Origin of the sequence: Amycolatopsis sp. CA-128772 (assembly GCF_002904295.1) — a bacterium.
Taxonomy (GTDB): Bacteria; Actinomycetota; Actinomycetes; order Mycobacteriales; family Pseudonocardiaceae; genus Amycolatopsis.
This window is the reverse complement of the sequence record NZ_PPHG01000007.1, coordinates 56,287-108,844: the sequence shown is the minus strand read 5'-3', so window position 1 is coordinate 108,844 and position 52,558 is coordinate 56,287. Positions and strand designations below refer to the sequence as shown.

Annotated in this window: 65 protein-coding genes and 2 tRNA genes (2 of these 67 running past the window's edge); 15 read left to right on the top strand and 52 right to left on the bottom strand. The window is 70.0% G+C overall.

The features are described 5' to 3' along the window. Positions 1-1,246, bottom strand: partial view of a PQQ-dependent sugar dehydrogenase gene (locus C2L59_RS03230; RefSeq protein WP_103348000.1) — the 5' portion only. 1,583 nt of this gene lie to the left of the window's left edge; the window shows 1,246 of its 2,829 coding nt (coding positions 1-1,246); it begins with the start codon at positions 1,244-1,246; its stop codon lies off the left edge, out of view. Between the two features lie 111 nt (positions 1,247-1,357). After that, complete coding sequence (locus C2L59_RS03225; RefSeq protein ID WP_103347999.1) at positions 1,358-2,017, bottom strand: L,D-transpeptidase; 660 nt, start codon at positions 2,015-2,017, stop codon at positions 1,358-1,360. A gap of 215 nt (positions 2,018-2,232) precedes the next feature. Between C2L59_RS03225 and C2L59_RS03220 the strand changes: the two genes are divergently transcribed. Further along, on the top strand, positions 2,233-2,739 hold the full coding sequence (locus tag C2L59_RS03220) for a hypothetical protein (RefSeq protein WP_103347998.1): 507 nt from the start codon (positions 2,233-2,235) through the stop codon (positions 2,737-2,739). Here the strand turns inward: C2L59_RS03220 and C2L59_RS03215 are convergent. Beyond that, positions 2,729-3,619, bottom strand: a complete 891-nt coding sequence (locus C2L59_RS03215) for a serine/threonine-protein kinase (RefSeq protein WP_103347997.1) — start codon at positions 3,617-3,619, stop codon at positions 2,729-2,731. The two genes, C2L59_RS03220 and C2L59_RS03215, sit on opposite strands and share 11 nt — an antisense overlap. Before the next feature lie 8 nt (positions 3,620-3,627). Then, entirely contained in the window at positions 3,628-5,322 is a 1,695-nt protein-coding gene (locus C2L59_RS03210; protein WP_103347996.1) for a class I SAM-dependent DNA methyltransferase, read from the bottom strand. 77 nt (positions 5,323-5,399) lie between these two features. Here C2L59_RS03210 and C2L59_RS03205 point away from each other — a divergent pair, with 77 nt between their 5' ends. Both C2L59_RS03205 and C2L59_RS03200 read left to right on the top strand, forming a co-directional pair. After that, positions 5,400-6,143, top strand: a complete 744-nt coding sequence (locus C2L59_RS03205) for a PP2C family serine/threonine-protein phosphatase (RefSeq protein ID WP_103347995.1) — start codon at positions 5,400-5,402, stop codon at positions 6,141-6,143. 44 nt (positions 6,144-6,187) lie between these two features. Further along, positions 6,188-6,272, top strand: a tRNA-Ser gene (locus tag C2L59_RS03200). Between the two features lie 90 nt (positions 6,273-6,362). Here C2L59_RS03200 and C2L59_RS03195 read toward each other — a convergent pair. The 31 genes from C2L59_RS03195 to C2L59_RS03045 all read right to left on the bottom strand — a co-directional run bounded on the left by C2L59_RS03195 (position 6,363) and on the right by C2L59_RS03045 (position 28,401). Beyond that, positions 6,363-7,721: a site-specific integrase gene (locus C2L59_RS03195; RefSeq protein WP_103347994.1), complete on the bottom strand. Its 1,359-nt coding sequence runs from the start codon at positions 7,719-7,721 to the stop codon at positions 6,363-6,365. Between the two features lie 14 nt (positions 7,722-7,735). Further along, on the bottom strand, positions 7,736-8,038 hold the full coding sequence (locus C2L59_RS03190) for a helix-turn-helix domain-containing protein (RefSeq protein WP_103347993.1): 303 nt from the start codon (positions 8,036-8,038) through the stop codon (positions 7,736-7,738). 302 nt (positions 8,039-8,340) lie between these two features. After that, positions 8,341-9,690, bottom strand: a complete 1,350-nt coding sequence (locus C2L59_RS03185) for a DUF3631 domain-containing protein (RefSeq protein ID WP_103347992.1) — start codon at positions 9,688-9,690, stop codon at positions 8,341-8,343. Positions 9,691-9,748: 58 nt separating this feature from the next. Beyond that, positions 9,749-11,371 (bottom strand): DNA cytosine methyltransferase, encoded by a 1,623-nt coding sequence (locus tag C2L59_RS03180; protein ID WP_103347991.1) that lies wholly within the window; start codon positions 11,369-11,371, stop codon positions 9,749-9,751. A 17-nt stretch (positions 11,372-11,388) separates the two neighbouring features. Further along, the gene (locus tag C2L59_RS03175) at positions 11,389-12,282 is read right to left on the bottom strand and encodes a phosphoadenosine phosphosulfate reductase (RefSeq protein ID WP_103347990.1); all 894 of its coding nucleotides are present in this window, start codon (positions 12,280-12,282) and stop codon (positions 11,389-11,391) included. After that, positions 12,282-12,683, bottom strand: coding sequence for a hypothetical protein (locus C2L59_RS03170; protein ID WP_233223251.1), 402 nt, complete (start codon positions 12,681-12,683; stop codon positions 12,282-12,284). Before C2L59_RS03170 ends, C2L59_RS03175 begins: the two co-directional genes overlap by 1 nt. A gap of 98 nt (positions 12,684-12,781) precedes the next feature. Further along, positions 12,782-12,955 (bottom strand): hypothetical protein, encoded by a 174-nt coding sequence (locus C2L59_RS03165; protein ID WP_103347989.1) that lies wholly within the window; start codon positions 12,953-12,955, stop codon positions 12,782-12,784. A 25-nt stretch (positions 12,956-12,980) separates the two neighbouring features. Then, positions 12,981-13,754 (bottom strand): hypothetical protein, encoded by a 774-nt coding sequence (locus C2L59_RS03160; protein ID WP_146060265.1) that lies wholly within the window; start codon positions 13,752-13,754, stop codon positions 12,981-12,983. Beyond that, the gene (locus tag C2L59_RS03155; RefSeq protein ID WP_103347987.1) at positions 13,754-14,050 is read right to left on the bottom strand and encodes a hypothetical protein; all 297 of its coding nucleotides are present in this window, start codon (positions 14,048-14,050) and stop codon (positions 13,754-13,756) included. The genes C2L59_RS03160 and C2L59_RS03155 overlap by 1 nt, the downstream gene beginning before the upstream one ends. Before the next feature lie 29 nt (positions 14,051-14,079). Next, positions 14,080-15,048, bottom strand: coding sequence for a bifunctional DNA primase/polymerase (locus C2L59_RS03150; RefSeq protein WP_103347986.1), 969 nt, complete (start codon positions 15,046-15,048; stop codon positions 14,080-14,082). After that, positions 15,045-15,341 (bottom strand): hypothetical protein, encoded by a 297-nt coding sequence (locus C2L59_RS03145; RefSeq protein ID WP_103347985.1) that lies wholly within the window; start codon positions 15,339-15,341, stop codon positions 15,045-15,047. Before C2L59_RS03145 ends, C2L59_RS03150 begins: the two co-directional genes overlap by 4 nt. Positions 15,342-15,356: 15 nt before the next feature. Next, positions 15,357-15,812 carry a single-stranded DNA-binding protein gene (gene ssb / locus C2L59_RS03140; protein ID WP_103347984.1) on the bottom strand — a complete coding sequence of 152 codons (456 nt, stop codon included), beginning with the start codon at positions 15,810-15,812 and terminating at the stop codon, positions 15,357-15,359. Between the two features lie 117 nt (positions 15,813-15,929). Next, on the bottom strand, positions 15,930-16,592 hold the full coding sequence (locus C2L59_RS03135; RefSeq protein WP_103347983.1) for an HNH endonuclease family protein: 663 nt from the start codon (positions 16,590-16,592) through the stop codon (positions 15,930-15,932). Between the two features lie 151 nt (positions 16,593-16,743). Continuing rightward, positions 16,744-17,154 (bottom strand): hypothetical protein, encoded by a 411-nt coding sequence (locus tag C2L59_RS03130; protein WP_233223250.1) that lies wholly within the window; start codon positions 17,152-17,154, stop codon positions 16,744-16,746. 134 nt (positions 17,155-17,288) lie between these two features. Continuing rightward, positions 17,289-17,783 carry a hypothetical protein gene (locus C2L59_RS03125; RefSeq protein ID WP_103347982.1) on the bottom strand — a complete coding sequence of 165 codons (495 nt, stop codon included), beginning with the start codon at positions 17,781-17,783 and terminating at the stop codon, positions 17,289-17,291. A 245-nt stretch (positions 17,784-18,028) separates the two neighbouring features. After that, positions 18,029-20,395 (bottom strand): hypothetical protein, encoded by a 2,367-nt coding sequence (locus C2L59_RS03120; RefSeq protein ID WP_103347981.1) that lies wholly within the window; start codon positions 20,393-20,395, stop codon positions 18,029-18,031. A 119-nt stretch (positions 20,396-20,514) separates the two neighbouring features. After that, complete coding sequence (locus C2L59_RS48575) at positions 20,515-21,879, bottom strand: hypothetical protein (RefSeq protein ID WP_233223249.1); 1,365 nt, start codon at positions 21,877-21,879, stop codon at positions 20,515-20,517. Further along, complete coding sequence (locus C2L59_RS03110; protein ID WP_199198887.1) at positions 21,876-22,283, bottom strand: conjugal transfer protein TraH; 408 nt, start codon at positions 22,281-22,283, stop codon at positions 21,876-21,878. Before C2L59_RS03110 ends, C2L59_RS48575 begins: the two co-directional genes overlap by 4 nt. Next, entirely contained in the window at positions 22,280-22,687 is a 408-nt protein-coding gene (locus C2L59_RS03105; protein ID WP_103347980.1) for a hypothetical protein, read from the bottom strand. The genes C2L59_RS03110 and C2L59_RS03105 overlap by 4 nt, the downstream gene beginning before the upstream one ends. Then, positions 22,680-23,063 carry a hypothetical protein gene (locus C2L59_RS03100; protein ID WP_233223247.1) on the bottom strand — a complete coding sequence of 128 codons (384 nt, stop codon included), beginning with the start codon at positions 23,061-23,063 and terminating at the stop codon, positions 22,680-22,682. Before C2L59_RS03100 ends, C2L59_RS03105 begins: the two co-directional genes overlap by 8 nt. After that, on the bottom strand, positions 23,060-23,257 hold the full coding sequence (locus C2L59_RS03095; RefSeq protein WP_103347979.1) for a hypothetical protein: 198 nt from the start codon (positions 23,255-23,257) through the stop codon (positions 23,060-23,062). The genes C2L59_RS03100 and C2L59_RS03095 overlap by 4 nt, the downstream gene beginning before the upstream one ends. Positions 23,258-23,260: 3 nt before the next feature. After that, positions 23,261-23,659: a hypothetical protein gene (locus tag C2L59_RS03090; protein ID WP_103347978.1), complete on the bottom strand. Its 399-nt coding sequence runs from the start codon at positions 23,657-23,659 to the stop codon at positions 23,261-23,263. Further along, positions 23,656-24,612, bottom strand: coding sequence for a hypothetical protein (locus C2L59_RS03085; protein ID WP_103347977.1), 957 nt, complete (start codon positions 24,610-24,612; stop codon positions 23,656-23,658). The genes C2L59_RS03090 and C2L59_RS03085 overlap by 4 nt, the downstream gene beginning before the upstream one ends. 8 nt (positions 24,613-24,620) lie before the next feature. Further along, complete coding sequence (locus C2L59_RS03080) at positions 24,621-25,229, bottom strand: hypothetical protein (RefSeq protein WP_103347976.1); 609 nt, start codon at positions 25,227-25,229, stop codon at positions 24,621-24,623. Positions 25,230-25,252: 23 nt separating this feature from the next. Next, entirely contained in the window at positions 25,253-25,441 is a 189-nt protein-coding gene (locus C2L59_RS03075) for a hypothetical protein (RefSeq protein WP_103347975.1), read from the bottom strand. Between the two features lie 36 nt (positions 25,442-25,477). Further along, positions 25,478-25,867 (bottom strand): SsgA family sporulation/cell division regulator, encoded by a 390-nt coding sequence (locus C2L59_RS03070; protein WP_199198886.1) that lies wholly within the window; start codon positions 25,865-25,867, stop codon positions 25,478-25,480. After that, complete coding sequence (locus C2L59_RS03065) at positions 25,864-26,400, bottom strand: NUDIX domain-containing protein (protein WP_158263018.1); 537 nt, start codon at positions 26,398-26,400, stop codon at positions 25,864-25,866. Before C2L59_RS03065 ends, C2L59_RS03070 begins: the two co-directional genes overlap by 4 nt. Before the next feature lie 212 nt (positions 26,401-26,612). Further along, positions 26,613-27,299 (bottom strand): hypothetical protein, encoded by a 687-nt coding sequence (locus C2L59_RS03060; RefSeq protein WP_103347973.1) that lies wholly within the window; start codon positions 27,297-27,299, stop codon positions 26,613-26,615. 133 nt (positions 27,300-27,432) lie between these two features. Beyond that, on the bottom strand, positions 27,433-27,651 hold the full coding sequence (locus C2L59_RS03055; RefSeq protein ID WP_103347972.1) for a hypothetical protein: 219 nt from the start codon (positions 27,649-27,651) through the stop codon (positions 27,433-27,435). Beyond that, the gene (locus C2L59_RS03050; RefSeq protein WP_103347971.1) at positions 27,648-28,145 is read right to left on the bottom strand and encodes a hypothetical protein; all 498 of its coding nucleotides are present in this window, start codon (positions 28,143-28,145) and stop codon (positions 27,648-27,650) included. The genes C2L59_RS03055 and C2L59_RS03050 overlap by 4 nt, the downstream gene beginning before the upstream one ends. Before the next feature lies 1 nt (position 28,146). Continuing rightward, a complete protein-coding gene (locus C2L59_RS03045) occupies positions 28,147-28,401 on the bottom strand; it encodes a hypothetical protein (RefSeq protein WP_103347970.1) in 255 nt (84 codons plus the stop codon). Between the two features lie 114 nt (positions 28,402-28,515). On the opposite strand from C2L59_RS03045, the gene C2L59_RS03040 reads away from it, so the two are divergent. Then, positions 28,516-28,866 carry a winged helix-turn-helix domain-containing protein gene (locus C2L59_RS03040; protein WP_158263017.1) on the top strand — a complete coding sequence of 117 codons (351 nt, stop codon included), beginning with the start codon at positions 28,516-28,518 and terminating at the stop codon, positions 28,864-28,866. On the opposite strand, the gene C2L59_RS03035 is transcribed toward C2L59_RS03040, so the two are convergent. Continuing rightward, entirely contained in the window at positions 28,863-29,063 is a 201-nt protein-coding gene (locus C2L59_RS03035) for a hypothetical protein (RefSeq protein WP_103347968.1), read from the bottom strand. The genes C2L59_RS03040 and C2L59_RS03035 overlap by 4 nt on opposite strands. A 140-nt stretch (positions 29,064-29,203) precedes the next feature. On the opposite strand from C2L59_RS03035, the gene C2L59_RS48570 reads away from it, so the two are divergent. Continuing rightward, positions 29,204-30,619 (top strand): XRE family transcriptional regulator, encoded by a 1,416-nt coding sequence (locus C2L59_RS48570; protein WP_233223246.1) that lies wholly within the window; start codon positions 29,204-29,206, stop codon positions 30,617-30,619. On the opposite strand, the gene C2L59_RS03025 is transcribed toward C2L59_RS48570, so the two are convergent. From C2L59_RS03025 to C2L59_RS03015, 3 genes are all read right to left on the bottom strand, one after another. Next, complete coding sequence (locus C2L59_RS03025; protein ID WP_103347966.1) at positions 30,579-31,469, bottom strand: phosphotransferase family protein; 891 nt, start codon at positions 31,467-31,469, stop codon at positions 30,579-30,581. The genes C2L59_RS48570 and C2L59_RS03025 overlap by 41 nt on opposite strands. 199 nt (positions 31,470-31,668) lie before the next feature. Continuing rightward, the gene (locus tag C2L59_RS46925) at positions 31,669-32,532 is read right to left on the bottom strand and encodes a hypothetical protein (protein ID WP_146060264.1); all 864 of its coding nucleotides are present in this window, start codon (positions 32,530-32,532) and stop codon (positions 31,669-31,671) included. Between the two features lie 569 nt (positions 32,533-33,101). Continuing rightward, on the bottom strand, positions 33,102-33,365 hold the full coding sequence (locus C2L59_RS03015; protein WP_103347965.1) for a hypothetical protein: 264 nt from the start codon (positions 33,363-33,365) through the stop codon (positions 33,102-33,104). 454 nt (positions 33,366-33,819) lie between these two features. Here C2L59_RS03015 and C2L59_RS03010 point away from each other — a divergent pair, with 454 nt between their 5' ends. The 5 genes from C2L59_RS03010 to C2L59_RS02990 all read left to right on the top strand — a co-directional run bounded on the left by C2L59_RS03010 (position 33,820) and on the right by C2L59_RS02990 (position 38,714). Beyond that, complete coding sequence (locus tag C2L59_RS03010) at positions 33,820-34,518, top strand: GAF and ANTAR domain-containing protein (RefSeq protein ID WP_233223245.1); 699 nt, start codon at positions 33,820-33,822, stop codon at positions 34,516-34,518. 516 nt (positions 34,519-35,034) lie between these two features. After that, positions 35,035-35,295 carry a hypothetical protein gene (locus C2L59_RS03005; RefSeq protein WP_103347964.1) on the top strand — a complete coding sequence of 87 codons (261 nt, stop codon included), beginning with the start codon at positions 35,035-35,037 and terminating at the stop codon, positions 35,293-35,295. A 4-nt stretch (positions 35,296-35,299) separates the two neighbouring features. Then, positions 35,300-35,545 (top strand): hypothetical protein, encoded by a 246-nt coding sequence (locus tag C2L59_RS03000; RefSeq protein WP_103347963.1) that lies wholly within the window; start codon positions 35,300-35,302, stop codon positions 35,543-35,545. Between the two features lie 35 nt (positions 35,546-35,580). After that, the gene (locus C2L59_RS02995; RefSeq protein WP_103347962.1) at positions 35,581-38,310 is read left to right on the top strand and encodes an FtsK/SpoIIIE domain-containing protein; all 2,730 of its coding nucleotides are present in this window, start codon (positions 35,581-35,583) and stop codon (positions 38,308-38,310) included. Continuing rightward, entirely contained in the window at positions 38,307-38,714 is a 408-nt protein-coding gene (locus C2L59_RS02990; protein WP_103347961.1) for a hypothetical protein, read from the top strand. Before C2L59_RS02995 ends, C2L59_RS02990 begins: the two co-directional genes overlap by 4 nt. 5 nt (positions 38,715-38,719) lie before the next feature. On the opposite strand, the gene C2L59_RS02985 is transcribed toward C2L59_RS02990, so the two are convergent. From C2L59_RS02985 to C2L59_RS02955, 7 genes are all read right to left on the bottom strand, one after another. After that, positions 38,720-39,166: a hypothetical protein gene (locus tag C2L59_RS02985; RefSeq protein WP_103347960.1), complete on the bottom strand. Its 447-nt coding sequence runs from the start codon at positions 39,164-39,166 to the stop codon at positions 38,720-38,722. Next, positions 39,163-39,519 (bottom strand): hypothetical protein, encoded by a 357-nt coding sequence (locus C2L59_RS02980; RefSeq protein ID WP_233223244.1) that lies wholly within the window; start codon positions 39,517-39,519, stop codon positions 39,163-39,165. The genes C2L59_RS02985 and C2L59_RS02980 overlap by 4 nt, the downstream gene beginning before the upstream one ends. Beyond that, positions 39,516-39,707, bottom strand: a complete 192-nt coding sequence (locus C2L59_RS02975; RefSeq protein ID WP_103347959.1) for a hypothetical protein — start codon at positions 39,705-39,707, stop codon at positions 39,516-39,518. Before C2L59_RS02975 ends, C2L59_RS02980 begins: the two co-directional genes overlap by 4 nt. Next, entirely contained in the window at positions 39,704-40,267 is a 564-nt protein-coding gene (locus C2L59_RS02970; protein WP_233223243.1) for a hypothetical protein, read from the bottom strand. Before C2L59_RS02970 ends, C2L59_RS02975 begins: the two co-directional genes overlap by 4 nt. Further along, positions 40,267-41,481, bottom strand: coding sequence for a putative T7SS-secreted protein (locus C2L59_RS02965; protein WP_103347957.1), 1,215 nt, complete (start codon positions 41,479-41,481; stop codon positions 40,267-40,269). The genes C2L59_RS02970 and C2L59_RS02965 overlap by 1 nt, the downstream gene beginning before the upstream one ends. Beyond that, a complete protein-coding gene (locus C2L59_RS02960; protein ID WP_103347956.1) occupies positions 41,478-42,008 on the bottom strand; it encodes a type VII secretion target in 531 nt (176 codons plus the stop codon). Before C2L59_RS02960 ends, C2L59_RS02965 begins: the two co-directional genes overlap by 4 nt. Positions 42,009-42,145: 137 nt before the next feature. Next, positions 42,146-44,611, bottom strand: coding sequence for an endonuclease/exonuclease/phosphatase family protein (locus tag C2L59_RS02955; RefSeq protein WP_103347955.1), 2,466 nt, complete (start codon positions 44,609-44,611; stop codon positions 42,146-42,148). A gap of 126 nt (positions 44,612-44,737) precedes the next feature. On the opposite strand from C2L59_RS02955, the gene C2L59_RS02950 reads away from it, so the two are divergent. Further along, positions 44,738-45,637 carry a CapA family protein gene (locus tag C2L59_RS02950; protein WP_103347954.1) on the top strand — a complete coding sequence of 300 codons (900 nt, stop codon included), beginning with the start codon at positions 44,738-44,740 and terminating at the stop codon, positions 45,635-45,637. A gap of 291 nt (positions 45,638-45,928) precedes the next feature. Here the strand turns inward: C2L59_RS02950 and C2L59_RS02945 are convergent, their stop codons facing one another. After that, positions 45,929-46,375, bottom strand: a complete 447-nt coding sequence (locus C2L59_RS02945; protein WP_199198885.1) for a limonene-1,2-epoxide hydrolase family protein — start codon at positions 46,373-46,375, stop codon at positions 45,929-45,931. A gap of 16 nt (positions 46,376-46,391) precedes the next feature. Further along, positions 46,392-47,309 carry a TauD/TfdA family dioxygenase gene (locus C2L59_RS02940; protein WP_103347953.1) on the bottom strand — a complete coding sequence of 306 codons (918 nt, stop codon included), beginning with the start codon at positions 47,307-47,309 and terminating at the stop codon, positions 46,392-46,394. A 307-nt stretch (positions 47,310-47,616) separates the two neighbouring features. Here C2L59_RS02940 and C2L59_RS02935 point away from each other — a divergent pair, with 307 nt between their 5' ends. Together C2L59_RS02935 and C2L59_RS02930 are read left to right on the top strand one after the other, a co-directional pair. Beyond that, positions 47,617-47,985 carry a hypothetical protein gene (locus C2L59_RS02935; RefSeq protein ID WP_233223242.1) on the top strand — a complete coding sequence of 123 codons (369 nt, stop codon included), beginning with the start codon at positions 47,617-47,619 and terminating at the stop codon, positions 47,983-47,985. Then, complete coding sequence (locus C2L59_RS02930; protein WP_103347951.1) at positions 47,982-48,554, top strand: hypothetical protein; 573 nt, start codon at positions 47,982-47,984, stop codon at positions 48,552-48,554. The genes C2L59_RS02935 and C2L59_RS02930 overlap by 4 nt, the downstream gene beginning before the upstream one ends. On the opposite strand, the gene C2L59_RS02925 is transcribed toward C2L59_RS02930, so the two are convergent. Then, positions 48,547-49,323 (bottom strand): SDR family oxidoreductase, encoded by a 777-nt coding sequence (locus C2L59_RS02925; protein ID WP_103347950.1) that lies wholly within the window; start codon positions 49,321-49,323, stop codon positions 48,547-48,549. The two genes, C2L59_RS02930 and C2L59_RS02925, sit on opposite strands and share 8 nt — an antisense overlap. A gap of 1,297 nt (positions 49,324-50,620) precedes the next feature. Between C2L59_RS02925 and C2L59_RS02920 the strand changes: the two genes are divergently transcribed. Beyond that, positions 50,621-50,890 (top strand): hypothetical protein, encoded by a 270-nt coding sequence (locus tag C2L59_RS02920; RefSeq protein ID WP_233223241.1) that lies wholly within the window; start codon positions 50,621-50,623, stop codon positions 50,888-50,890. A gap of 51 nt (positions 50,891-50,941) precedes the next feature. On the opposite strand, the gene C2L59_RS02915 is transcribed toward C2L59_RS02920, so the two are convergent. The 3 genes from C2L59_RS02915 to C2L59_RS02905 all read right to left on the bottom strand — a co-directional run bounded on the left by C2L59_RS02915 (position 50,942) and on the right by C2L59_RS02905 (position 52,030). Next, positions 50,942-51,029 (bottom strand) — tRNA-Ser (locus tag C2L59_RS02915). A gap of 66 nt (positions 51,030-51,095) precedes the next feature. Then, entirely contained in the window at positions 51,096-51,524 is a 429-nt protein-coding gene (locus tag C2L59_RS02910; RefSeq protein WP_103347948.1) for a nucleoside deaminase, read from the bottom strand. 23 nt (positions 51,525-51,547) lie between these two features. After that, positions 51,548-52,030 carry a tRNA adenosine deaminase-associated protein gene (locus C2L59_RS02905; RefSeq protein WP_199198884.1) on the bottom strand — a complete coding sequence of 161 codons (483 nt, stop codon included), beginning with the start codon at positions 52,028-52,030 and terminating at the stop codon, positions 51,548-51,550. A gap of 77 nt (positions 52,031-52,107) precedes the next feature. On the opposite strand from C2L59_RS02905, the gene C2L59_RS02900 reads away from it, so the two are divergent. Beyond that, positions 52,108-52,558: the beginning of a M20 family metallopeptidase gene (locus C2L59_RS02900; protein WP_103347946.1), read on the top strand. The gene runs 815 nt beyond the window's last position; only the first 451 of its 1,266 coding nucleotides appear in the window; its start codon is at positions 52,108-52,110; its stop codon lies off the right edge, out of view.

Below are 52,558 nucleotides of genomic sequence, written 5' to 3'. Positions count from 1 at the left end.
TCGTCGTGGTGGCCTTGGCGACCGGCGCGGTGTTGCCGGCCGAGTAGCTCAGCCGCCGCAGGGAACCGGAAAGGATGTCGGCGTAGACGATGTCGCCGTTCGGCGCCGCGGCGAACTTGACCGGGCCGCCGATGCCGGTGAAGACCGGCGGGTTCTCCGGGGCCTGCGTGAGCTTGCCCTGGTCGTCGTAGCGCAGGGTCCAGATCTTGTTCGTCACGTAGTCGCCGAAGAAGTACGAACCGCGGTACGCCGCCGGGTAGCTGGATCCGTTGTAGAGGATGCCGCCCGTGACGCTGTTGCCCTGCATGGCTTCGCTGCCGTGCTGGTAGGCGAAGATCGGCGGCTGGTTCGCCACGCCGGTGCACTGCGCGAGCGTGCTGTAGCCGGTCGTCGGGTTGTTGCCCTCCCAGCACGGCCAGCCCTGGTTGGAGCCGCGCTGGACGACGTTGACCTCTTCCCAGGTGCTCCAGCCGACGTCACCGGCGACCGGCAGGCCGAGGTTCGGGTCGATGCTGAACCGGAACGGGTTGCGGAAGCCGCGCGCGAACACCTTGCTCGCGGTCGACCCCGGGTTGGTCCCGTCGTAGTACGGGTTGCCCGGCACGCCGTTGCCGTCGGCGGTCAGGTGCAGGATCTTGCCGTTCGGGCTGGTGATGTCCTGGGCGCGCAGCGCACCGGGGTCGACCTTCCGGAAGTCGCCGTTGTCGCCGATCGACAGCCAGAGCGTGCCGTCCGCGGCCGCGACGACGCCGTTGATGCCGTGGACGTTGGAGTTGCCCGGCACCTCGAACACCGAACGCTCACCGGTCAGCCCGAGCGGCGCGCCCGCCGCGTCCACGGTCACCGTGAACCGCGCCAGCCGCATGACGAAGCCGCTGCCGACGTTGATCGAGCGCGTCAGGTAGATGTTGTGCGAGGTCGCGTAGTCCGGCGCGATCGCCAGCCCGACCAGGCCGAGGTCCTCGTTGGTGCGGACCGGGAGCGTCGCGAGCGCCCGGCTCGCCCCGTCGACCGGCAGCCACCGGACGTCACCGTTCTTGCCGATGACGATCGTCGAGTTGTCCGGCAGGTACGCGAAGTCCGTCAACGGGTCGTCCCCCAGACCCGTGTTCGTGTCCCGCAGGACGAATCCCTGCGGGAGTGCCGCCGCCGATGCCACCCCCGTGGACACGACCGGCAGCAATGCCCCCGTCAAAACCGCCGCCACCAGGATGTGGCGGAGTGCGCGAAGCTTTCGCAAGGCCATCTGGCCCCCCTTCCCAAGCGATCACTTATCGCGCGGGAAGGGGGGCCAGTTGCAGTCGGCGGGTGGATTTTACCCGACCGTGACCTACGGTCCGTGATCGATTGGACGCGGTTACGGAACGACCTGCACGACATCACCGATGTGCAGCGTGTTGAAGAACTTCAGCGACGCGCCCGCCGACAGGTGGATGCAGCCGTGCGAATACACCGAAAGGCTGCCCTGGTGGAAGGCGTCACCCGGGTAGAAGAAGACCGAGTTCGGCATCTCCGCGTTGTCGAATTCCTTCGACAGGTGCATCTTTTCCTTCGAGTACACGTGGAACGTGCCCGTCGGCGTCGGGTTGCTCTTGCGGCCCGGCAGCATCGGCACCGGACCGTAGACGACCTTGCCGGCCTGCAGGATCCACGCCTTGTGCGCGGAGAGGTCGACGCAGGCAGCGGTGCCGGAAGCCGCGGCCGCCGCCGCGCACGGGACATCCGGGTCCGCCGCCGGCTTCGGCTTCGGCGTCGCGGTCGGCTTGGGCTTCGGCTTGGCCGAGGTGCTGGTCGGCGCCGGCTTGGTGGACGCCGGGGTGGGCGTCGGCGTCGGGGTGGCACTCGTCGTCGCCGTCGTGGGGGTGGCGCTCGAGGTTGTCGGCGTCCCGCCGCCGGTACCCGCCGCGGCGACGGCTCCGCCGCCCGCGTTCGCCCCGCCGGCCGAGCCACCGCCGGAGCAGGCGGCCAGCACGAACGCGGTGGCCAGCGCGGCCGCTCCCGCCAGAAGCCTCTTCACGATCCGGTACCCCCAGCTGTCTCGATCATCGCCTTTGGACACCGGTAAAGACGGCGTTCACCCGGTCGAGGTTCGTCGGCGAAGGTCACGATTTGGCTTGCCGCGGTCCACCCGCGGGTGGAGCCGGGGTTCCACCCGGGTCCGGCCCGCGAGCCGACGCGGCCGCGGCGCCGTGCGCCGAAGCTGGGTGGACCATCGAAATCAGGGGAGCCGCAATGCCCAGCGCCGCGAACGTCCTGCTCTACGTGGCCATCGCCGGCCTCGTCCTCTACAAGGTCGTCTACCAGCAGGTCCGCGGCACGCTGCTCGACCGCAGGACGCTGGTCACGATGCCGCTGCTGCTCGTCGCGGCCGGCGGGTACCTGACCCTGAAAGCGCTGCCCGGCGCGTCCGCGGCCGAGCTGGGCCTGCTCGCCGCCGACCTGGTGGTGCTCGCCGGGCTCGGCGTCCTGCGCAGCACCACGACGACGCTCACCGCGCGCGAAGGCACGACGTTCCAGAAGGGTTCGGCCGTCACGATCGGGTTGTGGGCGCTGACGGTCGCGGTCCGGATCGGCCTGGTCGCGCTGGGTACCGCATTGGGTGTCGCGGGCCCGCTGACGTCGGCGTCGGTCGCGCTCAGCCTCGGCGTGAGCATCGCGGTGCAGAACGCGACGACCTACCGCCGCGTCCGGCGCCGCGGCCTGCCGCTCGCCGGCCGGCGGCCCGCGCTCAGCCGGTGACGCGCCCCAGCATCCGCGCGTACATCCGGCCCGGGCTGGGCACCGACGGCGGCACCAGGAACCCCGGCAGCGGCGGCAGCCCGCCGACGAACGCGCCGAGCCGCTCGTAGAGCACGGCAGCCCCGGGCGGCCGGGCTTCGGGATTCTTGGCCAGCATCTCGGCGAGCAGCGCGTTCAACGGTTTCGGCACCCCGGCCACCGGCGGCGGCAGTTCCTTGACCTGCCGCTCGAACACCGCGTACGCCGTGGGCCCGTCGAAGAGCCGCCGTCCGGTGAGCATCTCGTGCAGCACGCAGCCCAGTGCGTAGAGGTCGCTGCGCGGTTCGGCGCCGCCGCGCTGGATCTGCTCGGGTGCCATGTACGACGGCGTTCCGAGCAGCTGCCCGGCCCGGGTGAACTGCGCCGCGTCGGCTTCGCGGAGCACGGCCAGCCCGAAGTCCATCACCTTCACGCCGCCGTCCGGGCCGAGCATCAGGTTGGCCGGCTTGAGATCGCGGTGGCAGACGGCGACCGCGTGGGCGGCGGTCAGCACCGCGCACGCCTGCGCCGCGATCGCCGCGGCCCACGGCACCGGCAGCGGCCCGTGCTCGGCGAGCAGGTCGGCCACCGTCACGCCGTCGACGAACTGCATGACCTGGAACAACCGGTCGTCGTGGGTGCCGTAGTCGTACAGCGTCGGGACGCCGGGGTGGTCGAGCGTCGCGAGGATCCGCGCTTCGCGGGCGAAGCGGGCCTCGAGCTCTTCGTCGCGGCCCGGCAGCCTGAGCAGCTTGATCGCCACGCGGCGGCCCAGCCGGCGGTCGTGCCCGCCGTGCACCGCGCCCATCCCGCCGCGGCCGAGCGGCAGCTCGTCGAGCTCGTAGCGGTCGGCGATCAGCATCCGTTCCCCTATCGGCCCGGGCGGAGCCGTCCTTCGACAAGTCCCGCGAAGCCTAGCCGGACCAGGTCACGGCCGATTTCCGCCGCCTGGCGCAGGGCGTCGTCGAACGCGGCGAGCTGCCCGAAGACCTGGCCGTATTCGCGTTGGACGGCGAGCGGGACGCGCGGGATCCGCACGCGCCGTCCGTCGATCCGGGTGGATGCGGACGTGGCGGGCAGGTCGGCCGCGCGCAGGCAGCCGGCCAGGAAGCCCGCGTCCAGCCGGCCGGCGTCGACGCGGTACACGGTGAGCCCGGCGCCCACCGGCTGCGGTGCTCCACTGTGGACGTACGCGATGCCGGTCACCGACGCGACGACGTCACCGGCCTCGGCCAGCGGGTGCTCGGCGTCCGCACGCACCCCCGCGTACTTGACCTCGACGGCGCCGGCCTTCACCAGCTCGCCGATCGTGGTGAACGCCGGTTCGGCGTCCGCCGCTTCGAGCGGCGGCAGCTGCGGGGCCAGCTCGGCGAACCGGGCCCGCACGACCTGGAACGCCAGCCCGGGGTCCTCGTCCCGGGCGCGGCGGCGGGCCGGCGTGAGGTCGACGTCGTCGTCGAGCAGGTCGATGATCCGGACGCCGGATTCGGGCCGCTGCAGGAACTCCTGCCAGCTTTCCTCCACTGTGGACAGCTCGTCGCCCGCTTCGGCGAGCAGCACCGTGGACGGCGGCCGCTCGCCGGGGGCCGGCCGTCTCAGCAGCCAGAGGTCGGGACCCGCCGGCGCCAGCGTCACGACCGCGCGGACCGCGCCCGCGCGCAGCAGGTTGCCGCGGATGCGTTTCCCGCTGCGCCGCCCGGCCGCCGCGCCCGGCATCAGGATCGCCACCTTGCCACCGGGTTCGACGTGCGCGAGGCAGTGCTGCACCCAGGCGAGCTCGGGCTCGCCGCGCGGCGGCAGGCCGTACTCCCAGCGCTCGTCGCCGACCAGCTCGTCGTGTCCCCAGGCGCGTTCGTTGAACGGTGGATCGCACAACACCGCTTCGGCGGTCCGGCCGGCGAAGGCGTCTTCGCGCAGCGCGTCGACCGCGTAGACCTCGGCCTCGATGCCGCGCAGCCGCAGCCGCAGGGCCGCGATCGACGCCGTCATCGGGTCGCTGTCCTGGCCCAGCACGGTCTTCGCGCCGCTCGCCAGTGCGAGCGCGCCGAAGCCGCACGCGGGGTCGAGGATCGTCGACACCGGGCCGGCGAGCCGGGCCATCAGCTCGGCGACCGGCTCGGGCGTGGCCGACAACCGCCGCGAATGGGCCTCGAAGTACCTCCGGCACAACAGTTCGAACGCTTCGACCGGGCCGGCCTGGTGGGTCAGCTCGCTGAGCAGGGTGAGCAGCTCCGGGTCGTCGAGCGCGCTGTCGAAGGTGTCGAAGATGCCGGCCTGGAAGGCGAAGAAGACCCCGGCGCGGCTGACGCGCCCGGCGAGGTCGAGGTCGTCGCCGAGGGCGCGCAGGCGCTGCCACGCGCGTTCGCCGGCGCTCAGCTCGAACTTCTTGCCGCGCGCGGTGAACCAGGCGGCGACGGCGGAGAGGCCGAACAGCGGGCTCGACGCCGTGCCGCCGACCGGCTGCGGGAAGTCCGGGTAGCGGCGGCGCCAGTTGCTGACCGCGGCCCGGCCGACCCCGGCGAGCCGCGCGATGTCGGCCGCGCTGACCGTGGCGTCCTCGTCCATGGCGAGGACTGTATCGGAGGATGGGCCATTCAGCCGTCTTGCTTGTGAACTCAGTCAACCAATGCTTTTATGGGGTCATGACAGAAGATCGGTACGTCCTGCGGTACGCCGCCGGGTCGGACGTCGGCAAGCGACGCCGGATCAACGAGGACTCGGTCTACGCGAGTTCCCGCCTGCTCGCCGTCGCCGACGGGATCGGCGGTCAGCCGCACGGCGAGGTCGCCAGCGCGACGGCGGTCGACGTGCTGCGCGAGCTCGAGGTCGACCTGCGCCGGATGGACCTGACCAGCGTCGACCTGGCGGCGACGCTGACCGGCGTGGTCAAGTCGATCGCCGAGCGGCTGCTGGAAGTCGCGGCGCAGGAGCCGACGACCGAAGGTATGGGCACGACGTTGACGGCCCTGCTGTTCGACGGCGTGGAGTTCGCGGCGGCCCACATCGGCGACTCCCGCGGCTACCTCCTGCGCGACGGCGGCCTGCGCCGGCTGACCCGCGACCACACGCTGGTCCAGGCCCTGGTCGAGGACGGCCGCGTCGCGGCGGAGGACGCCGACAAGCACCCCCGGCGGTCCCTGCTGATGAAGGCCCTGCAGACGACGGGCTCGGGCGACCCCGACATCTGGACGTTCAAGGCCAAGCCGGGCGACCGCTACCTGCTCTGTTCGGACGGCCTGAGCGGCCCGGTCTCCGAGGCCACCCTGCGCGACGTCCTGGCGGCCGGCGCCGAACCGGCGGCGGTGATCCCGCAGCTGATCGACCTGGCCAACGAAGGCGGCGGCCCGGACAACATCACGTGCGTGGTCGCCGACGTCACCCGCTGACCCACCTTCGAAGCGGCCCGGGACCATCCGGTATCGTCTCCTGCGGAGGATTGGCCGAGCGGCCTAAGGCGCACGCTTGGAAAGCGTGTTGGGTTCACGCCCTCGCAGGTTCGAATCCTGTATCCTCCGCCGTTTCACCAGGCAAAACGCCGGGTGCCTCGCTTTGGGACACCCGGCGTTTTCCGTCTTAGTCTCAGTTCTAGTCTCATTTAGCCCTGGTCAGGCCACCTCCGGCGTCTCGTCGCCGTCGTCCGCCACGTCGTCCGGCGCTGCCCAGATCAGCCCGTCGACCCGGCCGGCCACGCCCCGCCTGATGCGGTCGGTCACGTGCTGGTACCTCGCGGCCATGGCCGTGCTGGACCACCCCATGATGGACATGACGGTCCGCTCGGGGACCTCCAGCAGCAGGAGAACGGTCGCGGCGGTGTGCCGGGCGTCGTGAAGCCGCCGCTCTCCCACCTTGGCCTCCCGCAGCAGCTCCTTCCAGTGGTGGTAGTCGGTGTTGGGCACGAGCGGCTGCCCGGTCGGCTTGGTGAAGACGTAGCCGGTCTCCTCCCAGAGGTCGGCCGCCAGCGCGCGTTCCTGGGCCTGAGCCGCCAGGTGCCGCACCAGAAGCAGCGCGAGCTGCTTGGGCAGCCCGATGTACCGCTTACCGGCCCGCGACTTCGTGGGCGCGGTTTCCCGGCGAGTCGAGACACGCTGCGGGCAGTACCCGGCGAACTTCCGGCCGCATGGCTTCGAGCAACCATGCTTGTACTTCGGCCGGAGCCGGTTCCGTCGCACGCCGATTTCGGGTGAGTGGCACTCGAAGCACTTGGCGCAGAACGGCGACTTGTGCTTCTTGCACGGGCGGTCCCAGCGGTCCCAGTTCACGTCCGGCCACTGGATTCCCAGCGCCTCGCCCTGGCGGAGTCCCAGTGCCAGTGCAATAGCCCAGCGAGCGCTGTTGCGTCGGCGATTGGCCGTTTCGAGAATGCGCTGGATCTCGTCGACGTCGTACGGCTCGTAGTCCTGCTCCTCCACCTTCGGGGCGCGAGCCAGTTCGGCCGGGCTGTCCGTGATGATCTTGCGTTTCTTCGCCTCCTTGAGCGCGGTACGGATCGTTCGGTGCACCTGGTGCACTCGCCCGGCGGCGGAACCCTCACGCATCATCTTCCGGTAGAGCTTTTCCAGGTGGTCGGGTTCCAACTTGTCGTCCGCATGAGAACGCTGGAGGCGGTGTGCGCCGACGCCCGGAATGAGGTGGACTCGGCACGCCACCTCGTATGCTTCCCACGCGTTCTCCGTGATGGTCGGCGGGGCCATGATTTCGTACAGCCAGTGGTTCAGCCACGTCTCGACCGTCCAGTTCTGCCCGGCCTTGCGAACGCGTCCTTCGTCGCGCTCGTTCTCCCACTCGCGCACCTTGTTCCGAACCTTGGTTTCGTCCTTGGACATGGTGTGACGGCGGTCCGGTTTCCCGTTGTCCTTACGGCCGACCGTCACGCGGCCGTGCCAGTGACCATCCGTCTCGCTGAAGTAGACGCTGCTCGTGCCATTCGGGGCGCGCGTACCCTCAGGACGCTTCTTCCTTGCCATTGAATGTTCTCCCCTCAGGCGGCGTTTTTACGACTGGCTTCGGCGACCAAACGAGCCGCGTAGTCCTTGATTGCGTCGACGTGAACGAGCCGACGTCGACCGATCTGTACCGATTCGAGTTCTCCGGTCCGGACCAGTCGATATGCGTTCGTGCGGCCGATGCGAAGTTGCTCGGCAGCCTCTTCCATAGTGAACAGGACACGCGGGGGCATCGGCCGTGGTTCCGGTCGGCCGGTTTCCGGCTCGCTCGTGGCGAGGCGTTCGGCGAGCTGGGCGAGAGTGGCAACGAGTATGGCAATCTCATTGGCGGTAGCCATCGGATTTCCTCCAAACGCCCGCAGGGCGGGCATGACGAGCTGGCCGGGTCGACGACCGGCCGAGTGGGCGGCGCGCGGGTTACCGATGCGGGGGCGTCAGGAAGGCTGGCAGGTGGGGTAACTGCGGTAACTGCGGTAACTTGCCTGGTCAGGCGGTTACCGATGGGTGCCCCGGTTACCGATGGATCGGTAACCGGACAAACCGACCACGCGTCCCGGTTACCGATCCATCGGTAACCGCGTTCGGATCGGTAACCGTCTGACCTGCGCGGTTACCGCAGTTACCGCAGTTACCGACACTGTCAGCCGGTGGTGGGCAGGTAGCGGCTCCAGGCGTCGGCCAGGCCGGTCTCACCGGTGGTGGTGTAGCCCTTGACGCTGTCGCCGTCGTACTTGAACGTGGTTGGCTTGACGTCGTAGCGCGCGAGTTCCTTGGCCATCATGCGAGGGTTGAGCGGTTTTCCTTTTACGTCGGTCCAGTCGGATTCCTCCATTTCCAGCAGTTCGGCGATGATGAACGTGGACGGCAACCGGTCGGTGTTGCGTTCGGTGAAGATCCGCCGCATGTCGGCGAGCAGCTGGATACCGAAACTGCCGCCCCGGTTGCTGTTGCTGGCCACGAAATACGCGCACGCGGCGCGGGCGGTGGCCGGCCAGTGCTCGCCCGCGGCGTCGGCGATCGCCAGCAGCGGTTCCCAGATCTCCGCGGCCCGGTCGGTGACGCCCTCGGGCATGTCCGGTTCAGCGTCGCCGACCTGGTTGCCGACGCTGGCGACCCAGGCGGCGAGCTTGTCCCGCAGCGGCGCGGCCTGGCGTTCCACGACGCGTTCTTTGAACGGTTCGACGGTTTCGCCGGGGGCGCGGCGGCGCATGTGGAAGGTGATGGCGCGGGTGGTGATGGTGTCGGGCATGTGCCCGGCGATCCCTGCCAGCGCCACCGGGGCGTAGACCTTGAACCGCTCGACCTTCATGGCGCGGGCGTCGCCGACGCAGCGCGGGATGGTGGCCGAGCGTTTGTATCCGGCGTTGAGCATGGCGCGCAGGTCTTCGGTGTTGCCTCCTTTCGCGGGGTTGAAGATGGCGTCCACTTCGTCGAACAGGATGGTGATCGGCCCGTCGGACACCAGCCGGAACAGCGCGGCGGTGGTGGCCGAGAGCGTCATTTCCGCCGATCGCACCAGGAACTGCGCGACTTCCAGGACCCGGGTTTTGCCGCTGCCGGGTTCGGCGGAGTCCAGGATCAGGCGCGGGGTGACGTAGAAGTGTTCGGCGGCGTGGGTGTGGGCGTACCACAGCGCCAGCGTGGCGGCGCAGTGCTCGGACGGGAACACGTTGAACCGGGACACGAACGCGGACACCTTGTCCAGGATCTGCGCCCCGCTCGGAGGCGGTGGCGGCGCGGGCATGTAGGGCATCGGCCGGGCCGGGTCTCCCTCGACCAGGTTCCGGTCCGGGCTCGCGCCGTTGTCAACGGGATCGGGGCCGGCCGCGTGCTCGGCCAGCCACGCGGTTTGGCAGTCCTCGGTACAGAAGTCGTCGGAGGGCGACCCGGCCAGCGCCGTCCCGCAGTGTCCGCAGACCGTGCGGGTGTCGCCCTGGGGGTCGGCGATGGCGGCGTCGATGGCCGACAACGCGGTGTCCAGATCCGGCATGACAAAGCTCCCTCGGGTCGTGCGTTCGGGTGGTGCTGCGCGGGCGTCCCCGCACCGGTCACGCCGCAGGCTCCAGCGGCTCGCCGGAGAACGCCTCGATCAGGGCTGAGGCGAGGACTTCGGCCATCGCGGGCGGGACGGCGTTGCCCCAGCCGCGGACCTGCTTGCGCTTGGACTTGGCCACCAACGGCGGGACGCGGTAGCTGGCGGGGAAGCCCATCCCGGCGGCGATCTCGTGCGGGTCGAGCATCCGGAACGTGCACGCCTCCACCGGCGGCGGCGTGGTGGGTGTGGCGGGGTGCCCGAGCAGGCCGTAGCGGTCCCGGGTGGTCAGCGTCCCCACCGGCCGGTCGGTGAGCTGGGTGCCGCCGTTGCCGTAGTAGGCCACCAACAGCGCCAGCTCCTCCCCGGCAGGCGGGCCGACCAGGCCGTGGTGATTGCCCTGGGCCGACACGGTGGGGATCGGGCCGTCGAGCGGGTAGGCGGCGGTGGCCGACCCGCCGCCGCGTTGCAGCGAGATGAACGGCGGGATGACGATCGCGGTTTCGCGGCGGCAGGTCTGTGTCCGCATCGGCTGCCCGATGTGGGTGGCGGTGTCGACCCCGGCCCGCGCCGCGCACGAGACCAGCAGCGGCGGGCACACCAGCCCGTCGCTCTCCCGCGTGGTCCGCGTGGGCAGCGGCATCTCCAGCGAGGTGGCGTGCTGGCGCCAGGTGCCGCCCGCCGGCGCCAGCAGCGCGCCGACGTGGCGGGCCAGCCCGGCTGCGATCCGGTCGATGGTGGACTGCTCCAGCGGGTCCGGGCGGCCGGTTTTGTCCACGCGTTCGCCGATGCGCTGGCCGGGGTCGATGCTCCAGTCGATGATGGTCGAGGCGGGGAGCACGGCGGGTTCGATGATCCGCTGGCGGCAGGAGCGGTTGGGGCAGCGGTAGACGTACTGGCCGTGGCGGATGCCGTAGACGCCCATCTCGGTGCCGGGCACGCGCGCGGGTTTCTTGAACGCCTGTACCGCGGCCACCCACGCGTCGCAGTCCGGGCAGTAGGCGCGCGGGCGCAGCCACTTGTCCCAGTCCGGGTCCCGCCCGAGCGCCTCCAGCCAGTAGCCGAGGAAGAACCGGTTCCGCGACTGCGCGACCTTGCCCAGCCGCGGGCCGGTGACGTGCATGGCGTTGAGGGCGATCAGCTTCGTCCGGTAACCCTCGGCTTCGATCTCACCGCGCCAGCGCTTGAACTGGTCCCACTTGACCACCTGCACGACGTTCTCCACCACGCCGCCCAGCACCGGCCGGCCACGGCGGCGCATGGCCTGCAGGTACCGCGGCACTTCCTCCATCAGCGCGCGGGCACGGGCCACGGACGGGTCGGTCGCCTTCGGCCCGGTCTTCGGGTCGAACAGCACCCCCTGCGTGCTCTGGTCGAAGTCGCGTTTCACGCCGCGGGCGTCGGTCCACGGCGGACACGACGGCGAAGCCCAGAAGAAGTCCACCCGCGGAAACTTGCCGATGTCAGCTTTGGCGATGTCGCCTTCGTAGTGGTCCATGCCCGGGTGGTTGTAGGCGTGGGTGGCGATCGCGTCCGGGTTGTGGTTGGCGGCCAGCACGCCGGTGGTGCCGGGCACGGCCAGCACGCCGGTGGTGTCACCGCCGAACCCGGCGAACTCGTGATAGGTGGTGATGGTCATCGCGAGGTCACGTCCTTTCAGGTCATGCACCAGCCGGAGTCGCAGCTGCCGTCGCCGTCGCCGGCGAACGGGAGCAGCTGAACCCCGGGGTCGACGGCCACCCGCAGCGGCCGGCCGGTGCGGGTGAGGTAGACCGGGTCCTTGCCCAAGGCGGCGCGCCGGGCGTTGAGCAGGTCCTCCAGCTCGCAGGAGCGCTCGAACAGCTCGGGTTCTTCGGCCCGCATCGCCGCCCACGTGGACAGCCGGTGGAACGGGCAGAACCAGCACGACGACTTCGGCGGCACCGGCAGTCGGGTGAAGCCGCTGCGCAGGAGTTGCCGCCGCACGTCCGGGTGCTGGTCGGCGACGGTGGCGCGGGCACGCTCGGCCATCGCCGTCGACAACGGCTGTGCAGCCACCAAGGTGGCGCAGTCGGCCCGGCGCATCCCCAGTTCCAGCAGCGGGTAGATGATCCGCTCATACGGCTCGACCCGGCGGGTGTTGGCGCGGTGGATCTCCTCCAGGCTGATCCCGATCGCCACCGTCGCCGGAGTGTCGGCGGTGGCGCCGTGGGCCTTGAGCCACTTGCCGATCACCCGGATCTTGAAGTCCGCGGTACAGGAGCGGGTGCCGGGTGCCCCGTTCGACATCCGCACCGGGATCGGCAGCGACCGCGACCCCGGCTTGGTCAGCCGCCCGAACAGCGTCTCCACTGTGCCGTCACGGCGATGCCGGTTCAGCGTGGTGACGGTCAGGCCATGCTCGGCCGCCCACGGGGTGGCGAGGTCGCGGACGTAGGCCAGCGTGCCGGGATGCTCGGAGTCGTCGCCGACGTTGGCGAACAGCACCGCATCCAGCGCCAGGCGCCCGGTCGCGGCCAGCACCAGCAGCGCGGTGGACTGCTGGCCCCCGCCGTAGGACAGGCACCGCATCAGCCACGTCCTCCCGGTCGGGCGCGACGGCGGTCGATGGCTTCGATCCAGACCACCGCGGTGGCGGCGACATCGAGAAGCTCATCCCGCAGCGCCTGGGGGTCGGCTTCGGCGAGGGCTTCGTAGACCTCTTCGCGCAGGATGTGCAGCCAGGTCAGCCGGTCTTCGGCGCGGGCCATCTCGGTGGTGAACCGCGCGGCCCAGGCGGCGTCCGCCGCGCGGCGGGCCAGCCCGGTCAGGGTGACGTCGGGGCCGGTGCCGTCGGGGTGGTTCTGCTCGCCGAAGACCTTGTCCTGTTCGCGGCGTCGGCCGGCGACTTGCGCCAGCACCACCGCGGTGGCGTGCGGGACCGCGGTGGGTGCGGTGGTGGCGTGCCAGTTGGTCGGGTGCGTGGTGTTCATGGGCGTGGCTGGCCTTTCGTGGGTGTGGAGACGGCGCGAGGGCCGGACACCCCGGGGTGTCCGGCCCTCGCGCCGTCTGGGGTTTCGGTGTGGTCGGGTCAGGTGCAGGGTTTGGGGTCGGCCGGCGGGTTGGCTTCGACGTAGACCCGCCCGAGGCGGGAGTCACCGCGGTTGGAGCGGAAGTCGGAGACCTCCAGCACGTCGAACGCCAGGCGCAGCACCTTGACCGCGTCGGCGGTTTCGGTGCGGGCGCCCACGATCCGGATCTTCATCGCGGGGGTTCCTTTCGTTGCCGGGTCAGTGGTAGCGGCGGCTGCACTCGGGGCATGTCCAGGTGCCTGCCCCGCAGTCCCGCCAGCCTTCTTCTGCCGCGTCGGCGGCCAGTTGCGCCCGCGGTCCCATCACCGGGCCGCACCCGTCGGCCCAGTCGGCGAGGAAGTGGCTGTCGTGGCAGTGGATCGAGGCGCACCGCAGCCCCCACCCGGGCGGGCGGGTGTCGCGGACGATCTCGGCATCGGGGTGCAGGTGCAGCGCCTCATCCGGTTCGGTGAGCGCGTACGCGGCCCGCCGTGCGGCGTCGTCCCAGGAGTCGTAGGTGGCGGCGGAGACACGGCCGCGGTAGCGGATCCGCCACCGCGGCGGCCACACCACCCACGACCCCCGCGCGGTCACCAGCGGCTCCCGCTCCTCCCGCGCCCGCCACAGCGCGAGGTTCAGTTCCCCGTGCGCAATCTTGAGGGCGTCATCGGCGCGGACGGCCTCCAGCGGCCGGTTCCAGTCCAGCCCCGCCCGCCGCGCCAGCCACTCGATCGCCTCGATCATGTGGGCGTGGCAGCCCGGCAGCGTCAGCTGCATCCCGCTGGCGGCGTGCGTGAGCACCCAATCTCCGGTGAACCGCAACGGCTTGCCGGTCACGTGCGGGGTGAGCACGACACCGGGGATGGCGGTGTCCTGGGCCAGGACGGGCAGCAGCCCGCCGGAGATCGCCAGCTCCAGCACCCGCACGCTCGTGTCCTGCGACGGCAACGGGGTGGTGGGGCGCGCATCGGTCCTTTCCTGCGGTGGTGTCATCAGGCGGCCCGTCCCGCCGCGTCGCCGGTGGTGCGGTAGAGGCTCCAGCAGGCTTCGCAGTCACACAGCCGTCCCAGCCCGGGGCCGTCGAGGGTGCCGGGCTCGATCAGGGCGGGGTCGGGCAGTGCCTGCGCGGTCGGGGTGGCCGCGCGCCAGGTCGGGATCACCTCGGGGGCGCCGGGGTCGGCGTCGGCGCAGCCGCACAGGTAGCAGGGGCGGGTGTCGTCTTTGGTCGGGTTGGTGTGGTGGACGTGGTCGAGGTGCCCGCAGGCGCAGCGGTGAACGATCGCAGCCATAACGGCAAACTCCTTTGCGTGTAGTGGTGTCAGGCGGCGCGGCGGCGGTCGCCTCGGGTGGCGCGTGGGGTGATGCGGCGCTTGTTGGCCTTCCCGGCCTCCACCGCGGTGTCGATGACGCCGTCGTCCTTGGCCGCCGACGCCGGGGTGTTCCAGGTCGCGACCGCCGCGCGCAGTTCGGCTTTGACGTGGTCCTCCTCCAGCAGCCGCGCGCCGGCCAGTTGCCCGAGGGCGTAGGCGGCGGTGGACAGCACTTTGTTGCGGGTGCCGGGTGCCGCCGTGCGGACGCGGTCGAGTTCGCCGCGCAGCGCGGCGGCGGTGTAGGCGTCCGGGGCGGCTACGGGCATCTCACGTCGCCCGGAGACGGCCGTAGGGGCGCGTTCGACGGCGGCTTGGACCAACCACCCCGGCAGCTCGGCCGGGTCGGTGTCGTCGATCAGCTCATACGCGCCGTTGGGGAGGACGCTGCCGGGGGCGAGGCCGTAGGTGCCCCAGCCGCGGGTGTCGACGTTCGACGCGATGTGCTTGACCGTGCCGCGCAAGGCGGTGCCGGGCGGGGCGGTGAACCACAGCTGCCGCCCACCCGAGGGGGTGGCGAGAGTGAACGTGTCGGGCAGCGGCCCGCCCCGCTCGGCCGCCAGCGCCTGCAACTGGGTCCAGCCGTCCGGGTCGTGCTCCCCGCGGGCCGGGGGCTGCCCGGGCCGGGCGGGCTTGGGCAGGTCGCAGTCGAGGATGAACAGCCCGGACGGTCCGGGGTAGACGGCGATGTTGTAGGGCACGCCGTCCGACCACCGTGCCGCCACCCGGTCCAGGTTGCTGGTGGCCAGCGATTCGGGGGTGACGTGCCCGCCGGAGCAGACCCCGCCACCGCGGCAGTGATCGGCCCGGTGCCACAACGCGGCTTTCGTGCCCGGGCGGCAGGGGAACACCTTCCAACCCCTGCCAGCAATCTCCATCGCCGCTGCCCGCAGTGCCGCGCTCTGCGCTGAACTGGTCATGTGCTGGTCTCCTTTCGCCAGTGGGGTTCGCGGTCCCACGCCGGAACGTCGTGCAGGTGCACCCCGAACCGCCGCGCCAGCCCGTCGGCGGTCGTGTCGAACCGCGCGAGCGGCACGCCGGAGGCGGTGAGGGCGGCGGCGAGCGGGAGGCCGGTGGCCGAGGCGTAGAACTCGCCCTGGTTCCACGCCCCGGCGATCACCCGCCCGGCCCGCCGCGCCGCGTCGTCGTCGATGCCCGCCGCGGTGAGCCAGGCGGTGAGGTCGGTAGCCCGGTACTTCGTCTTCTCACCCACGGCCGGGCACCTCGGCTAGAACGGCGGTTCGTCGGAGAACCCGCCCGCCGACCCGGTGGCCGGCGGCCCGGCCCACGGCCCGCCACCGCCACCGGTGTGCTCGCCGCCGCCGGAGCGGTCGGGGCGGGCCGACTTGGCCGGGTGCCACAGCAGCGACAGCGCGGCTTCGCGGACCTGGACGTCGAAGCCGTAGCGCTTCTCGCCGGTGTTCTTGTCCTGCCACTCCGACTGCTTGAGCTCGCCGACGATCAGCAGCCGGTCCCCCTTGCGGGCGTCGGCGACGTTCTCGGCCTGGCGGCGCCACACGGTGCAGCGCAGGAACGTCGCGCCCATGTCCCGCCACTCCCCGGATTCCCTGTCCAGGCGGCGATCGTTCGCGGCGAGGGTGAACGAGCACACCCCCGCCCCGGACGGGGTGAAGCGCATCTCCGGGTCCGCCGTCAGCGTCCCGGCCATCGTGATCTCCGGCAATCCAGCCATGATCTTTGCTCCGATTCCTGTTGGTGGGCACGTACGAACGCGCCCCCGCCGGATCGGCCCGGCGGGGGCGTGCGCGTTCGCACCTGTGGTGGTGCGTCGGTGGTGGGGTCAGCAGTGGTTGAGCACGCCGGTGATGGCGGCGCGCTCGGCCCGGTCGACGGTCATGCCGTAGCGGTGCTTCACCGCGACCCAGCGGGCCACGTAGCCGCACCGGTCCCGGGCGGGCAGCCACCGGGCCGGGTCCTGGTCACCCTTGCTGCGGTTGGACTTCGCCGTCACCGCCACCAGGACGCCCGGGTCGTTGGCGTAGCGCTCCCGCTGCGCGATCGACCATGCCCGGGTACCGGAGCGGGCGGCCTCGGCCAGCGGCACCAGGTGGTCGATGTCCAGCGCGCCGGGGGTGGTGACGGTGACGCCGTCGTAGGGGGAGATCCAGGTGCCGCCGGTGATCCGGCACCCGGCGCCCACTCGCACGCCGGCGCCTTGGGTGCGTAGCGCGTTCTCCCGGGCGTCGCAGCCGCCGCCGACCTGGTCCCAGTGCGGCCAGTCGGCGCGGCGGTAGTGGTTGCCGGTGTCCTCGGCCGACACCGTCAGCGCGGCCAGCTCGGCCCGCACCGCGGCGACGTCGACACGGGCAGTGGCGAGGCCGGGTGTGCCGGTGCTGCCGACGCTGGTGGCTGAGGAGCTGGCAGGTGGCGCGGGGCGGTCACAGCCGGCGGGGGTGGCCACGACGGTCGTGACGAGGGCGAGCGCGGTCAGGGTCCGGTTCATCGGTCACTCCGTCGGACGCGTCGGACGTTGGGGGCCGGTGCCGGGCCGGGATCGTGGGCGCGGGTGACGGCGTCGTGCAGGCCGCCGGGGCGGGCGAGGTCGGGGTTGCCGCGGTTGCGGCCCGCAGGCGGCGGAGTCGGTGCCGGGGTGCTCATGCCGCCGCCCCCATCACCACGGCCGACCGGGAAGCGTAGACGGCCGCGAGACCGCCGCCGGCACGGGCACGGGCGGCGGCCTGGTCGACCGGCCGCCAGATCAGCACCGGGAACGCGCCGTCCTCGCCCGGGGCGGCCATCCGCGCGGGGGCGCCGTCGCGGCCGGGGTGGGTGTAGGCGAACCAGCGCAGCCGGAACGCCTGCGCGTCGACCCGGTCCGGGACGGGCAGGTCGAGACCGTCGGCGGCGGCGCGGATCATCGCCGCCGCCACCGCCGGGCGGGTCACCCCGACCGCCAGGACGGCGCCGACGTCGTCGACCAGCACGGTGGGGGCGTGCACCCGCAGGCACGCGTACATGTCGGTGGCGGCGGGATCGGGAGCGGGCAGGAACTCGGGTGTGGTCATCACGGGTGCGACCGTCCTTTCGAGACGAAGACGTGCGGATGTGGTGTCGCCGGGCCGCGCGGGGTGCTGGCCGACCGCGCGGCCCGGCGAAGACTTGCCGTGGTGGGCCGGAACTCCGGCGAGCCCAGAGGGTGCTAGTTGAAGCGGCTGCCGGGCAGCTCGCCCTTGCGGCACAGTTCGCGGGTGTAGCGCTCGATCCGGCGCCAGTTCGCGCGGATCAGCTTCTGCGCTTCCCGCTCGTACCACCGGACGGTGTGCGAGCCGTAGCGCGCCTTGGCGCGGACGTCGGCCCAGTCCCCGCGGGACCCGTTCTTGGCCCACGCCAGCGCGGCGGAGCGGGAGAACCCGTGATGACGGTGCACCCACTCCGCGGCGGCCGCCCACCCGGCCAGCGTCATCACCAGGTAGCCGTCCACGGCGGCGATGTCCTCGGGGTCGATGTCGTCGCCGCGGGCCTGCCCGCCCGTGGCGGTCAGGCGGACCCAGTGCACCCGGATCCCGGCGGCGGCCATGCCGATGGCGTGGCCGATCTCGTGCGCGGCGATGGCCGCGGTGGCCTCGGCCTCCTGGCGTTCGCGTTCGGCTTTGCGTTCGCGGGTCGCGCTGCTGCCGCTGCTGAACAAACCCATGACAACCTCCAACAATGTGACTCTGGGTAGCTAGATAGGGGTGCGACAGCGCCGCAGACAGCTGCCGATGGGGGATTACGGCGCGGATTACGCTCCGGCAGGCGGATTACATCCGTAATTCCGGCCGATCGAGCACCGTAATCCGCCCTGATCAGCGAAGATTACGGAAATTACGGGTCAGTCGGCGATCGCGGGCGGGTCGCCGGACCCCGCGAAACCGGGGGTCCGGCGACCGGTGCCGGCCGTCATTCGGGCTGGTCGTCGTCCTGCGCCCGCAGCGCCACACGACCGGCGTTGAGCTGACGCACAGTGACCGGGTCGACGGGGTAGAGGTTGTCCGTCGACGGGATCTTCAGCCCGTGCTCTTCCCGCAGCAGCGCCACCAGCTTGGCCTTGTTCAGCGCCTTGTAGGGCTTGTAGCCGGGAGCGAGGTTGCGCAGCGCCCCGACCAGGTCCCCGGCGTTGACCGGCTCGTCCCCGACCATGACCGTGGCCAGATCCTCGATCAAGTCTCGCACCTGCGGTTTCGGTGCTTCGGTGGCGGCGGTGGCGCCGCCGCGCATTTCCGCCGCGCGCTGCCCGATCGCGGTCAGGTCGGCCGCGGTGAGGTAGAACGCGCGCACCAGGCCCGGAGTGTTCATGAAACCCTTGGTCATCAGGGTTCCGCAGTCGAACAGCGCCTCCTCGGTCTTGGGCCGAAGCCCCAGGGCGGAGATCCCGTTCTCGTGGGCCTTGTCCCCCAGCACGATGTTGTTGCGGGTCTTGTCGTCGATGGCGCCGCACGCCTTGTTGCTGGTCACGGCCACCAAATCCCGCGGCAGGGAGGCATCGGAGGGGTTGGGGGTGACGAACACCAGCACGATGCCGTACTTGCGGGCCGCGGAGTAGAACCGCACCACCCAGTCGATGAGCTCCTTGCGTTCCTTGGGCGTGCCCTGGCGGAAGAACGACTGACACTCTTCGATGATCACCAGCCGGGGCCGCAACCCGGGTTCCTTCGCCGCGACCTCCCGGTTGACCTCCGTGACCTGGTGTTTCGCCAGCAGCTGTCCCCGCACGGCGAGGTCGGCGTGCAGGGTCTTGATGTGCTCCAGGCACGCGTGGACGTTTTCCTCCTTATCGCCCTTGAGGAACGTCGACAGTGCCGGGGCCAGCGGGTCGTAGTCGTAGTTGTCGGCGAAGACGAACACGTCGATGTCGCACAGCGGGTCCAGCGCGGCGCTCGCCGCCAGGGCTTTGACCAGCGTGGACTTGCCCGATCCCATCGTCCCGGCGACGGCGAAGTTGCGTTCGAACACGGTGGTGAACACCACCGCGCCGCGGGGGCTGACACCGACCGGCAGCCCCTTGAAAAAGTCCGTGGACCCGTCGGTGAGCAGCGGATACGCCTGCACCGGTTCGCGCAGCACGCCCGGTTCGAGCCGGAACAGGTCCAGCACGGTCGGGTCGTTCTCGTCGGGGTCCAGAAACAACTCCTGCGGGCGGCATCCGAGGTTGTGGGCGAGCAAGTCCTTGGCCTGGTTGATTTTCAGCACCGACGCGCCCAGCGGGAGCCGCAGCTTGGCGGTGTAGCCCTTGCCGCCCTCGGCCAGCATCGGCGGGCGCACCCACGGGTTGTCGGTGTCGCGGTGCGGCCAGCCGGCCTTGATGTGCTCGTTGAGCTTGGAGATGCCGATGTTGGCCAGCGCGGCGATGATGACCGACTCCGACAGCTCCACGTAGGCGACCTTCGCCGCGGCGTTCGCGCGCAGGTTCTCCGGCAACACGAACTCCCCCAGCGCCTTGCCATCCTTCCACCGCCGATACGACCACACCCCGATGCCGGCCAGACCGAACAGCCAGGCGTGCAGCACCGACCAGGTCACCACGGCGGCGCCGGCGGTGAACACGGTGCCGATGGTGCGCAGCACGTCGGTGAGGTTCCAGTTCCCGAACCACCCCCCGAAGCCGTTGACGATCCCGGCGACGACCGCGACCCCGAGCAGAATCACCAGCACCAGCGCGGTTTTCTTGCCGACCTCCCAGTACAGCTCGAAGCGCAGCTTGGCTGCTTCCGCCGCGGTGCGGCGCTGCTCGGTGATCTGGGAATTCAGCTCCGCGACCCGGTCCAGCTCTCCCTTCTCCAAGGCGGCCCTGCGCGCGGCGCGGGCGTCGGTCTGGGCCTTCTCGGCCTTGCGGCGCTGCCGCTCGGCTTCCGCGCCCTTGGCGATGATCACGACGTGGCGGCGGGTGAACCGCATCACCGGTCCGCCCTTGGACTTGGCCAACCCCGTGCCGGACTTGGCGACGGACACGGTCTTGCGCGAAAGGGCCGTCAGGTCGGACTTGTATCCGGCGATCCGGGCGTCGCGGCGGGCCCGCTGATCGGTCAGCAGCGCCCACTCCTCGTCGGTGACGATCTCACCCTCGATCACCGGCGAATCCGACACCACCGGCACGGACTCAGGCGTGGACTGCTGCTGGTCGGAGCGGGTGCGCAGGGGATGGACGGTCGCCAGTTCCCCCGCCGATACGGCAGGCGTCCCGGCTGCCGGAGTCCCCGACTCACGCGTGGACTCGGGGCCGGACTCGGGCGTGGTCGTGGGGTCGTGGTCGTGGTCGGTGGGGTTCATCGCGGGGGTGCCTTTCGTGCGTGGACTGGTGCACCCCGCGGGCAGGACCCACCCCGGACTCACACCGCGGACTCGGCGGGCAGGTGCGGGGGTGGACCCTGCCCGGGAATGCGGGTGGGTCAGTCGCTGCCGCCGGGACGGCGCGCAGCGTCAGTGGTGTCGGTGCTGGCGCGGTCGAGGTAGCGGCGCTTCAACTTGGTGGCGTTGGTCTTGGCGCACTTGAGGGTCAGGCGGATGGACTCGCCGTTGGTCGGGTCGAACCCGGCCGGCGGGTCGGCCACCAGGGCATCGAACTCAGTCGTCAGTTCCTCGAAGCTGCGCCGCTTCGGCTCCGGGATCACCGACCGCGCCGCCCGCCGCCCGGGGCTGGTGCGGCGGGTCGGGACCGTCCGGCCGGACTCCCGCACCGGACCCGGCTTGTCCGCCGGGGTGCCGGCCGCATCGGCGACCGGTCCCGACGGGTGCGGCGGCGCAGGGTCGACGGTGGCGACCCCGCTGCCTCCGGTACCCCCCGCCGGCGGTGGCGGGGTCGTTCCGGTGTCCGGGGCGGTGTCGGTGAGGCGCCGGAACCGCAGCCCGGCCAGGTAGGCGGCGGCCTCATCCGCCACCCCCGCCCCGCCGTCCTCGTCGTCGGCCGGGGTGACCGGCAGCCCCATGACCGACGCGGGCGTCAGCCGGCCGGGGGCCAACCGGCGGCGCCGCAGCTCGTAGCGGCCCGGCCGGTACACCAGCCGCGCCGTGCCGTCCGGATCGATTTCGGCGACCGCGTGCGCGATCGCCGCGCGGCGGGCGGCGTCGATGCGGGCGGCGGCGACCTTGCGGGTGGCCAGCTCCGCGGCCACCTCGGCGGCTTCCTGCTTGGCCAGCCGCGCTGCCGCCCGCTCCGCCGCCGACCGTCGCGGCGCGGCCGACACCAGCTGGTGCGCCGCGACCCCGGCGATCGAGACCAGCCCCATCACCACCCCCAGCCCGAACCCCGACCCCGGCCCGGTGCTGGTGGCGCCGCGGATGACCGCGATGGCGAACCCGATGGCGGCGAACACCCACGTGCCCAGCTGCAGCGCCCACACCGGACGCGCCGGGTGCTTGACCCGGGTGTAGTGCACCGCGATGGAGAAGGCGACCATGCCCCACTCCGAGAGCACCGGCAGGATCCCGCCGGCCTCCCCCAGGTGCGCGGCGCCCCAGGCGGCGGCGGTGGGGATGGCCACCGCCGCCGACCCGAGCATCAGCGGGTAGATCAGCAGGTCCACCACGTGCCCGGTCACCCACGCCCGCACCTTCGCCCACGTCGCGCGGCGGTCGGTACGGCGTTCGTCGGCGGTGGCCTTGGCGTCGGCGCGGTCCTGCTTGGCGTGCTCGTGGGCCAGCGTCGCGAGCTTGAGTGCGTGTTCCTGCTCCGCGATGCGGTCCAGCCGGGCCTGCTCGGCCTTGGATTCACGGTCCAGCCGGGCCGCTTCCGCCTTGTCGGTGAAGTAGCTCATCGGGACACCCCCCGTCGGGTTCGGGCCGCGCCGTCGCCGGCGGGCTCCGGCCCGGCCACGGTGGCCGGGCCGGTCTCGTCACTGCTCTGCTCGTCACGGTCGTCGTTCTCGAGTACGGCCTTCCCGGCCACCGCGGTGGTGGTGGTGAGGCGGGCGGCGGGAATGCTGCCCAGCACCGCCGCCCGCGCCGTCCGGGCGGCCGCGGTGCGGCGGTGCACCAGCACCTCGTGCCGCGCCCACAGCCCGGCGATCACCAGCGACGCCAGGTCGATCCACGGCGTCCACAGCACACCGCCGATCAGCGGCAGGCCCGTGGCGGTCAGCTCCAGCGCGTGCGCGCCGGTCCAGGCCAGCGCCTGTTCCTGCCGCGTCCGGCACTCCCGGCGCGGCGTGGTGTTGCTCATCCCCACCACGGCTCCTTCCTCGGGTCGAACCCGCCGCCCGCACCACCACCGCCGCCGCCGTCCTCGTGCGGTTCTGCGGGGTGGTCGCGGTCGTGGCGGGCGTGGGTGAGGGCCAGCACGTCGGCGTACTCGCGGGCCGCGACGGCCAGCAGCCACGCGTGCACCAGGGCGCACAGTCCGAACAGGACGGCCAGCACCGCCAGCAGCCCGCGCAGCCAGCCGATGTGCACCCACGCCGCGCCCGCCCCGCACACCCCGAACCCGGTGGCCGCCCCGGGCACGCCGTAGTGGTAGGACCAGGCGATCATCCCGGCCAGCTCTCCCGGGCTCATCGCCTCCACCGCGCTGCCGCCGGCCGGGTCGCCGCTGCCGCCGTCGGGGTTGTTGTCGTTGAGTTCACGCATGTGCGGCCTCCCAAGCCCGGCCCGGCACCGGGCCGGGGCATGTCCTGTGGTCGTGGTCGTGGTGGTAGGGGTCGTAGTCGGTGGCGTTGTGGCCGTCGAAGTAGTGGTTCACCCGCCCGGTCGGCGGGGTCAGCACCCGGGCGGTGATCCAGCGGTCCAGCCGCGCCATCGCCCCGGTCAGGATCCGCACCACCAGCACCAGCACCGCGCGGGCCAGATGCACCCCCAGCCACACCGTCAGGGCGGCGACCACGGTGGTCAGCGCCCACGTGCCGTTGCGCTCCACCAGCCTGCGCAGCAACAGCACCGTCTCCGCCGGGTCGCCCTCCCCCACGGCGTCCGGCTCGGGGGTGACCGTGTCCGGTGTGGACGTCATGACGTCCTCCCGGTGACCTGGTCCCACGCCTTCACCGCGGCGGTGTTCATCCGGCCGGCCGACGCGGTCGCCGCCGCCAGCGCCAGCGTCGCGTGGATCTGCGCCTCGGCCAGGGCGAACTCGGCGTCGTTGTAGGACCTGTCGGCGGTGCGGATGAGGCGTTCCGCCTCGCGGTAATGCTCGGGTCCGGTCATGGCTCAGCACTCCTCGGTGGTCGGGTCGATGTCGTCGGCGGAGTGCAGGTCTGCGCAGATGAGCACCGGGCGGCCGAGCTGGTCGGCGCGATCGGGCAGGTCGCCGAAGGCCCAGTGGTGCACGGTGCCGCGGCTGCCGGAAACGGAGCGGCGGATGGTCAGATTGAGGAAGTCGGCCCACGCGGTGTAGATGCCGGCCAGGTCCTCGGCCGCGCGGCCGGAGACGTTCACCGTGCCGCGCAGCTGGCCTGCGGCTCCAAGGTTCCACTGCAGCGGGGCGAGCCCGGCGGTGCTGGCGCGCTGCAGCACGGTGGCCAGGACGGCGTGGGTCTGGATCTGCCACCGACGGCGGTCGGCGTCGCTGATCGGGTCGAACAGGCCGGATCCGGTGGGGCCGGTCACTTCTGCCCCCGCCCGTGGTAGTCGGCAGCCTGCTGGATCAGCTGCTGAGCCCGCGCGGCGGACTTGAACGCGTCCGAGAGCTGATTCCTCACGGCCTGGTACGCCTCTGCGGCCCGGTCCAGCTTCGCGATCGCGTGACTGATCCCGTCGGCGGCCTCCGTCGCTTCGCCGGTGCGGCCGAGAATCGCCACCACGCCACCGCTGCCGCCGCTCAACGCCTCCCGGGCCGCGAGGACCTCGGCCGGAACCTCGGCGTCGGCGAGCTGCTGGAGCAGCCCGACCGGGATGGCGCTGGCGATGGCGTTGAGCTGCGCGACTTCTTCGGGAATGGACATGGCGGAACCTCTCGGTGTCGGGTGATCGGTGGGGGGTTGCCGTTGCGGTGCGGCGGTGGTGTCGGTGCGGCGGGAGCGCGCGGCGGCGGGGATGTGGTGGCCGTAGCCGTGGCGGGTGAGCACCAGACGCGCGAAGTGCAACAGCAGAGCCTGCAGCTCCGGGGTGCAGTACTGGTGTGTCCACCACAGGTGGTTGCCGCGCAGGTGATCGATTCCGGAGAGGACGTCCCCGGGGACGTTCGGGCCGGCCACGATGCGGGACCGGGTTTCCGCGACGACGGGCTCCAGATGGCGGGCGCATACGGTTTGCCGGGTGTTGTCGCCGAAGATGTCCAGGACCGTCCCGTTCGGAGTCAGCACCCCGCTGTGGACCGGTCGCCAGTTCGCGTAGCCGGTCAGCCGGACATCGACGGTGACCACCGGCCAGCCGGTGATCGAGTGGATGGCCCCGGCCAGCCAGTGGCAGTACCCGCGGCCGAAATACGACTCCGCATCGTCGTCGATGTGTCCGGAGTGGATGGTGAAGGACCGGCGGCCGTCCGCGGTCGGTTCGGGCACGGTCAGTTCGATGTAGCCGGAGAAGTCGCTGCGCAGATCCACCGTCGTCGGAGCGCTCACTCCCGGGTTCAGGCGGCGGCCGGCGGGGCGGGGACGCGGGGGTTGCCGCTGATCGCGGTCACCCGCAGCGCCGTCGCCACGTCGGCCACCAGCCCGACCGCGCGACCGGGGAACTGGTGAGTGCGCAGGTACTGCGCCACCGCGTCCAGCACCCCGGCCCGCCCCGCCGGGGCCGGGTCGGTCACGTAGTGCGCCATCGCTTGGGCGATGTAGCCGGTTTCCACGTCGAACCCGCCCGGGCGGTAGGGCCGGCCGGTGGCGATGGCTTCTTCGGCGGTGGCGATCATCCCGGCCAGTTCCGCGGCCAGCCGGTGGGCGGTGGTTCCCGACTGCCACCGCTCGGGGTGGGTGTGGTGGACCGCGGGGAACACCGAGGCGAGGTAGGTCTCCTCGGCCGCGTAGAGGAACAGCAGCCGCATCCGGTCGTCGGGGCAGGCGGCCTGCGGCAGCAGCTGCCGCACCAGCCGCGCCACGCGCTGCTCGGCTTGCTGGTAGGCGGTCGAGGCCATCTGCTGGGCCAGCTGCACGGTCATCGTGGCCGCCGGGGGCGGATACCACGGTTCCTCGTCGGCGCCGACGGCATCAGGCAGGGTGTCATGACTGGTGGTGATGGACATGCGGAAGCCTCCACAGAGGATGGTCACGTGGTGGGGTCGTAGAGGAACCGGAGCAGAATTTGTCCCAGCTCCACGTGGTCGTCTCCGCTGTCGGCCAGGAGCGGGTAGCCGTGTGCGGTGAGGACGTTGGCCACGTCGCGCACCAGCGCGTACGAGAATCGGGAATCCGTCGGCCACTGGCGCAGCGGGTAGGTGCGGCGGGGGTTCTCCATGTAACAGCCCTCCCAGGCATTGAGCGATCAGGAAAATCAGGCGGCGGGGCCCTCGGCCAGGCGCACCCATTCGCGGTCCCAGTCGACGCTGTCGGCCTCGTGCCCGTCGGGAACGAGGGCGTAGGCGGCGTCCAGCAGGCCGGCGACGGTGGCACGGGCCACCGGCAGCCGCGCCGCACCCGAGGGCGAACGCAGCAAGATGTTCAGCAGCCCGGCGTGGCCGCCGGTGTCAGGCATGACGTGGACGTCCCCGGCCCCCGCCGGCTCCGCCAGGCCGGTGCGCAGCAGGTCCCGGGCGAAGATCCAGCGGTGCCCGTCCAGGTGCAGCGTGACCGCCCACGGGTCGGTGGTGGTGTACTCCCAGAACCCCTCGATCAGGCCCCGCCCGTGCAACCACACCGACATCGCGTAGCGCAGCTGCGTCATCGCCAGCCCCCGTCGCCGGGGTCGCGGGTGCCGAACCCGCGGGTCGGGTCGAGCTGGTGGACGGCGCGGGTGAGGATGTGGCCGTGGTCGAAGGCGAACCCGCCGGTGTTCGCCACCCGCAGGGCGATCCGCACGGGCAGCCAGTCCGCGGCGGCGGCGTCGTCGGCGGCCACCGGGTCGGGCGCCCCGTGCAGGATGACGCCGTGGGCGATGGAGACGTAGCGGCCGCGGGGGTCGCGGCCCGGGGTGTCGAACACCCCGACCTGGTCCACGAAAGTACCCTGCGGGACCGCGATCCCGGTCTCCTCGGTGAACTCCCGCACCGCCGCCTCCCCGGCGGTTTCCTGCGGCTCGACGTAGCCCCCGGGCAGCGCGAGGGCGCCCTTGTAGGGCGCCCAGCCGCGCTGGATCACCAGCACGTGCCAGACCAGATCGCGCAGGGTGAAGGCGACCATGTCCGCGGCGTAGAACACCGGGGTGCGGTCATCGAAGCGGGCGGCGAGCTTGTAGCCGAGCGAACCGAGCAACGACATTGCCAGGCTCCCTTCCGTACGAGGTAGACAGTGGGGGAAGCGGTCACTTCTTGCTGCTGGCGGCGGCCTCGCGGCGCGCGGCGTCCCGGCGGGCGGCCTCGGCCGCTTCGGCATCGCGCATCAACTTGTCGTGCCAGGCACCGGAGTCGTTGGTGGTCACGGGCAGAGCTCCTCTCGTTGCGTGGGCAGAGGTGTGCTGGCAGGCGGCGGGCTCAGGCGGCGGGTAGCCGGGGCGGGCCGGTCAGCAGGCCGGCGACGTAGGAGACGAAGCCGCGCTGTGCGCAGGGGTGGATCGCGTCGGTCTGCGGGTCCCGCAGCGTGGTGCGCAGCCACAGCGTCAGCCGCGCCACGCTCCATCCGGCCCGCCGCCGCTTGGCGATCGCGGCCACCAGCGCCTCCAGGAACTCCGCACGTACCCGCGGCGCCCGCTTCGCCGCCTTGGCCGCCACCGGGCACGGCCCGGCGAGGTTGGACAGCGGCGGCCGGCTGCTGTGCGGCCGGGCCGCCATCGCGGCCTCCCGCTCGACCTCGGCCAACAGGCGAACCTGCGCCGCAACGTCGCGGTAGACCCCGGCCCGCCGGTGCATCACCACGTCGCGGGTGCCGCGGGTCAGGACCCGGGCGTTGGCCGCCAGCAGCCCTGCCAGCATCTCGAACCGGCGCGCCACCACCGCCGGACCGTCCTCACGCACCAGCACCAGCGGGTTGCCCTCGGCCGCCGTAGGCTCGGCCTCGGCCAGCAACCGCAGCTGCGCCGCGACGTCGCCGTAGACGGCCACCCGGACCTCGGTCACGACCTGCGGCAGCCCGGCCGTGGCCAAGATGCGAGCGTTGCGAGTCAGGATGTCGGCCAGGTCGGCGAACCGGGCCGCGACCGGGGTGGTCAGCGTGGCGGTCATGAGCGGGTCCTCTCGTGCGGTGAAGCGGGGGGGATGCGGGCATGGCGGTGCCCCGAGACGAATGCGGAATTGCGAGGTGGAGCGCGGAAACTGCGCCGGAAAGAGTGGTGCAGCGTCAGGCCGCGAGGACCAGTTACAGGTTCTCGATCTCGACGCGGGTGGCGGCCAGCTCGGCCACGAGCACCCGGGCCAGACGCATCGCCTCCATGCCGTGCGGACCGGAGAACTCGACCCGCACCGTGCTGTACGCGACGTCCAGCCAGTGCTCCCGGTCCCACGGCGTCGCCGTAGCGGGCGGCATTGTGGCCAGCAGCCCGGCGAACACAGCCGGGACGAACAGGCGGTCGGTCATGACTGCCTCCCGTAACGCAGCGCGAGCCAGGTGGTGACCAGCGAGGCGACCACGCCGATCGCGCGGTGCGCGGCCTGGTCCAACTCCGTCAGCGCGGTACCCGGCCCGGCCACATCGACCACGCCGTCGCGGCGCTGCACCGTCGCGTGCTCGATGTAGCCCCGCTTCCCGGCCAGCCGCGCCAGCGTCTTCAGCGGCTCCCGGCGGTCGATCACGAAGTGCGTGACCGCGTTGACCACCGCACCCGCGGCCAGGGCCCGCAGCGGCACCCGGAACCCAAGGACCCGCGTCACCGCGACCGCGGCACCGACCTGCCCGGCGGTGTAGCTGGCCACGTGCCGCGCGCAGTGCTTCGCCCCCTCCCGGCCCGGCTTGCCCTTGCCTGCCGCGTCCTCGCTGGACTGCAACCACTGATCACACAGCGGGTGAATGTCGGCGAACGTCGCCTGCAACGCGGCGAACAACGCCAGTCCGCGAACCGTGCTGCCGCGCATCTCAGGCCACCTCTCCCAGCTCGTGCAGGGTCGCGATCGAGAGGGTGACCACCGGGGCGATCGGGGCGTCCAGCTCGGCCAGCGCCTCCTCGATCTCCGCGATCTCCACGTACAGGTCAACCAGCTCCGCCACCCCGTCGAAACCCTCGGCCAGGACGCCGTCACCAGCCAGGCCCGTGGTGTCCGCGAAGTAGTCGAAGTCCAGCTCAGCCGCGTCCATCTCGGCCTGGCGGCGGCTCGGTCGTGCGTTCCTCATCGGTCTAGCCTTTCCGTCGTCGGTCATTACAAACTAGAACATACTAGTTTGTAGATGCTATCGGCCGTTCGGGTGAACTAGGCCGAGGTAGTTTGTGCCGCTAATATGGCGGCCATGGAGGCAGATACCCGACCCCGCGCACCGTTTGAGCAAGTCGCCGAGAAGATCGCCGAAGAGATCCGGTCCGGCGGCTACGCACTAGGCGAGAAGCTGCCGAATCAGCGGGACCTGGCGGAGCGGTACGACGTCGCAATCGCGACCATGCAGAAAGCTCTAGGGCTTCTGCGTGAGCGCGGTTGGGTCAACTCCCGCGCCCCGATCGGTACGTTCGTGGCAGCAGTCATGCCAGCCTCCGAGCAACCTGCACCCACGCTGATCGAGCTATCCGCGCAGGTCAGAGACTTGCAAGCGGAGGTGAGTCAGCTGCGCCAGTCTGTTGAGCGACTAGATGCCGGCCAGGCTTAGCCGCGTCCGAGGTCGCGGAAGAACTGGGCCACGCTGTCGATGATGCCGCCGCCGTTGTCCTTGGCCGTGTTGACCATGCCAGCCGCATCGTGCGGATGCTTGATCACAAGGGCCAGCACGGCCAAGACGATCACCACACCGACGATCTTCTTCACGATCCCGCCGCCGGTCTTGATCCCGAAGGGATTCTTGGACATTGCGTCTCCTAGCGTCGTGGCCGTTCCGGCCCTGGTTGATGTTGATGACTCCATGAAACAGGCCCCTGAGCTGCCCGAACAGGGCACACTAGGGGGCACACTCGTACAGTGGGGCACAGTCGGAGGGTGGAGGTGAGCGAGTGGGCAACGACCAGCTAGAGGCCCTGATGCTGGAGGCTGGCTACCTTCGCCAAGACGGCAGCGTTGGACTGAAGGTCTTCGCTCGCGCTGTCGGCGAGCAAGCTGGTAAGGCGTACACGCATACCTATGTTCGTCGCTGGCTTGACGGGATGGTGCCGCGCGATTCCAAGACTCGAACCGCCATAGCCAACGCACTTGGGCATCGACTTGGCCGGCGTGTCGGCGTGGACGAGATTGGCTTTGGCAGGGCGCAGAAGCTTCGAGCTGACATCGGCCTTGACTACCCAGATCAGCTTGCCGATAGCGTGACGTCAGTCGCGCGGTTATGGCAGGCCGATATCGACGGCATGTCGACCTTGCTCGATGCCCCAGCGAATGCGGCCGCATGGAACGAAGCAGCCCTGTCATGGCTCGTGACCACGCGCGATGATGTCCTAAGCGATACGGGCAAGCGCAAAGTAGGCGAAGCCGATATCAGGGGCATCAATAAGACAACCGAAATGTTTGACGCACTCGACGGCGAACATGGTGGCGGCCACGCACGAAGCGCCTTAATCGAATTTTTGAGGACAGATCTGGTCGGATTGCTCGCGGGCCACACGCAGAACGACTCTCTTCGAACTGAGTTGTTCAAAGCGGCAACGCAAGCCACCCTACTCGGGGCATGGATGTCCTACGATGCAGGGATACACGGTCTGGCGCAGCGATACTTCATACAGGCGTTAAGGATTTCAGAGAGTGCCAACGACCGCCTTTTGGGCGCCAGCGTCCTAGACGCTATGAGCCACCAGGCCAATTTTCTCGGCCGATATAAAGAAGCGGCAAATCTAGCCAGGACGGCCCGCATGGGAACAACTCTTTCGGGATCACCTAGTGCTGCGGCGCATTTTTACGCCATGGAGGCGAGGGCACTCGCCCGGCTTGGCGATTCGGCCGGATGCGATCGAGCAATGGCAGCCGCCGTCAAAGAGTTTGAGAGGCGCGATCCTGAGAACGACCCGGCGGACTGGTTCTCATACTTCAACGAGGCGGAGCTGGCCGCAGAGCTCGGACACTGCAACCGGGATCTTGGGCGCCCAAGCGACGGCGTCACGTATGCTACACAATCCCTCGGGCCAACAGCGAGCGGCTACGTGCGAAGCGACTTCTTCGCCACGATGGTTCTCGCCGACTCCCACCTTGACGGGGGCGACGTTGCCCAGGCTTGCGATGTCGCGCTAAAAGCCATTGAGATCGGCGAGTCGCTGAAGTCCGCTCGTTGCAGCGCGTACGTCGACGAATTCCGCACACGCCTCACCAAAGTGAGCAAGAGTTCCGAGTCCAAGGAATTCCTAGAGAGAGTGACCTCAGCTCGCCTGTGGACACCGCAGGACGCTAAAAGGGTGCCCAGTCTCGCCGGTCTCCACCCGTCCTGATCGCCGCAACACGTTTGCGTACCTCTTGCGCGGCTTCATCTGTCGCCTTACCGGCAAGCCAAAGAGTCATTGAAATCTCACGATAACCGGCCAGTATCTCATAGCCCCGCCAATTCATGATATCGAAACCGTACACGTCCACGAAAGTTCGATACTCCTCGGCCGAATGCCAGCCAAAGCGCTCATAAAAAAGAGCAGTCTGCACCAAGTCCCACTCGCGCGGACCGACACAGAAGCTGTCCAGGTCAATCAAGCAGGGACTGCCACCTCTGGAGAGAATGACGTTGCCAATATTGGCGTCCCCATGGATTACGCCCGGAGTAAGCGGAAACTCCAACCCATCATAACTGTCCCTTAATTCAGCAATTCGGCGCCGCAAGAATTCTTCATCATCTCGACCAAGAGAAGAAGAACCATCCAATCGCTCTTCGATCTCGATGAACGGCTGCTTCAGCCTCAAACCAAGGCTCTCCGGAGCGCGCAAGCGGTGAAGATCGCGAATAAGTTCAGCCACTTGCGCAATCGACGCGTACTCCTCCTTCTCAGATACGGACTTCCAAAATGTCGCAGGGTAGCCAGACGCGTCGACCGGCTGAGCAATGTCGATCACCCTGTTCGCCGGGTAGTTTTCATCTGCCAGCCAGCGCGCCACGTCGACCTGTCGACGGGCGTCCTCAAACCCACGTCGTTCGCGTCCAATGCGAAGGATGATTTGACCTCCGAGCCTGAACACCGCATTGGAGCCAATCCGGATCAGCTCAGCATTTCGCCCGTCGATGCCAGCCTTTTTGCAGGCGGCGTCGGCGAGTTCGCGCGCCGACTCTTCGGTCAAACCCTCGGACTGACTCATGTTGTCGCCTCCTCGCGGTCGAGATCTGTCACAACACTAGTGAGGTTGCACTCGACATAGTCGATCGGTTGCCGTTTCTGCCGCTCAGAGACGTGGGACGAGGCTTGAAGCCCTGGCCGACCATGAGATGATGTCGCTTCTTCAAGGTCAAACTAAGGCGAGGCCAGCTACCGAGGTTCGAGATGCATGCAGACACGCATCACTTTGACCCCGCCCCGGCGCCATCTGGATCACCGACTTGCCCCGCTGGCAACTGGCGCACAGACTCAGACTCCCCAAGTTGAACCACATGCTGTTCGATTTGGTTTTGGATCTCAATCACAACAGTCGAAGACTTGGGTGAATCATGACCATCACTCTGCGCAATTTGCAAACTGTTAGCACCGAGATTTACAGCAAGATCAAGCGCAACCATAACGCCAACGAAATTCTTTGCAATCTTACTCTTTGCAAGTTGGGCAATCCTGGATCGCTTAGTCTGCAATCCGCCAATAATCAAGTCGTGAGCGTTCGAAATATCAACCAAGCCAAACTGATCTGGATACTGAAGGGCACGTCGAATATCGTGAAGGCGCAGCAACAACCAACCGCGCAACTCTCGGTCAAGATCCGAGACCTTCTCCACTTCATCAGTAAGAGCCATGACCTGGTCCAGGAGTGACGCGCGTTCATCTCGCTGAAGTTGACCTTCAGAACGCTTCCTGTGCAAAATCGCCGAACACAGCTTGAGCGCATACTCGCCCGAACGATTATCTAAGGGCTCCAGAAAACCGCCCATGTTCACATTCAACGAGCGAGCGAAATTTGCAATCACATTATCCACTTGACCAAAGTGCTCTAGATGCAACACGTGATCTTCAGGTTCAACTTCTGCGATCCGAGCGCGAGTTTCACTCGCCATGGATGCCATATTTGCAATGGCCCGAAAGAATTGCGGACTCAAGTGTTCCACTCGGAAGATGCCAGCCCATTCAGCAGAGGCAACCTTGCCTTGATCCACTGTTCGGGCCGCCTCGAAGAGAGCTAGCAGGCGTCCCGCCGGGTTGTCGAGATAGTCAGACATGTGGGTATCATATGTGACTCAGCGCACAGAGCATCCTTGGCGGTCCAGCGCCACAGCGACACACGTTCGCAGCAATGCCGGGCTGGCTATCGAGGTCCAAGATGCCTGCAGAGCGGCTCTCGTCGATAGCCGCCGGCCACATGGGCGGCTACGGCGAGCCAGAAGCCGCGAGAGTCCGACAAGTGCCCGCCAAGCGTGTGCCAGGACAGCCCAAGATGTTCGCTGCGCAACGCCTCAAGCCCTGCTCGCGCTAACCCTCTCCGCTGGTAATCCGGAGTCGTGAAGGCGGCTGTTCAACCCAGCCCCAACCACAGTCGGCACAGACGAAGTTAGTCAACGGCGAAGACAGGCTCCCCGTCGACGATAGCCGCCCTCTCCCGTCACCCCGATCGTCCAGGCGACGGGCCATCGCGCCATGAGGCATCAGTGGCCGCCACGCCCGGCCGCCTGCGTGCGCGCCCAGCGAGCACAAGCCACCATGTCCACCGCTCGCCCTCTCGCCACACCTCAGCGGTGGTCGCCACGAGCCGGGCCGCCGTCGCCGCCCCTCCAGGTCCCACTCCGGCGGCTCAAGCGCCGGTCTCGCCACGTCCCGGCGGGTCGAGTCGTTCGAGTACCTGTCCGACCAGTTGAGTGAGCGACCGGAGTTGAAGATCGAGTGAGTCGAACCGGCCGGTGTGCTCCTGCTGGGTGGCCTGTACGGCTCGCAGGTCCGCGCGAAGCTCCTTGACGTCGTCGTCGACACGGAGTGCAAGCCAGCGGGTCTCTGCGTGGTCGACGGCGAGCTTGCGCACCTTGCGGCTGAGGTTCTCGTTGTCGTCGTCGGTCGCCATGGAGGGCACTCTACCGGGCCCGACGCGCCTCCGACCGGCTGAGAGCGCGCAGGGCGTCACAGCGGGTGTCGTGGGGCGAGTACCCCCACGGTGAGCGGGTCAGACGGCCAGGCACGAGGTCATCTGACGCACCGCGCTTAGTCTCAGTTTTAGTCTCATTCAACCCCGGTCACCGACGTTCAACGTCGACGATACAACGCCCTGACCTGCAGGTTCTCTGTAGCGAAACCCCCGTGAACAGCCGTGTGCAGACTTGGAAAGCGTGTTGGGTTCACGCCCTCGCAGGTTCGAATCCTGTATCCTCCGCGCTTGAACGGACGGGACGCCGGGCAGCCTTCGCGGGCCGCCCGGCGTTTCTTCGTTCGGGCCCCGGCTTTTCTCCTCGAGATGAGCGTTGCCCTCCGGCTCGGTAAACTGGGTGGCCCGAGAAGGAGCCAGGGCGAGGGGGCCACTCGTGCACGATCATCCCGATCACCTGGACGCGAGCCTGGGCTCGACGATGAGTGCGCTCGCGCGGACGTTGCAGGCCGAACCCGATGTCGACACCACCCTGGCCGCGATCGTCAAGGCCGCGGTCGACCAGGTCGACGGCGCCGAGTACGCCGGGATTTCGCTCGTGCAACGCGGGCGGCCCATCCGGACCGTCGCCCCGACCGACGGCGTCGTCTCGGCGATCGACGAGGTCCAGTACCGCACCGGGCAGGGGCCGTGCCTGGACGCCATCGCCGACCACCAGGTCTTCAGCACCGGCGACCTCGCCGCCGAAGTCCGGTGGGCGGCGTTCGCGGCCGCGGCCGGCGAGTTCGGCGTGCACTCGATGCTGTCGTACCGGCTGTTCGTCACCGACACCACGCTCGGCGCGCTGAACCTCTACTCGCGAACGCGCGACGCCTTCAGCCGCCAGACCCGGGAGGACGGCAGGCTGTTCGCCACGCACGCGGCGATTGCACTGGTCGGTGCCCAGACCGAAGCCCAGCTGAGCGCCGCGGTCGAGAGCCGCGACGTCATCGGGATGGCCAAGGGCATCCTCATGGAACGCCACGACGTCGACGCCGTCGACGCGTTCCGGATGCTCGTCGAAAGCTCGCAGACCGCCAACATGAAACTCCACCAGGTCGCCGAGTGGCTCGTCGAGCACCGCCGCGGCCGGTGATCGAGTACGCCTCCCCGGCACCGGCATCCCCGCCCACCCGCGGCTTTCGTCTCCTTCGTCCCCGGCGCCCGGCGTAGCTTGCCCGACCCACCGTCGGTATGTCCGGGACACGACGGCCCGGCACTTTCGGCCGAGCGGAACGTGAAATGCCTTCGGTGCTGGGGAATTCTCTGCCTGTACGCGGAGTTACGAACAGGGCTGAGCGAACGCCGTTACTCCGGTCGCGCTAGTCTCAGCCTTACCTCGCCCGCCCCTGTCGAGAAAGGCCAGCAGTGGCACGAAAACCGCTCTGACCTGGGGTAGCGCTGGCCAGCGACTTCAGTGTGCGGTTCTGGTGGCGGGATACCCCCGCACAGACCGTGATCAGCCCGGCCCCGGACGTTCCCACGTCCGGGGCCTTGCTGATTCCGGACCGGCAATCACTCGGCAAAGTCTGATGATCACGCTCAGTCGCTGGATCTGTTTCAATGGAATCCGTCCCCGTACGACCACCAGATTTCGAGGAGTAGAGGCCCGATGGCCGGAGTCGAAGAGATCCGCGCTGGCATCGCGCTCGCCAACGAGAAGGCGTCCGCGAGCATCGCCGCCCTGCAACAGGCAGCGCAGTCTCTCGAAGAAGCCCAGCAGTCGCTCGCACAGGCGACGCAAGGGAGCAGCCAGCACGAAGTGAGCCAGGCGCACGGACTCCTGGCGGAGGCCCTGCAGGGCATCAACGGCCTGCAGAGCACCGTCCAGGCCGGCATTTCCTCCGCCGACTCCTACTCGGCGCGTCTCTAGCCGGATGACGCTCGCCGAACTCCACCAGCTGCTCACCGCGGCCGTGACCGGGCTCGCCGACGCGCGCGCCCACTCCGAACGGGCCACAAGCCTGCTCGGGGAAGCCCGGCAAGCTCTCGTGGACGCCCAGGCCAAGGCCGATCCCTGGCTTCCTGCGCAGTACGCCCAGGCGGGCGAGGGGCTGGACCAGCTCCTCGCCCGCCTGGGCGCTGCCGAGGATCTGGTGAGCGGATACCGGTCGCGCCTGTAATCCTTTCTTGGGGACCACTTTTCTTGGGGACGCCGATGGCCAACAAGTCAGCCGAGCAACGCAACCGCGTCGAAACCGCACTCGACCGGGTCCGCCACCAGATCGGCCTGGTGCTGGGCGCGGCGGCCGGGGCGCGCCAAGCCGCGGAGGCCGATCTCGCCAAACTCCAGCTGGAGCAGGACATCGTCCGCGTCGGCTTGAACCACGCCAGCACCGAGCAGCAGAACGAGTGGGCCCGCCACCCCGCCGCGCACGAGGTGTTCGGCGCGCTCGGCAGCGTGCGAAGCGCTTTCTACACCGACTGGAGCCAAGGGCCCGCCACGTTGCGGGAACTGGTCGCGCAGAACGCACCCGGCCCGGCCGGACTGCCGCCGGGAGACTGGCTCGGCACCGTCGGGCACAACGCCGGGCTGACCTCGCCCGGGCTGTGGCGCGTCGGTTCGGCCACGGCCGCCGGCAGTGACGCCACCCGCACGTTCGACGTCGCCGTCCCGCTGCTCGACGAGTCGCACCTGGCGATCACGTCGGCGCCGAAGACGCGGCCGGCGATCGACGGCATCGTGCAGAACCTGCTGATCCGCGTGCTTTCGACGTTCGAGCCCGGCGCGGTGCGCGTGCACCTGTGGGACATCGGGCAGCTGACGGCGATCCTGCCCGACCTCTACCCGCTGAGCCAGACCAGCGCCCTTTCGCTGTACGACCCGGGCCGGCTGGAGGACCTCCTCGACGAGCTGGCCGGGCACATCCGCCGCATCCACGCCAGCTGCATGTCCGCCGGGTTCACGTCGCTGCGGGAAATGCGGAAGGCCACCGGGCAGCGCGGCGAGCCGTACCGCATCGTCGTGCTGTACGGCAACGGCGAGACCCTCGAACCCGAACGCGCCCGCGACCTCAAGCGCGTCGCGAGCGGCGCGCTGGCCGCGGGCATCTGCCTGATCATGGTCGACGTGCCGACCGCGGTGAGCGCGCCGGTGGAAACGCTGAGCCTGCTCGACGACCGGCACGCGATCAGCAGCATGACCGGCACCGACCTGGTCGTCGACCTCGACGCCGGGATGCCGTCGGCGCAGGTGATCCGGGCCGTCGACAAGATCGCCAAGGCGCTGATCGCCAAGCAGGGCGGGCCGCGGTCGTTCGACGACCTGCTGCCGGCCGAGCTGGGCCGGGAGAGCTCGGCGCGGGAACTGCGGGCGCCGGTCGGGTTCTTCGAAGGCGAGCCGGTCGAGGTGGTGATCGGCGACGCGAGCCCGCACGCGCTGATCGGCGGCCCGTCCGGTTCGGGCAAAACGAACTTCCTCTACGCGCTGCTCGGCAGCCTGGCGGCGCGGTACACGCCGGAGGAGCTGGCGCTGTACCTGCTGGACTTCAAGGAAGGCGTCTCGTTCGCCGGGCTGGCGCCGGGCCGGAAGGACGCCAGCTGGCTGCCGCACGCGCGGCTGGTCGGCGTCAACGTCAACACCGACCGCGAGTTCGGCCTGGCGTTGCTGCGGTTCCTCGCCGACGAGCTGCGCCGCCGGTCCGCGGCCGCGAAGGAGCACGAGGTCACGAACCTCGCCGACCTGCGCGAGGCCGACCCGGGCGGGCACTGGCCGCGGATCGTCGCGGTGATCGACGAGTTCCAGTACCTGTTCGCCGGCCGCGACCAGGTGACCGCGACGGCGACGCAGCTGCTGGAGGACATCGCGCGGCGCGGCCGGTCGCAGGGCATCCACCTGGTGCTGGCCAGTCAGGACGTCGCCGGCATCGAGGCGTTCTGGGGCAAGCCGGCCGTGTTCGAGCAGTGCACGCTGCGGATCGCGATGCCGAAGGCGCGGCGCGTGCTGGCCGAGACGAACAACGCGGCGGTGTCGGCGCCGAAGTGGCACGCGGTGATCAACCACGACTCGGGTGTCGCACACGGCAACCAGCTGGCCCACATCCCGGACGCGAGCAGCAAGAACGTGTTCGTCCGCTTGCAGCACCGGCTGTGGGAGGAGTACGCGGGCCGCTTCCCGCGGCCACGCCTGTTCGACGGCGCGCACCAGCCGGTCCTGGAGCAGTTCCCCGCGTACCTCGACCTCAAGCCGAATTCGAAGCCGCGGGCCCTGCTCGGTCAGTCGATCGACGTGACGGAGACGGCGTGCGGCGTCGACCTGCCGCCGGCGCCGGGCCGCAACGTCGCGGTCCTCGGGTCGGCCACCGCCGAAGCACTGTCCATCATGGACTCTTCAGCGCGGTCGCTGTCCCGCCAGTACGAGCCGGGCGAAGTCGAGTTCGTGCTGAGCTGCCCGATCGAGGCGTGCGCGCCGGCCGCGCTGGAGCTGACCGAGCGCCTGCGCGCCGACGGCCACGCGGCGACGCTGGTGGACGACCTGACCGGCGTCCTGGAGTCGATGACGAGCTCGATGTCCGGCGGCGCGAAGGTGCTGCTGCTGTACGGCGTCGACGCGGCGTTGCCTACTCTGGAAACCAAGGCGGTCGGCCAGCTGAAGAGCGGCCTCGACCACCTGCGGGTGGTGCTCAAACAGGGGCCGGGCCACGGCATCCACACGATCGGCTGGTGGCGCAGCATCGCCCGGCTCAAGGACACGCTGGGGTTCGCGGGCACCGACGACATCGGCACGTGGGCGGCGCTCGACGTCCAGGGCAACGAGCTGTCCCCGTTCGCGGCGGGCCAGGTGGTGCACTGGTCACCACGCCCGGGGCGCGCGTTGTTCTTCGACCGCACCACCCACGGCGCACCCGAAGTGATCATCCCGTTCCAGCGTCCGGAGAACGTGCAATGACCGACGACGGCGCCACCGCGGCCATGCGGTACAAGGAGATCATCGCGCTGTCCCGCGGCTCGGCGGACAACCTGCGCCAGTGGGAGCTGGCCCGCGCGGAGGCGCTGGCCACGGAGATCGAGGCGGCCACGGCGGCGATCGAGGTGGCCACCGAGCGCGAGGCACGGGCGGCCGAGCGGGCCACGCGCTGGTGGAAGATGGCGCTGCACAACATCCAGGGCCTGACCTGGCTACCCCCGGGCGACGAGCCCCGCCCGGTGCCGACCGCACGCGCGGCCTACCTGGAGCGGTACCTCGAGGAGGTCAAGCCGAGCTACCAGGAGCTGGTGCAGGCGGTGCTGGCGTTGGGGTGGCGGGCCAAGCGGGCGGCGGCGAAGCGGGGCGAGCAGCCGCCGCCGGCCTAGCCGGTTCAGATGTCGAACACGGTGTCGTAGGGGTCGTCGTCATCCGCTGGAGCTCGCCGGGGCGCTGCTTGCCGGGGCCGCTCTGGTGGACGAGACGGCTCTGGTGGACGGAGTGGCGCTGCTTGCCGGGGCCGCTCTGGTGGACGGGGCGGCGCGGCCGGCTGCGGCACTCCGGCCGCGGGCCGTCCCGCGGCGGCCGCTTCCCGGATGGTGGCGGTGATGGTCCGGCTCAGCGTGCCGGCGTCGAGCCGCATGGCTTCCGGCGTGAGCCGGACCTCGCTGACCAGCCCACCGGGCCCGGCCAGCACGGTGACGAACCGATCCGGCGAAACGACGGTCGCGTGGCCGCTCGCGACGATGTCGGCCAGGAGGCGCTGGTTCTCGGCCTTGCGGTCTTCGATCTGCTTGAGCTGCCAGCGCATTTCCTCGATCAGCTGTGCGTTGTCGGTCATGGTCTCCCCTGCCACGGTCCCGGGTTCACCGGCTGCCCCCGGTACGGCGCCCGGATGAATTCGTGGTAACTGCCGAAGGCATGCGTCGTCACTTCGTAGCCACGGCTGTGCGCGACCCAGCGGAGGTCCGCGTCCGCCAGGCGGAGTTCCACGGTCCGGATGCAGACCCGGTCCCGGCCGTTCAGCTGTCCGGCCAGGCGGGCCATCTGCTGTTCTCGCGGTTGGCTGCCCCGCACGATCCGGCTGATCGTCAGCGCCAGAAAAGCGGCGAAGAGACCGCCGAGCACCAACAGGAACATCAGCAAGATCAGGGGTGAGAAGGTGTTGTCCGTGTGGGCGGCCAGGTCCGTCATCGCGTCACCGCCGCGCCGCCCGGCTGGTACGGCGTGAACACGAACTCGCAGTACTTCCCGGTCCGGTGGTCGATCAGCGAGTAGCCCCGGCAGTACGCGAGCGCCAGACGAGCGGTGACCACAACCTCCATCAGGACGAGGAAGAGCACCCGCGGGCCCGGCGACTCGGCCGCCATGGTGCTGATCACGAGATTTTCCCGCTTCGCAGACTCCAAGCCACCTTCGCCGTCGCCTCGGCCACCGCGGGCCAGGCGTCCTCGGACTCCGCGACGACCGAGAGGATCACCACGGACCGCCCGTCCGGGAGCGGGATCTGGTACTCCGCCTTGATCTGGGTGCGGATGTCCCGTTCGGGCAGGTGGAATTCGCCGCCGCTGATGGCAACGACGGCCGGGCCGATCGGGAGCCGCACCGGCTGCACCACCGCCCGCTTGTGGCGGCCGCGGTACTCCTCGGCCATGGCTACGACCAGGGCGTCCCGGCTGCCGGGCGCCGCCTCCGGCCACTGCGCCACACCGAGGGTCAAGGTGGCCACGTCACCCTTCTGCGGCCCGACGGCGAACTTGCCGAACACGCGGACGCCGTTGGCCTGCATGGTCGGCACCAGGGCCATCAGGTAGCTGCCGAACTCCTCGACGCTGGTGCCTGCGTTTTCGGCCACCATCCAGGCGTGGCGCCGGTTGAGCTGGTCGTCGTTGCCCACCGGCAGGCCGGCGAACCCGGGCGGCAGATCGATCTGCAGAGGCATCAGTTCCACACCTCGTCTTCCGCACGCTGACGCCGGCGCTCCGGCGCGTTGTCGGCCTGCTCTCCGGCGTCGGCCGCATTCTCCATCGCCACCACCGCCAGCGGAGCCGGCCCGACGACGAGCGTCGAGCCGACGGCGACCAGCTGGCCGGCATCCTTCGGCACCCAGTAGTTGAGGAAGTCGCCGATCGGCCCCTCGAACTTCGCGCCGATCATCCGGGCGCCGGCGTCGGCCTGGAACTGGGCGCCGACGGCGCCGTACCCGAGGGCTTTCGCCACCGCCGCGCCTCCCTGCGGCAGGAAACCGCCGATCAGCGAAGTGCCCGCCCCGACCCCGTCGAAGATCAAGGTTTCGGTGGCGACGTCGGCACCCGCCAGTTTTGCGGTGCCGTGGCCGGCGAGCGCCGCCAATCCGAATGTGCTCGCCACGACCCCGGCGGCCTCCTTGAACGGATCCGGGAGGAATTCACCGACCAGTCCCAGGGCATTTCCCATGTCACCGATCACATCCGAGGCCTTCGAGATCACCTCGGCGTGGTCCTGGACGAAGTTCAAGGCGGCGTCGACCCCGTCGGCGAGGGTGCTCGCCAAGTCGACAATGGCGCCACCGACCGCGTCGCCGAGCTGGTCGAGGACGTCCGGCTCGTCCGGGGCCAGCTCCTCCGCCTTCCGCAGCAGCTCCGCGACCCGGCCTGCCGCTTCCGCGTGCTCCTGCTGGAGCTGCTTCGCCGCGTCTTGGACGTTCTGGCAGTCCTCAAGGGCGGCCTGAAGCTGCTGACCGGCGTTGTCCAGGAGGCGCTGGGCGAGCTGGAGGGACGGCTGATCCGGGAACATCCGGTTGGCCAGCGCCAGATCCGGGTTCGCGCGCGCCTGCTCGGCCGCGCGGGCCGCCGCTTCCGCGCGGGCCTCCAGCTCGGCCGCACGTTTATGCAGGTCACCGAGGGTCTGCGCCCAGGCTTCGAGCGCGTCGGCGGCGCCGCTCATCGACTTGGCGGCGTCGTCGAGGTAATCCGGCAGGGGGCCGACGCGGCGGGCGAAGGCTTCGCTGGCCTCGCCCTGCCAAATGCCCTGCTTCCGGACGATCCGGCGCAGCGAGTCCTCGGCCTGGGCCAGGTCGTCGCCGACCGCGCGGTACTTGCCGGCCAGGTCGGTGATGCCGTCGAGGTCACCCGGCGCCGGGTCGAAGCCCAGGGCCGGGAAGTCCCGGGCGCTCACCGGTCGAGGCCGTTCAGGAGGTCGGTGATGCCCTCGGATGCCGGCCCGGCGAGTTCATTCGTACGGTTGACACGAGATGGTCCACCCGAACCGTCCGCCAGGTCGCCGATCCCCCGCACCCCGCCGGTGTAGCCACCACCCACCGGGCCGTCAGCCGGCGGCCCGATCCGCGGGTGGTCGCCCTTCGCCCCACCCGCCGGCTCACCACCGGCGGGACCGTCCCCCAGCACCGCCGAGCCGAACTCTCCCAGCTCACCGCCGAACTGCGCCTCGATCTGCTCGTACTTCTGCTTCGCCGTCTTCAGCCGCTCAGTAACCTCCGAAGCCGCGTCGCCGAGGCGGCCGATTCCGTAGCCCCATGCCTCCTCGAACTCGGCACCCGCCTTGCCCAGCTCCGCCGTTCCCAGCGAACCGAACGCCCCACCGCCGCCGAGCTTCTTGTTGGCGTCGGTCATCCTGCCTGCCGCCATGTCGAGGTCGCCGATGAGCTTGCCCAGCTCGTCGGCCTTCACCGCATACCCGTCCACGCCACCCCTCCCCTTGTGGTCCGTCCACCGTATGACGGCCGTCAACGCTCCGAGGTTCCCTCGTCACCCATCGGAGTGGGACGAGAAAGGCCACCACCGGGCGATGAGCGCGGTGGTGGCCTTTTCCGTTGGGAGAACTACTTCCCGAAGACCTGCTCCAGCCAGTCGAGGAAGTCGTAAAGCCCGTCCTCCACCGGGTTCCCCGCGCCCGGGCGGAAGCGGATCACCTGGGGATCGTGGTCGCTGGCCTGGTCCGCGAACTCCGCGTTGATGTGGACCACGTCGTAGTCCACGCCGCGCGGGGCCTTCGACGCCAGGATGTGATCCAGGACCTGGGACTGACCCTCGAAAACGTAGCTGTACCGCTCCGCTTCCGGCACCGACGCGATCAGGTCCTTCAGCGCGCCACCGGCGGTGAGGGTCTGGACCGCCGGCGAGAACGGGTAGTCGTTCAGGTCGCCCGCCACCACGATGTTCGCGCTGCGGTCGGCCGCCAGCAACGCATCGACGAACCCGCGCAGCACCGTCGCCTGCTTCGCCCGCTGCACCTCGGAACTGCGCGTGGGCGGCTGGAAGCGGCCGTGCGTCGGCTGGTCGCCGCCCTTGGAGTTGAAGTGGTTGGCGATGACGAACACCGTGCGGCCCTTGAACACGAACTCGCCGGCCAGCGGCTTGCGGCTGGTCGTCCAGGCTTCGTTCGCCGGGTCGACGCGGCCCGGGGACGCCGTCAGGTGCGCCTTGCCGTGCTCGCGGACGACGCCGACCGCAGCCGTCGGCGTCCCACCCGGACGGTCTGCAAAGGACACGCGGGCCGGGTTGAACAGGAACGCCACCCGGATGTTGCCGCCCGGCTGGCCACCGTCGGAATCGTTGACCGGGTCGATTTCACGCCACTGGTAGCGCGGGCCGCCCTTGGCCACGATGGCGTCGGTGAACTTCTGCAGCGTCTGGTCCGCCGCGACGGTGCCGTCGTCGGTCGCGCCCGTGTTGTCCTGGATCTCTTCCAGGTTCACGATGTCCGGCGTCGCCAGGTGCGTCACGACCGCCTCGCCGAGCCGGTCGTACTTCGCCTGCGGGTCGCTCGGCGCGAGGTTTTCGACGTTGTACGTGGCGACCGCGAGCTCGCCTGTCCGCTGCTTGCGCGTGGTCTCGCCCTGCAGCCCGTTGTCCTTTTCGGTCCCGAGCACGCTGGCGAACAGCGTGTAGCCACCGAAGTTGCTGTACTCGACCGGACCGGACGTGGTGCCGGTCAGCACGTCGCCGACGTTGAGCTTCGGGAACGGCCGCTCGGCGAACGGGATCAGCGACGACACCTTCATGACGCCACTGTTGAGCTGGTCGTAACCCAAGTAGACACTACCGCCGCGGACCGACCGGTGCTGGTCCGGCTTCGACGTCACGTACAGCTCGTTGAACGTGTTCGTCGGGCCCACCACGCGGGCGTCGGTGACGCTGACGACCTCGCTCTCGTGCGCCTCCCAGAAGTCCAGCGCGTACTTCGCCGGCTCGAGGGTGAGCGGCTCGATGTTGCCGCCGGGCGACGGCGCGTACGTCGTCGGCACGGTGTCCGGGTTCAGCACGGTCGGCGCCGGCAGGGCGTTCCCGTGCGAGCCGACCGTCCACTGTGCACTGCTCAGCTCGGTGAGCGACTGGTAGTTCGACGTCGCCGGCGCGTCCGGGTAGAACTCGCGGACGGTGCCGGTCGCGGTCACCGCGTCGCCGACCGCGACGGCCGGGCTCGTCGAGCCGGTGAAGACGAACAGGCCCTCGCTGGTGCGCGGGTCGTTGTCCGGGTTGGGGTCGGTGAGCCAGAAGCCGCGCGACGAACCGAACGTCCGGGTCGCGGTGACGACCCCGGTGACGTCGCTGACCTTCTTGTCCTTGAAGGGCGAAATGCGCGTGGTGCCCTGGATGTCGTGGATCTTCGCCGGAGTCGGCGCCGGGCCGGTGTCCCCGCCGGTCGACTCGCCCGCGGTGTTGGTCGGCGTCGGCGCGCCGGCGGTGAAGTCGGCGGCGTTGTCGTCGGTGTCGGCCAGCGCCGTGCCGCGCGCGACGGACGTCGTGTTCGACGGCGCCGTGGCCGGGGTGCCCTCGCGGACGGTCGCCGCGCCGAAGCCGACGAGGTCCTTGATCCGCGTGTCGGCCGCGCAGTCGGCGGCGGTCTTGCAGGTCAGCGCGGCGGTGCCGGAGACGAGGGCGATCGTGCCGGCGGTGGCCGACATCGCGATCGCGCCGGTCGCGTCCGGCGTGGGCAGCTCGACGGTGCCGCCGGAGCCCTTGCCCTCGGCCACGAGGTAGCGGCCGCCCGGCGCGACGCTGCCGGCCAGCGGCGTCACCTGCCAGGCGCTCGACGGGCTCGCCGAACCCGGCAGGTACTGGACGCTGAAGCCGGCCAGGCTCGCGGCCGCCGCCCCGCGGTTGGCGAGCTCGACGAAGTCGCTGGTGAGCGTGGCTCCCGAGTTGCCACCGCCGCCGTAGACCTCGGCGATGACCGCGTCGGCGCTGGGTGCGGCGAGCGCGGCCGGCGCGGCCACGCCGCCGAGCACCAGGCCCGACGCGACGGCCACCGTGAAGGCGGCCTTGGATCTGTGGGTCTTGGTCACCCTGAGTCCCCTTTGTGCTTGAACAGTCGTGGCATAGTCCCCCGAACAAGTGAGGAGGAGGAAGACAAAGGTGCAACGATTCGTAACAACTACTTTCGTCGTCACTCACTCGGCAGAGCAGGTTTCATGATCACGCTGGTACTGGGCGGAGACGTCAGCTTCCCCGGCCGGGCAGCACCGGCCTTCGGGCCGCTGGAACCGCTGCTCAAGGGGGCCGACGTCCGGTTCGCGAACCTGGAAGGGCCGGTCGACGCGGCGATGGCGGAAGTGCTGGCGGCGGCCGGTGTCGACGTCGTCTCGTGCGCCAACGACGCTCCCCAGCCGAGCCTCGCGGTACTCGACCACGCCGGCATCGCGCACTGCGGCGCCGGCGCGAACCTGGACGACGCGCATACACCCGCCGTGATCGAACGATCCGGCGAAAAGGTCGCATTCCTCGCGTACACGTCACTTCGCTTGCCTGCCCAAGGGACGTGTGTCGCGCAAGCGTTTGCGACGACGGCGTACCAGCCCGATCCGCGGGTGGCGGAGATCCCGGGCCGCCCGCCGCTGGTCCGCACGACGCCGGTCCCCGAACACCTGGACCGGCTCGTCGCCGACATCAGGCGAGCCAAAGCCGACCACGACCACGTCGTCGTCTCGATGCACTGGGGCCTGCCGGGCGCGGACCTCGCCGAGTACCAGGTCGGCTACGGGCGCGCGGCGATCGACGCCGGCGCCGACCTGGTCGCCGGGCACGGGCCGCAGACCATCCAGGCCGTCGAGGTGTACCGCGGCCGGCCGATCCTCTACAGCCTCGGCAACCTCGCCGCCGACCGGCCGGACGGCCTGCTGGCCGGCGGCATGCTCGGCGACGAACCGCGGCTGGAGCTCATCCCGGTGCGGCGGAGCCCCGACGGCGAGTGCCGGCCCCTCGCCGGGGAGGAAGCGGACAAGGTGCTGCGGTACGTCGCGGACCTTTCGGCGCTGCGGGCCACGAGGGTGACCGTCCAGGCGGGAATCGCGTCGGTAACTGTTGGCGTGTAACGCCTTGCGCTCATTCTGTGACAACGGGACACCGGCTTGTCACCCATCCGGCGCATCTGCCTTAAATGCAGCTCAAGGACGGGAACAACCCGTGTCAAGCGGCGGTACGGTCTGCGTGAGCCGCCGGAAAAGTGGCACAGACCACTCCCCGACAGCTCTCGATCGGCACGACACGGGGGGAGGGGGAACGATCATGTGGGGGCTGATTGTTCTCAGCTGCGTGTTCGTGCTGGTGCTGGGGATAGCCGCGGTCGTGGACCTTCGGGACCACGACCGCGGCGAACACCGGGTCTAGCGCACCGCCTGCCTTCCCTTGTACCGGTCGAGCAGCGTCCGCGCGCCGGCCAGCGCCACCCGGCCCGCGCCCTTCGCGCTCGCGGCCAGCACCGTCGTCCAGTCGAAGTAGTCGCGCCAGAGCACGATCCGGCCGGCTTCGACCTCGAACGTGCCGCACACCCAGAACTCCGCTTCCCACGCGCCGCGGCGCAGCACGTCGGTGCGTTCGGTGAGCACGACGTTGCCGTCCGCGGCGATGTGGTGCGTGCGCGCCTCGAACCCGGAGCCGTACCGGGCCATGACGCGCAGCTGTTTCTCGACCGCCGCGACGCCGCGGGCGGGCGGCAACGGCACGTTCTGGTACACGATGTCGCTCGCCGCGAACGTCAGCGCGCGGTCGATGTCGAGGTCTTCGAGGGCGTTGAGGAAACCGGTCACCACCGCTTTGGGTTCATCGGTCATGACCCCAGGCTAGAGCTCAGCGCGGCCGGTCGCCCGCGATGGCGACGCGCTCGGCGATCCGGACGTGCGGGTGGTAGTCGTTGACCGCGTAGTGCTGCGTCGCGCGGTTGTCCCAGAAGGCGACCGAGTTCGGCCGCCAGCTGAACCGGACCTGGAACTCCGGCGTGTGAGCCTGCAGGAACAGGTACCGCAGCAGCCGGTCGCTCTCGGCCCGGTCCAGTCCGACGATGTGCGTGGTGAACGCCTGGTTCACGAACAGGGTGCGCCGCCCGGTCTCCGGGTGCGTCCGCACCACCGGGTGCTCCACCGGCGGGAAGCGGTCCTGCCAGCGCGCCAGGAGCGCGGGATCGGAGAACCGGTCGAACCCGGGGAGGTAGTCGTGCACCGCGGTGAGCCCGTCGATGCGGGCGCGGACGTCGCCGGGCAGGTTGTCGTAGGCGGCGGCCATGTCGGCCCACAGCGTGTCACCGCCGACGGGCGGCACTTCGAGCAGCCGCAGCACCGAGCCGAGCGCGGGGCTGGGCCGCCAGGTGACGTCGACGTGCCAGATGTTCTCGTAGCCGGGCATGGCCGCGGTGCGTTCGAAGCGCGTGACGGCGTCGTCGTCGCCCTTCCGGATGAACGGGTTGGTCTCCAGCTCGCCCCAGTTGGCGGCGAAGGCGCGCTGCTGCGCGGACGTGATCCGCTGGTCGCGGAAGAAGATGACCTTCCACTCGAGCAGCGCGCGGTTGAGTTCCGCACGCAGTCCGGGGGTCAGCGGCTCGGCGAGGTCGACGCCGTCGATCTCGGCGCCGATCACCCGGCTCAGCGGGCGGAGGGTGAAGAGGTCGAAGTCCCGCTGCGGTTCCCGCAGGATCCGCGGGCCTTCGAGGAGGCCATCCGCCGGCGTGACGGCCTCGCGCAGCTGAATCCGGGCAGGCAGGTCTACGGACATGGTTGTGCTCCAAGGGTTTCGGGGAAGGGGACGCCGGGTTCGCGTCAGGCGGGCGGCGAACCCAGGCGGCCGCGGCGCAGCAGGAGCTCCACGACGCCCTCCCCGATCGACCGCGCGAAGGCCCGGATCGGCGTGCTTTCCGAGGTGGCGGGCATGCGTTCATGGTCGCTTCCTTCCCGATGCGCGGTCAAGACGTCCACTTGGTGGAACGCGATCAACGCCGCAGGTCACCGCGATGCGGGCGGCTCGGGAGCATGAGGCAAGATCTTCCACGATCGGGTGAGCGCCCTTGACGACGGAGGTCCCCATGCCGGAAGGCAGAGGCTCGCGGATCCACAGTGACAACCCGGAGCTTCGCACCGGGGGCTTCGCCACCCGGAACCCCCCGAAGAACTCCGACCGGCTGCGCGCCGGAGCCGACCTGCTGGACCAGGCCGCGGCCGCCGACGACAAGGCCGCCGGCCGGTTCGCCGAGGCCCGCGTCGACTCCACGCCGTTCGGCATCTCGCCGCAGGCCCGCGAGCTGGCGGCGCGCTGGGAAACGGCGCTGGCCGCCCGCGAGGCGGACGCGCGCGTCCTCGGCGACGCGACGTCCGACCTGGCGGGCCGGCTGCGCATGGCGGCGGAGAGCACCCGGAGCACCGGCTTCCGGGGGCGGTTAGCGGTGGCACCGTGACCGTCGAGGTCTTCGAACACCCGGCCTTGTCGACGGCGGCGGCGCAGCTGTCCACGTTGCGCGCGGCGGCGGGCCGGCTCGGCGTCCCGGACCCGGTGGCGGCCCTGCGGCACCTCGACTGTTCACCGGCATCGATCCGCACGTCGGCGTCGACGGTCGACACCGGCGCGCTGGGCGTGACCGCGGCGCAGGCGGAGTTCCGCGCGGGCGTCGACCGAGCGGAAACCGGCGGCAGCGCCGAGTCCTTCGGCACCTGGGCGGACACAGTGGACGGTCAGTACGGCGCGGCGGCCCGCGCGGCCGCCGAGACGGCGGCGCTGGGCGCCCGGATCGCCGACGCACTGGACGAACTCGCGGTCTCGACGTCCGCGGAGGTCTGCGCGCTGGCGGCGGCCGCCTCGTCGTCGGTCGACGCGGTCCTGGCGGGCGACCGGTCCGCCGAAGTGGTGAGCGAGGTCAGCGCCGCGTGCACCGCCGTCCTGCGGACGGTATCGGCGAAGGCCGCGACGCTGACCGGCCTGGCGGCGGAGCTGGAGCCGTTGACGACCCCGGCCGTCCAGCTCAGCTGAAGTGTTCGCGCGCCCACTCGTCGAAGGGCCGCGCGGGATGCCCGGTGACCCGGGCGACGTCCAGCGAGACGGGTTCCGGATCCTCGACGAGCGACGCCCAGTAGTCCACGGCGTTGCGTGCGAATTCCGCACCCAGGTAAGCACCCATCTGCGCTTTCGCCTCTTCCGGCGGCTGTTCATCCCACGTGACAGGCGTTCCGAGCGCGTCCCCGATGAGCCGCGCTTGTTCGGCCTGCGCAAGGGCTTCCGGCCCGGTGACGAGGTAGATCTGTCCGGAGTGGACTCCGCTGAGCGCCTCGACGGCCATGTCGGCGACGTCCCGTTCGTGGACGACGGACCGTCGGGCTTGGCCGTAAGGGGCCCGGACAACGCCGGTCTTGACCTGAGGCGCCCAGGCGAGCGCGTTGGTGGCGAGACCGGTGACGCGCAGGAAGGTCCAGTCATCGGTGACCTTCCGGACGGCGGCTTCGACGTCTCCCCAGACACCACCGTCCTCAGCGGACATGGCGGAGAGGTAGACGACCTTCTTGCCGGCCAGCGGTTCCAGGGCTTGTTCGATGCCATCGGCGGCGAAGAAGGGCCAGAGGAGGTAAACGCCGTCAACCCCTTCGGCGGCTTCCGCCAGGTTCCGGATGTCGCCTTGGACGACGTCTCCGCGGGCTTTGTTGCGGTCGCGGACGAGAACCCTGGTGTTGACGCCGGCGTCGGTCAGCCCGGCAACGACGTGACGCCCGGTGTGGCCGGTGGCCCCGGTGACGAGAACGGTCATTTGGTGCGCTCCTGGTCGGTCAGCTTGTGCCGACCACCGTCACACTTCAAGAGCCCTTCAAGTCAAGCACCGAAGACGACCGAACCCCCGGCCGAATGATCTCGACCGGGGGTCCGGGTGCTGCGAGCGGTGGCGGTGGGATTCGAACCCACGGACGCGGATTAGCCGTCACACGATTTCGAGTTCCGAGCCTACCTGTTCGAAGTAGCCCGAGGGATACATCCCCGCAGGTCAACGCGACCTGTGCAACACCAACGGCCACATCATCGCGGACGCCGTCGATGTCCCGGTCCGCCCAGCGCAGCAGCCGCCGCATGCCGTCCGGCGAGACGTCGCCGGCCTGCTCGGCCAGCCTCCACCCGTTCTTCCGCTCCAACACTGCAATCAGCCCGGGGACATGCACTCCCGCGCCCGGGCCCGGCGGCTCTGACTGCGTGAACCGGCCCGCGATCCGCTATGCACCCGATTCAGCTGCTCCGCCACCAGGATGATCTACCCCACACCACCCGAGTGCCGTTGCAGTACCAGGTTTACAACACAAGTGCGACCGCGCTTTCCACCGTGACAAATCAATCCGAAAGCACGATCGACAAGCGGATGGAATTGAAATAATGATGAGTCATCTAAAATTGCGCAGACCCCCGCTTATTTGAGTCAGGGCCACAGTATTCGCTGATGAGAAGGTCTTTTGAACGATCCGGCGGGGGAAAGTCGACAGAGATGTGCGCAGTTGGCAAATCTCCGAACTGAGGGTCCAGGTCATCACTCTGAAGGTAGAAATTACTCTCCGGCTTCAAGCAGGAGGTCCAATTGTACCTCCCGGCGTCAAGCTTGATGACGCTGGGGCGAACTGCCTGTAGTCCGTCGAAAGACAGGGACCAGCGGTAGTAACCCTCCGCCAAGTCGATGGTTCTCGACCAGCAGGCGGTCTGCATACCAGAATTCGGCGTCGATGTGAGGAAGAGCGTGCGGCTATTCCAAGCCGGGTCGGCCGCATGACTGACGCCGATTGACATTCCAAGCGACGCCACCAAAGAACAAGCACAGAAGCTGTTCTCGCCATTAGTCGCAACGATCTCGCCTTTCATGAGTTACTGTGCGAACCAGCGGTCACGCCGAACCATGACGAACTGAGACCCCATCTGAGACCCCCGCCGGCCACCAGCCCTCCACTCCTGCACGCGACGGCTATGCCGGTCACGACCTGCGGGTGAACTTCTCGAAGTAGGCCGGCTCGCTGTCGGGTGCGACCGTCAGGCCGAAGACGGCGTGGAAGGCGTTGCTGCGCTTGGCAGGCGTGCGCAACGCGCGGCTCCATGACGCGCGGCACACCGCCGCCACGGTTTGCCAGAGCTGGAGGGTGCCGTTGCCCGCGGTGATGGAGCCGATGGGCTGGTCCAACGCGGCCGTGGCGAAGCGCTACATGCACGTCGACACCGAGCTCGTGACGTCGGTGGCGGAGCAGGTGGGCGCCCGGACGACGAAGACGAGGAGGACGACGGCCCGGAAGGCGCCCTCGTGCCCGCCTGATCAAGGGGCATCTGAGACGGAAACTGAGACGGGATAGCAAAACGCCCGGTAACCCCATGAGGGTCGCCGGGCGCTTGCCTGCGTAGAGCGGTGGCGGTGGGATTTGAACCCACGGACGGGGATTAGCCGTCACACGATTTCGAGTCGTGCTCCTTCGGCCGCTCGGACACGCCACCGCCGAGAACAATACCCGAGGGCCCGGGTGCCCCGAACGAGGGGTCGCCTGCCCGCGTCGCCCCAGCTCAGCGACACTTCGCGAAGTACGTCTCCAGCACCGCCGCGCACTGCGGCTCGAGCACGCCCCCGTGCACCTCCGGCCGGTGGTTCAGGCGCCGGTCGCGCACCACGTCCCACAGGGAGCCCACCGCGCCCGTCTTCGGCTCCCACGCCCCGAACACCAGCCGGGAGATCCGGGCCAGCACCAGCGCCCCCGCGCACATCGTGCACGGCTCCAGCGTCACCGCCAGCGTGCAGCCCTCCAGCCGCCAGCCGTCGTCGACCACGCGGGCCGCCGCTCGCATGGCCAGGATCTCCGCGTGGGCCGTCGGGTCGCCCAGCTCGATGCGGGCGTTGCGGGCCGCCGCCAGGGGGGTGCCGTCGGGGCCGAACACCACGGCGCCGATCGGGACGTCCGTGCCGGGGGCGCGCGCCGCTTCCAGCGCCGCCTCCACGGCTTCGGTGTCGGACGGGCGTCTCAGAGCTCGTCCAGGAGCTTGGCGAACTCACTGCCGAACCCGCACCGCTGCGCCACCATCTGCAGCTGCTCGTCCGGGTACAGGTCCACCTCGCCGACGATGACCTCCAGCTCCGGCCCCGGCAGGCCGAGGTCCGCCAGGATCTCGAGGTCGCCCTCGGGCCAGACGGAGTCGTCCTCCTCGTCCGGCGGGTCGACGCGCAGGACGTCGAGGACGTCCGCCGCGATGTCGTAGTCCAGCGCCGCCGCCGCGTCCGAGAGCAGCAACGACGGGCCCCGGGGGCTCGGGCGGACGATGACGAAGAACTCGTCGTCGACCGCCAGCAGCCCGAAGCTCGCGCCGGTGGAACGTAGTTTGCCCAGTTCCGTGATCGCCGCGTCCAGCTCGGTCAACGCCCCCGGGTCGAGCGCACTGCACCGCCACCGACCGTCTTCTCGGACCACAGCCACCGCGAAGCCCGTGACCGGCTCTTCCACCGCCATGCGCACACCGTATTCCGCCGCGAGATCCAGCGCACGCACGGTGCGCCCGAAGCGCCGCATGCGCCACTATCGGGAGCATGACCGGACCCACTGACCTGCCCACCCTGCCCGGCACCCCGTTCGCCGGCCTTCTCGACGACGCGCGGGCGCTGCAAGGCCGCACGGTCGCGCTCCGGCGTGCGGTGCACCGCAGGCCGGAACAGGGTCTCCACCTGCCGCACACGCAGGCCGCGATCCGGGACGCCCTGGACGGCCTGCCGCTGGAGATCACCGAGGGCAAGGCCACGACGTCGCTGACGGCCGTCCTGCGGGGCGCGCAGCCCGGTCCGGCGGTGCTGCTGCGCGGCGACATGGACGCGCTGCCGCTCACCGAGGAGACCGGGCTGGACTTCGCGTCCGAAGACTCCGAGTCGATGCACGCCTGCGGGCACGACACGCACGTCGCGATGCTGGCTTCGGCCGCGCGGCTGCTCGCCGAGCGCCGGGACCAGCTGGCCGGCTCGGTCGTGTTCATGTTCCAGCCCGGTG

Bases quoted from the DNA above. Each gene is read 5' to 3' on its own strand.
- C2L59_RS03220 (WP_103347998.1), top strand. From the start codon at position 2,233: ATGCCCAGCGCCGCGAACGTCCTGCTCTACGTGGCCATCGCCGGCCTC.
- C2L59_RS03215 (WP_103347997.1), bottom strand. From the start codon at position 3,619: ATGCTGATCGCCGACCGCTACGAGCTCGACGAGCTGCCGCTCGGCCGC.
- C2L59_RS03210 (WP_103347996.1), bottom strand. From the start codon at position 5,322: ATGGACGAGGACGCCACGGTCAGCGCGGCCGACATCGCGCGGCTCGCC.
- C2L59_RS03205 (WP_103347995.1), top strand. From the start codon at position 5,400: ATGACAGAAGATCGGTACGTCCTGCGGTACGCCGCCGGGTCGGACGTC.
- C2L59_RS03195 (WP_103347994.1), bottom strand. From the start codon at position 7,721: ATGGCAAGGAAGAAGCGTCCTGAGGGTACGCGCGCCCCGAATGGCACG.
- C2L59_RS03190 (WP_103347993.1), bottom strand. From the start codon at position 8,038: ATGGCTACCGCCAATGAGATTGCCATACTCGTTGCCACTCTCGCCCAG.
- C2L59_RS03185 (WP_103347992.1), bottom strand. From the start codon at position 9,690: ATGCCGGATCTGGACACCGCGTTGTCGGCCATCGACGCCGCCATCGCC.
- C2L59_RS03180 (WP_103347991.1), bottom strand. From the start codon at position 11,371: ATGACCATCACCACCTATCACGAGTTCGCCGGGTTCGGCGGTGACACC.
- C2L59_RS03175 (WP_103347990.1), bottom strand. From the start codon at position 12,282: ATGCGGTGCCTGTCCTACGGCGGGGGCCAGCAGTCCACCGCGCTGCTG.
- C2L59_RS03170 (WP_233223251.1), bottom strand. From the start codon at position 12,683: ATGAACACCACGCACCCGACCAACTGGCACGCCACCACCGCACCCACC.
- C2L59_RS03165 (WP_103347989.1), bottom strand. From the start codon at position 12,955: ATGAAGATCCGGATCGTGGGCGCCCGCACCGAAACCGCCGACGCGGTC.
- C2L59_RS03160 (WP_146060265.1), bottom strand. From the start codon at position 13,754: ATGACACCACCGCAGGAAAGGACCGATGCGCGCCCCACCACCCCGTTG.
- C2L59_RS03155 (WP_103347987.1), bottom strand. From the start codon at position 14,050: ATGGCTGCGATCGTTCACCGCTGCGCCTGCGGGCACCTCGACCACGTC.
- C2L59_RS03150 (WP_103347986.1), bottom strand. From the start codon at position 15,048: ATGACCAGTTCAGCGCAGAGCGCGGCACTGCGGGCAGCGGCGATGGAG.
- C2L59_RS03135 (WP_103347983.1), bottom strand. From the start codon at position 16,592: ATGAACCGGACCCTGACCGCGCTCGCCCTCGTCACGACCGTCGTGGCC.
- C2L59_RS03130 (WP_233223250.1), bottom strand. From the start codon at position 17,154: ATGACCACACCCGAGTTCCTGCCCGCTCCCGATCCCGCCGCCACCGAC.
- C2L59_RS03125 (WP_103347982.1), bottom strand. From the start codon at position 17,783: ATGGGTTTGTTCAGCAGCGGCAGCAGCGCGACCCGCGAACGCAAAGCC.
- C2L59_RS03120 (WP_103347981.1), bottom strand. From the start codon at position 20,395: ATGAACCCCACCGACCACGACCACGACCCCACGACCACGCCCGAGTCC.
- C2L59_RS48575 (WP_233223249.1), bottom strand. From the start codon at position 21,879: ATGAGCTACTTCACCGACAAGGCGGAAGCGGCCCGGCTGGACCGTGAA.
- C2L59_RS03110 (WP_199198887.1), bottom strand. From the start codon at position 22,283: ATGAGCAACACCACGCCGCGCCGGGAGTGCCGGACGCGGCAGGAACAG.
- C2L59_RS03105 (WP_103347980.1), bottom strand. From the start codon at position 22,687: ATGCGTGAACTCAACGACAACAACCCCGACGGCGGCAGCGGCGACCCG.
- C2L59_RS03100 (WP_233223247.1), bottom strand. From the start codon at position 23,063: ATGACGTCCACACCGGACACGGTCACCCCCGAGCCGGACGCCGTGGGG.
- C2L59_RS03095 (WP_103347979.1), bottom strand. From the start codon at position 23,257: ATGACCGGACCCGAGCATTACCGCGAGGCGGAACGCCTCATCCGCACC.
- C2L59_RS03080 (WP_103347976.1), bottom strand. From the start codon at position 25,229: ATGTCCATCACCACCAGTCATGACACCCTGCCTGATGCCGTCGGCGCC.
- C2L59_RS03075 (WP_103347975.1), bottom strand. From the start codon at position 25,441: ATGGAGAACCCCCGCCGCACCTACCCGCTGCGCCAGTGGCCGACGGAT.
- C2L59_RS03070 (WP_199198886.1), bottom strand. From the start codon at position 25,867: ATGACGCAGCTGCGCTACGCGATGTCGGTGTGGTTGCACGGGCGGGGC.
- C2L59_RS03065 (WP_158263018.1), bottom strand. From the start codon at position 26,400: ATGTCGTTGCTCGGTTCGCTCGGCTACAAGCTCGCCGCCCGCTTCGAT.
- C2L59_RS03060 (WP_103347973.1), bottom strand. From the start codon at position 27,299: ATGACCGCCACGCTGACCACCCCGGTCGCGGCCCGGTTCGCCGACCTG.
- C2L59_RS03055 (WP_103347972.1), bottom strand. From the start codon at position 27,651: ATGACCGACCGCCTGTTCGTCCCGGCTGTGTTCGCCGGGCTGCTGGCC.
- C2L59_RS03050 (WP_103347971.1), bottom strand. From the start codon at position 28,145: ATGCGCGGCAGCACGGTTCGCGGACTGGCGTTGTTCGCCGCGTTGCAG.
- C2L59_RS03045 (WP_103347970.1), bottom strand. From the start codon at position 28,401: ATGAGGAACGCACGACCGAGCCGCCGCCAGGCCGAGATGGACGCGGCT.
- C2L59_RS03040 (WP_158263017.1), top strand. From the start codon at position 28,516: ATGGAGGCAGATACCCGACCCCGCGCACCGTTTGAGCAAGTCGCCGAG.
- C2L59_RS03035 (WP_103347968.1), bottom strand. From the start codon at position 29,063: ATGTCCAAGAATCCCTTCGGGATCAAGACCGGCGGCGGGATCGTGAAG.
- C2L59_RS03025 (WP_103347966.1), bottom strand. From the start codon at position 31,469: ATGAGTCAGTCCGAGGGTTTGACCGAAGAGTCGGCGCGCGAACTCGCC.
- C2L59_RS46925 (WP_146060264.1), bottom strand. From the start codon at position 32,532: ATGTCTGACTATCTCGACAACCCGGCGGGACGCCTGCTAGCTCTCTTC.
- C2L59_RS03015 (WP_103347965.1), bottom strand. From the start codon at position 33,365: ATGGCGACCGACGACGACAACGAGAACCTCAGCCGCAAGGTGCGCAAG.
- C2L59_RS03005 (WP_103347964.1), top strand. From the start codon at position 35,035: ATGGCCGGAGTCGAAGAGATCCGCGCTGGCATCGCGCTCGCCAACGAG.
- C2L59_RS03000 (WP_103347963.1), top strand. From the start codon at position 35,300: ATGACGCTCGCCGAACTCCACCAGCTGCTCACCGCGGCCGTGACCGGG.
- C2L59_RS02995 (WP_103347962.1), top strand. From the start codon at position 35,581: ATGGCCAACAAGTCAGCCGAGCAACGCAACCGCGTCGAAACCGCACTC.
- C2L59_RS02990 (WP_103347961.1), top strand. From the start codon at position 38,307: ATGACCGACGACGGCGCCACCGCGGCCATGCGGTACAAGGAGATCATC.
- C2L59_RS02985 (WP_103347960.1), bottom strand. From the start codon at position 39,166: ATGACCGACAACGCACAGCTGATCGAGGAAATGCGCTGGCAGCTCAAG.
- C2L59_RS02980 (WP_233223244.1), bottom strand. From the start codon at position 39,519: ATGACGGACCTGGCCGCCCACACGGACAACACCTTCTCACCCCTGATC.
- C2L59_RS02970 (WP_233223243.1), bottom strand. From the start codon at position 40,267: ATGCCTCTGCAGATCGATCTGCCGCCCGGGTTCGCCGGCCTGCCGGTG.
- C2L59_RS02950 (WP_103347954.1), top strand. From the start codon at position 44,738: ATGATCACGCTGGTACTGGGCGGAGACGTCAGCTTCCCCGGCCGGGCA.
- C2L59_RS02945 (WP_199198885.1), bottom strand. From the start codon at position 46,375: ATGACCGATGAACCCAAAGCGGTGGTGACCGGTTTCCTCAACGCCCTC.
- C2L59_RS02940 (WP_103347953.1), bottom strand. From the start codon at position 47,309: ATGTCCGTAGACCTGCCTGCCCGGATTCAGCTGCGCGAGGCCGTCACG.
- C2L59_RS02935 (WP_233223242.1), top strand. From the start codon at position 47,617: ATGCCGGAAGGCAGAGGCTCGCGGATCCACAGTGACAACCCGGAGCTT.
- C2L59_RS02925 (WP_103347950.1), bottom strand. From the start codon at position 49,323: ATGACCGTTCTCGTCACCGGGGCCACCGGCCACACCGGGCGTCACGTC.
- C2L59_RS02905 (WP_199198884.1), bottom strand. From the start codon at position 52,030: ATGGCGGTGGAAGAGCCGGTCACGGGCTTCGCGGTGGCTGTGGTCCGA.